General features: G+C 64.5%; 60 protein-coding genes and 1 other RNA gene (2 of these 61 running past the window's edge). 28 read left to right on the plus strand and 33 right to left on the minus strand.

What is annotated here, in order from left to right; genetic code table 11:
- Together ACTXGA_RS13500 and ACTXGA_RS13505 are read right to left on the minus strand one after the other, a co-directional pair.
- A protein-coding gene (locus ACTXGA_RS13500; RefSeq protein ID WP_443394448.1) for an FAD-binding oxidoreductase crosses the window boundary here: on the minus strand, positions 1–693 show its 5' end (the start). It extends 702 nt beyond the left edge of the window; 693 of the gene's 1395 nt are visible here — the first part of the coding sequence; its start codon is at positions 691–693; its stop codon lies off the left edge, out of view.
- Positions 683–1288, minus strand: coding sequence for a LysE family translocator (locus ACTXGA_RS13505; RefSeq protein WP_443394450.1), 606 nt, complete (start codon positions 1286–1288; stop codon positions 683–685). Before ACTXGA_RS13505 ends, ACTXGA_RS13500 begins: the two co-directional genes overlap by 11 nt.
- A 224-nt stretch (positions 1289–1512) precedes the next feature.
- Between ACTXGA_RS13505 and ACTXGA_RS13510 the strand changes: the two genes are divergently transcribed.
- Positions 1513–2433, plus strand: coding sequence for an NAD(P)-dependent oxidoreductase (locus ACTXGA_RS13510; protein WP_443394452.1), 921 nt, complete (start codon positions 1513–1515; stop codon positions 2431–2433).
- On the opposite strand, the gene ACTXGA_RS13515 is transcribed toward ACTXGA_RS13510, so the two are convergent.
- Complete coding sequence (locus ACTXGA_RS13515; RefSeq protein ID WP_443394454.1) at positions 2430–3440, minus strand: LacI family DNA-binding transcriptional regulator; 1011 nt, start codon at positions 3438–3440, stop codon at positions 2430–2432. The genes ACTXGA_RS13510 and ACTXGA_RS13515 overlap by 4 nt on opposite strands.
- Positions 3441–3550: 110 nt before the next feature.
- On the opposite strand from ACTXGA_RS13515, the gene ACTXGA_RS13520 reads away from it, so the two are divergent.
- Positions 3551–4441: a phytanoyl-CoA dioxygenase family protein gene (locus ACTXGA_RS13520; protein ID WP_443394456.1), complete on the plus strand. Its 891-nt coding sequence runs from the start codon at positions 3551–3553 to the stop codon at positions 4439–4441.
- A gap of 149 nt (positions 4442–4590) precedes the next feature.
- Here the strand turns inward: ACTXGA_RS13520 and ACTXGA_RS13525 are convergent, their stop codons facing one another.
- The gene (locus ACTXGA_RS13525) at positions 4591–5289 is read right to left on the minus strand and encodes an RraA family protein (RefSeq protein WP_443394458.1); all 699 of its coding nucleotides are present in this window, start codon (positions 5287–5289) and stop codon (positions 4591–4593) included.
- Positions 5286–5804, minus strand: coding sequence for a hypothetical protein (locus tag ACTXGA_RS13530; protein WP_443394460.1), 519 nt, complete (start codon positions 5802–5804; stop codon positions 5286–5288). Before ACTXGA_RS13530 ends, ACTXGA_RS13525 begins: the two co-directional genes overlap by 4 nt.
- A 145-nt stretch (positions 5805–5949) precedes the next feature.
- On the opposite strand from ACTXGA_RS13530, the gene ACTXGA_RS13535 reads away from it, so the two are divergent.
- The 3 genes from ACTXGA_RS13535 to ACTXGA_RS13545 are packed head-to-tail and all read left to right on the plus strand — an operon-like array spanning position 5950 to position 8731.
- Positions 5950–7731: an IlvD/Edd family dehydratase gene (locus ACTXGA_RS13535; protein WP_443394462.1), complete on the plus strand. Its 1782-nt coding sequence runs from the start codon at positions 5950–5952 to the stop codon at positions 7729–7731.
- On the plus strand, positions 7718–7966 hold the full coding sequence (locus ACTXGA_RS13540; RefSeq protein WP_443394464.1) for a DUF6552 family protein: 249 nt from the start codon (positions 7718–7720) through the stop codon (positions 7964–7966). The genes ACTXGA_RS13535 and ACTXGA_RS13540 overlap by 14 nt, the downstream gene beginning before the upstream one ends.
- 27 nt (positions 7967–7993) lie before the next feature.
- Positions 7994–8731, plus strand: coding sequence for an SDR family oxidoreductase (locus ACTXGA_RS13545; RefSeq protein WP_443394465.1), 738 nt, complete (start codon positions 7994–7996; stop codon positions 8729–8731).
- A 73-nt stretch (positions 8732–8804) separates the two neighbouring features.
- Here the strand turns inward: ACTXGA_RS13545 and ACTXGA_RS13550 are convergent, their stop codons facing one another.
- The 8 genes from ACTXGA_RS13550 to ACTXGA_RS13585 all read right to left on the minus strand — a co-directional run bounded on the left by ACTXGA_RS13550 (position 8805) and on the right by ACTXGA_RS13585 (position 17826).
- Positions 8805–9716 (minus strand): DMT family transporter, encoded by a 912-nt coding sequence (locus ACTXGA_RS13550; RefSeq protein WP_443394467.1) that lies wholly within the window; start codon positions 9714–9716, stop codon positions 8805–8807.
- Between the two features lie 181 nt (positions 9717–9897).
- On the minus strand, positions 9898–10620 hold the full coding sequence (locus ACTXGA_RS13555; protein WP_443394469.1) for an SDR family oxidoreductase: 723 nt from the start codon (positions 10618–10620) through the stop codon (positions 9898–9900).
- Entirely contained in the window at positions 10617–11687 is a 1071-nt protein-coding gene (locus ACTXGA_RS13560) for a Gfo/Idh/MocA family oxidoreductase (protein WP_443394471.1), read from the minus strand. Before ACTXGA_RS13560 ends, ACTXGA_RS13555 begins: the two co-directional genes overlap by 4 nt.
- Positions 11687–13180 carry a UxaA family hydrolase gene (locus tag ACTXGA_RS13565; RefSeq protein ID WP_443394473.1) on the minus strand — a complete coding sequence of 498 codons (1494 nt, stop codon included), beginning with the start codon at positions 13178–13180 and terminating at the stop codon, positions 11687–11689. Before ACTXGA_RS13565 ends, ACTXGA_RS13560 begins: the two co-directional genes overlap by 1 nt.
- Before the next feature lie 54 nt (positions 13181–13234).
- A complete protein-coding gene (locus ACTXGA_RS13570) occupies positions 13235–14185 on the minus strand; it encodes a phytanoyl-CoA dioxygenase family protein (RefSeq protein WP_443394474.1) in 951 nt (316 codons plus the stop codon).
- Positions 14186–14307: 122 nt separating this feature from the next.
- Entirely contained in the window at positions 14308–15903 is a 1596-nt protein-coding gene (locus tag ACTXGA_RS13575) for a TRAP transporter large permease (RefSeq protein WP_443394476.1), read from the minus strand.
- Between the two features lies 1 nt (position 15904).
- Complete coding sequence (locus ACTXGA_RS13580) at positions 15905–16717, minus strand: TRAP transporter small permease subunit (RefSeq protein ID WP_443394478.1); 813 nt, start codon at positions 16715–16717, stop codon at positions 15905–15907.
- 101 nt (positions 16718–16818) lie between these two features.
- Complete coding sequence (locus tag ACTXGA_RS13585; protein ID WP_443394480.1) at positions 16819–17826, minus strand: TRAP transporter substrate-binding protein; 1008 nt, start codon at positions 17824–17826, stop codon at positions 16819–16821.
- 204 nt (positions 17827–18030) lie between these two features.
- Here ACTXGA_RS13585 and ACTXGA_RS13590 point away from each other — a divergent pair, with 204 nt between their 5' ends.
- Both ACTXGA_RS13590 and ACTXGA_RS13595 read left to right on the plus strand, forming a co-directional pair.
- On the plus strand, positions 18031–18762 hold the full coding sequence (locus ACTXGA_RS13590) for a GntR family transcriptional regulator (protein ID WP_443394482.1): 732 nt from the start codon (positions 18031–18033) through the stop codon (positions 18760–18762).
- Between the two features lie 28 nt (positions 18763–18790).
- Positions 18791–19636 (plus strand): fumarylacetoacetate hydrolase family protein, encoded by an 846-nt coding sequence (locus ACTXGA_RS13595; RefSeq protein WP_443394483.1) that lies wholly within the window; start codon positions 18791–18793, stop codon positions 19634–19636.
- Between the two features lie 95 nt (positions 19637–19731).
- Here ACTXGA_RS13595 and ACTXGA_RS13600 read toward each other — a convergent pair whose 3' ends face one another.
- The 4 genes from ACTXGA_RS13600 to ACTXGA_RS13615 all read right to left on the minus strand — a co-directional run bounded on the left by ACTXGA_RS13600 (position 19732) and on the right by ACTXGA_RS13615 (position 23532).
- Positions 19732–20484 (minus strand): SDR family NAD(P)-dependent oxidoreductase, encoded by a 753-nt coding sequence (locus tag ACTXGA_RS13600; RefSeq protein ID WP_443394485.1) that lies wholly within the window; start codon positions 20482–20484, stop codon positions 19732–19734.
- 96 nt (positions 20485–20580) lie between these two features.
- Entirely contained in the window at positions 20581–21636 is a 1056-nt protein-coding gene (locus ACTXGA_RS13605; RefSeq protein WP_443394487.1) for a transketolase family protein, read from the minus strand.
- Positions 21637–21650: 14 nt separating this feature from the next.
- Entirely contained in the window at positions 21651–22496 is an 846-nt protein-coding gene (locus ACTXGA_RS13610; RefSeq protein WP_443394489.1) for a transketolase, read from the minus strand.
- An 82-nt stretch (positions 22497–22578) separates the two neighbouring features.
- Entirely contained in the window at positions 22579–23532 is a 954-nt protein-coding gene (locus tag ACTXGA_RS13615; protein WP_443394490.1) for a GlxA family transcriptional regulator, read from the minus strand.
- A gap of 55 nt (positions 23533–23587) precedes the next feature.
- On the opposite strand from ACTXGA_RS13615, the gene ACTXGA_RS13620 reads away from it, so the two are divergent.
- Genes ACTXGA_RS13620 through bcoG form a run of 3 tightly spaced genes read left to right on the plus strand, consistent with a single transcriptional unit; the run spans position 23588 to position 27809 of the window.
- The gene (locus tag ACTXGA_RS13620) at positions 23588–24748 is read left to right on the plus strand and encodes an acyl-CoA dehydrogenase family protein (protein ID WP_443394492.1); all 1161 of its coding nucleotides are present in this window, start codon (positions 23588–23590) and stop codon (positions 24746–24748) included.
- A gap of 60 nt (positions 24749–24808) precedes the next feature.
- The gene (locus ACTXGA_RS13625) at positions 24809–26908 is read left to right on the plus strand and encodes an acetate--CoA ligase family protein (RefSeq protein WP_443394494.1); all 2100 of its coding nucleotides are present in this window, start codon (positions 24809–24811) and stop codon (positions 26906–26908) included.
- Entirely contained in the window at positions 26898–27809 is a 912-nt protein-coding gene (gene bcoG, locus ACTXGA_RS13630) for a 3-dehydrocarnitine:acetyl-CoA trimethylamine transferase BcoG (protein WP_443394496.1), read from the plus strand. The genes ACTXGA_RS13625 and bcoG overlap by 11 nt, the downstream gene beginning before the upstream one ends.
- 303 nt (positions 27810–28112) lie before the next feature.
- On the opposite strand, the gene metF is transcribed toward bcoG, so the two are convergent.
- Positions 28113–28982: a methylenetetrahydrofolate reductase [NAD(P)H] gene (metF, locus tag ACTXGA_RS13635; protein WP_443394497.1), complete on the minus strand. Its 870-nt coding sequence runs from the start codon at positions 28980–28982 to the stop codon at positions 28113–28115.
- 106 nt (positions 28983–29088) lie between these two features.
- On the opposite strand from metF, the gene ACTXGA_RS13640 reads away from it, so the two are divergent.
- Positions 29089–29994 (plus strand): LysR family transcriptional regulator, encoded by a 906-nt coding sequence (locus ACTXGA_RS13640; protein ID WP_443394498.1) that lies wholly within the window; start codon positions 29089–29091, stop codon positions 29992–29994.
- A 14-nt stretch (positions 29995–30008) separates the two neighbouring features.
- Here ACTXGA_RS13640 and ACTXGA_RS13645 read toward each other — a convergent pair whose 3' ends face one another.
- Positions 30009–30326, minus strand: a complete 318-nt coding sequence (locus ACTXGA_RS13645; protein WP_443394499.1) for a hypothetical protein — start codon at positions 30324–30326, stop codon at positions 30009–30011.
- Positions 30327–30545: 219 nt separating this feature from the next.
- On the minus strand, positions 30546–30752 hold the full coding sequence (locus ACTXGA_RS13650; protein ID WP_443394501.1) for a cold-shock protein: 207 nt from the start codon (positions 30750–30752) through the stop codon (positions 30546–30548).
- Positions 30753–30999: 247 nt separating this feature from the next.
- On the opposite strand from ACTXGA_RS13650, the gene ACTXGA_RS13655 reads away from it, so the two are divergent.
- Entirely contained in the window at positions 31000–31317 is a 318-nt protein-coding gene (locus ACTXGA_RS13655) for an ArsC/Spx/MgsR family protein (protein WP_443394503.1), read from the plus strand.
- A gap of 10 nt (positions 31318–31327) precedes the next feature.
- Positions 31328–31696 (plus strand): hypothetical protein, encoded by a 369-nt coding sequence (locus tag ACTXGA_RS13660; protein WP_443394505.1) that lies wholly within the window; start codon positions 31328–31330, stop codon positions 31694–31696.
- An 80-nt stretch (positions 31697–31776) separates the two neighbouring features.
- Here ACTXGA_RS13660 and ACTXGA_RS13665 read toward each other — a convergent pair whose 3' ends face one another.
- The 6 genes from ACTXGA_RS13665 to thrS form a co-directional block, all read right to left on the minus strand.
- Positions 31777–32343: a DoxX family protein gene (locus ACTXGA_RS13665; RefSeq protein WP_443394506.1), complete on the minus strand. Its 567-nt coding sequence runs from the start codon at positions 32341–32343 to the stop codon at positions 31777–31779.
- Positions 32344–32351: 8 nt separating this feature from the next.
- Positions 32352–33107, minus strand: coding sequence for an HvfC/BufC family peptide modification chaperone (locus ACTXGA_RS13670; protein ID WP_443394508.1), 756 nt, complete (start codon positions 33105–33107; stop codon positions 32352–32354).
- 47 nt (positions 33108–33154) lie between these two features.
- Entirely contained in the window at positions 33155–34003 is an 849-nt protein-coding gene (gene bufB, locus ACTXGA_RS13675; protein WP_443394510.1) for an MNIO family bufferin maturase, read from the minus strand.
- Between the two features lie 73 nt (positions 34004–34076).
- Complete coding sequence (locus ACTXGA_RS13680) at positions 34077–34442, minus strand: BufA1 family periplasmic bufferin-type metallophore (RefSeq protein ID WP_443394512.1); 366 nt, start codon at positions 34440–34442, stop codon at positions 34077–34079.
- Between the two features lie 470 nt (positions 34443–34912).
- Positions 34913–35557, minus strand: a complete 645-nt coding sequence (locus ACTXGA_RS13685) for a VPLPA-CTERM sorting domain-containing protein (protein WP_443394514.1) — start codon at positions 35555–35557, stop codon at positions 34913–34915.
- A 316-nt stretch (positions 35558–35873) separates the two neighbouring features.
- Positions 35874–37856, minus strand: a complete 1983-nt coding sequence (gene thrS / locus ACTXGA_RS13690; RefSeq protein WP_443394516.1) for a threonine--tRNA ligase — start codon at positions 37854–37856, stop codon at positions 35874–35876.
- A gap of 115 nt (positions 37857–37971) precedes the next feature.
- Between thrS and ACTXGA_RS13695 the strand changes: the two genes are divergently transcribed.
- On the plus strand, positions 37972–39213 hold the full coding sequence (locus ACTXGA_RS13695; RefSeq protein ID WP_443394518.1) for an MFS transporter: 1242 nt from the start codon (positions 37972–37974) through the stop codon (positions 39211–39213).
- A 55-nt stretch (positions 39214–39268) separates the two neighbouring features.
- Entirely contained in the window at positions 39269–39940 is a 672-nt protein-coding gene (locus ACTXGA_RS13700) for a DNA-3-methyladenine glycosylase I (protein WP_443394520.1), read from the plus strand.
- 187 nt (positions 39941–40127) lie between these two features.
- On the opposite strand, the gene ACTXGA_RS13705 is transcribed toward ACTXGA_RS13700, so the two are convergent.
- The gene (locus tag ACTXGA_RS13705) at positions 40128–40880 is read right to left on the minus strand and encodes an ArsR/SmtB family transcription factor (RefSeq protein WP_443394522.1); all 753 of its coding nucleotides are present in this window, start codon (positions 40878–40880) and stop codon (positions 40128–40130) included.
- 4 nt (positions 40881–40884) lie between these two features.
- A complete protein-coding gene (locus ACTXGA_RS13710; protein ID WP_443394524.1) occupies positions 40885–41595 on the minus strand; it encodes a DUF899 domain-containing protein in 711 nt (236 codons plus the stop codon).
- Between the two features lie 227 nt (positions 41596–41822).
- Between ACTXGA_RS13710 and ACTXGA_RS13715 the strand changes: the two genes are divergently transcribed.
- The 11 genes from ACTXGA_RS13715 (at position 41823) to ACTXGA_RS13765 (ending at position 49066) form a co-directional block, all read left to right on the plus strand.
- Positions 41823–42563 (plus strand): alpha/beta hydrolase, encoded by a 741-nt coding sequence (locus ACTXGA_RS13715; RefSeq protein ID WP_443394526.1) that lies wholly within the window; start codon positions 41823–41825, stop codon positions 42561–42563.
- Positions 42560–43156, plus strand: a complete 597-nt coding sequence (locus ACTXGA_RS13720; protein WP_443394528.1) for a histidine phosphatase family protein — start codon at positions 42560–42562, stop codon at positions 43154–43156. Before ACTXGA_RS13715 ends, ACTXGA_RS13720 begins: the two co-directional genes overlap by 4 nt.
- Positions 43150–44121 (plus strand): alpha/beta hydrolase, encoded by a 972-nt coding sequence (locus ACTXGA_RS13725; RefSeq protein WP_443394530.1) that lies wholly within the window; start codon positions 43150–43152, stop codon positions 44119–44121. The genes ACTXGA_RS13720 and ACTXGA_RS13725 overlap by 7 nt, the downstream gene beginning before the upstream one ends.
- 13 nt (positions 44122–44134) lie before the next feature.
- A complete protein-coding gene (locus tag ACTXGA_RS13730; protein ID WP_443394531.1) occupies positions 44135–44569 on the plus strand; it encodes a VOC family protein in 435 nt (144 codons plus the stop codon).
- 36 nt (positions 44570–44605) lie between these two features.
- Positions 44606–45217 carry a hypothetical protein gene (locus tag ACTXGA_RS13735; protein WP_443394620.1) on the plus strand — a complete coding sequence of 204 codons (612 nt, stop codon included), beginning with the start codon at positions 44606–44608 and terminating at the stop codon, positions 45215–45217.
- A 129-nt stretch (positions 45218–45346) separates the two neighbouring features.
- A complete protein-coding gene (locus tag ACTXGA_RS13740) occupies positions 45347–46312 on the plus strand; it encodes an ester cyclase (protein ID WP_443394533.1) in 966 nt (321 codons plus the stop codon).
- Positions 46309–46902 (plus strand): class I SAM-dependent methyltransferase, encoded by a 594-nt coding sequence (locus ACTXGA_RS13745; RefSeq protein ID WP_443394535.1) that lies wholly within the window; start codon positions 46309–46311, stop codon positions 46900–46902. Before ACTXGA_RS13740 ends, ACTXGA_RS13745 begins: the two co-directional genes overlap by 4 nt.
- A gap of 140 nt (positions 46903–47042) precedes the next feature.
- A complete protein-coding gene (locus ACTXGA_RS13750; RefSeq protein WP_443394537.1) occupies positions 47043–47753 on the plus strand; it encodes an alpha/beta fold hydrolase in 711 nt (236 codons plus the stop codon).
- 41 nt (positions 47754–47794) lie between these two features.
- Positions 47795–48175: RNase P RNA component class A (gene rnpB / locus ACTXGA_RS13755), an RNA gene on the plus strand.
- 108 nt (positions 48176–48283) lie between these two features.
- Positions 48284–48451 carry a 50S ribosomal protein L33 gene (gene rpmG / locus ACTXGA_RS13760; RefSeq protein WP_008233681.1) on the plus strand — a complete coding sequence of 56 codons (168 nt, stop codon included), beginning with the start codon at positions 48284–48286 and terminating at the stop codon, positions 48449–48451.
- Positions 48452–48559: 108 nt separating this feature from the next.
- Positions 48560–49066, plus strand: coding sequence for a GNAT family N-acetyltransferase (locus ACTXGA_RS13765; RefSeq protein ID WP_443394539.1), 507 nt, complete (start codon positions 48560–48562; stop codon positions 49064–49066).
- Between the two features lie 3 nt (positions 49067–49069).
- On the opposite strand, the gene ACTXGA_RS13770 is transcribed toward ACTXGA_RS13765, so the two are convergent.
- The 3 genes from ACTXGA_RS13770 to ACTXGA_RS13780 all read right to left on the minus strand — a co-directional run bounded on the left by ACTXGA_RS13770 (position 49070) and on the right by ACTXGA_RS13780 (position 50711).
- Complete coding sequence (locus ACTXGA_RS13770) at positions 49070–49531, minus strand: cupin domain-containing protein (RefSeq protein WP_443394540.1); 462 nt, start codon at positions 49529–49531, stop codon at positions 49070–49072.
- An 86-nt stretch (positions 49532–49617) separates the two neighbouring features.
- Entirely contained in the window at positions 49618–50403 is a 786-nt protein-coding gene (locus ACTXGA_RS13775; protein ID WP_443394542.1) for a Bax inhibitor-1/YccA family protein, read from the minus strand.
- Between the two features lie 128 nt (positions 50404–50531).
- Positions 50532–50711: a hypothetical protein gene (locus ACTXGA_RS13780; RefSeq protein WP_443394544.1), complete on the minus strand. Its 180-nt coding sequence runs from the start codon at positions 50709–50711 to the stop codon at positions 50532–50534.
- A 125-nt stretch (positions 50712–50836) separates the two neighbouring features.
- Between ACTXGA_RS13780 and ACTXGA_RS13785 the strand changes: the two genes are divergently transcribed.
- Complete coding sequence (locus ACTXGA_RS13785) at positions 50837–51685, plus strand: LysR family transcriptional regulator (RefSeq protein ID WP_443394546.1); 849 nt, start codon at positions 50837–50839, stop codon at positions 51683–51685.
- Between the two features lie 12 nt (positions 51686–51697).
- On the opposite strand, the gene ACTXGA_RS13790 is transcribed toward ACTXGA_RS13785, so the two are convergent.
- Both ACTXGA_RS13790 and ACTXGA_RS13795 read right to left on the minus strand, forming a co-directional pair.
- Complete coding sequence (locus tag ACTXGA_RS13790) at positions 51698–52096, minus strand: hypothetical protein (protein ID WP_443394548.1); 399 nt, start codon at positions 52094–52096, stop codon at positions 51698–51700.
- 55 nt (positions 52097–52151) lie between these two features.
- Positions 52152–53207, minus strand: coding sequence for an alkane 1-monooxygenase (locus tag ACTXGA_RS13795; protein WP_443394550.1), 1056 nt, complete (start codon positions 53205–53207; stop codon positions 52152–52154).
- Positions 53208–53373: 166 nt separating this feature from the next.
- Here ACTXGA_RS13795 and ACTXGA_RS13800 point away from each other — a divergent pair, with 166 nt between their 5' ends.
- Positions 53374–53987, plus strand: the 5' portion of a protein-coding gene (locus tag ACTXGA_RS13800; protein WP_443394552.1) for an NAD(P)H-dependent oxidoreductase subunit E. 1072 nt of this gene lie beyond the right edge of the window; only the first 614 of its 1686 coding nucleotides appear in the window; the start codon lies at positions 53374–53376; its stop codon lies off the right edge, out of view.

Here is a 53987-nt window from a genome sequence, read left to right on the forward strand (position 1 = left end):
CACGGCCTGTTGCACGTCGTCGAAGCGGCAGGTCGCGGCGGTCACGCTTTCGGGCAGACCGTGCAGCTTCAGGGTGAATTCGGTCATGATGCCCAACGTGCCCTCGGAGCCGATCATCAGATGCGTGAGGTCATATCCGGTAGAGGATTTGCGCGCCCGCGTGCCAGAGCGGATCACCGTGCCATCGGCCATCACCGCCTCCAGCCCAAGGATATTGTCCCGGATCGTGCCATAGCGGACAGCCGTGGTGCCAGAGGCCCGGGTGGCCGCCATACCGCCGATCGAGGCATCGGCGCCGGGATCGACCGAAAAGAACAGGCCGGTGGCACGCAGTTCCTCGTTCAGCTGCTTGCGGGTAATCCCGGGCTGGACGGTGCAGGTCAGATCCTCAGGATGGATCGCCAACACGCGGTTCATCCGGGACATGTCGAGGCTGATGCCGCCGTGCAGGGCAAGGTGCTGTCCCTCCAGAGAGCTTGCCGCGCCATAGGCGGTCACCGGGCAAGCGTGGCGGTTGCAAACCTCCAGGATGGCCGAGACCTCGGCAGTGCTTTCGGGATAGGCCACCGCGTCGGGGGGCGTATTGGGGTAATAGGTTTCGTTCTGGCCGTGCAGGCTGCGTTCGGCGCTGCTGGTGGAGAGGCGGTCGCCCAGCAGGTGGCGCAGCTCGGCGATGGTGGCGTTATGGGGCATTGGTGCCTCCGGCGGCAAAGATTGCAAGTGCGACGACCGCCAGCATGGAGGCGGCCATGGCGCAGTTGATCCGGCGATGCGCGGTTTCGCGCAGGTTCAGTCGGTGCAGAGTAGCGCCAGCGTAGAGCCAGCCAAGGTGGATCGGAATCCAGATCATGTTGACGATCACCAGTTTGGCGATGGTTTCGAACATCAGGTTATCGGGTGCAAAGGGAAAGCCCGCGAACAGCGTGGTGTTCACGGCGTAGGCCTTTGGGTTGATCGCCTGCAAAAGAATCCCGGAGAGCACGGCGGGCGGGGCCTTGGCCTCGATGAAGGCGATCTTGCTGCCGGCAAAGGCGATGCGCGCAGCGAGGTAGATCAGGTAGCCGATGGAGGCGATCATCAGGACGGTGCGTATCACGGGAACAGACAGCACCACGGCGGCAAGCCCAGAAATCACTGCCAGCGCCACGAGGTTGGTGCCGATGAACAGGCCCGTCACATAGGCCAGCCCGGGCCGGAACCCATAGGCCGCACCCAGACCGGCGGTGGACAGGACACCGGGACCGGGGGTGATGATCAGAAAGAAGACCGCAAGCGCAAAGGTCAGCATGGGGCACGCGCCCAAGTCGCTGGCATGAAGATCCTCCCGGGTGAGTGTCGGGCCTGCTTGCATGGCGGCCCGTTTGGTATACCATTTGCAATCAAACCAGCCGGGCCGGGAATGTCAACGTCTGCCGGGCGGGTGTCGTGGACGTCGGGGCGCCGCTTGCGCCCTGCGGTCGCATCGCCCCCGCCCGCCGTCCCGCCTTGGCACTTTGACGGGGAGGTCAATGCATGACGGAAAAGGCAACAGTGGGGTTCATCGGGGTCGGCCTGATGGGCCATGGGATGGCGAAGAACCTGCTTGAAAAGGGGCATCCGCTGGTGGTGAAGGGCAACCGCAACCGTGCCCCGGTCGAGGATCTGGTGGGGCGCGGCGCGACGGAGGTTGCGACTCCGCGCGAGATGGCGGAGCGCTGCGACGTGATCCACATCTGCTTGTCCAATGCGCCGCAGGTCGAAAGCGTTTTTCGCGGAGACGACGGCATTCTGGCCGGCGCGCGCGAGGGGCTGATCGTGGTGGAATGTTCCACCTCTGACCCGAACGTGACCTTGGCGCTGGCCTCGGAACTGGCGGAAAAGGGCGGTCATATGGTCGATGCGCCCCTTGGGCGCACGCCAAAGGAGGCTGAGGCCGGCACGCTGGACGCGATGGTGGGCGCCGATGCGGCGATCTATGAAAAGATCCTGCCGGTGATCGAATGCTGGGCGGGCAATATCAACCACGTCGGCCCTGTCGGCGCGGGCCACAAGATGAAGCTGATCATGAACAGCATCGCCATGAGCTATGCCGCCCTCTATTCGGAGGTGACATCGCTGGGCGCCAAGGTGGGCATTCCGCCCGCCACGATCCAGCGGGTGATCGGCTCTTCCCGGTTGGGCAACGGGTTCTTTGACACCTTCATGGATTACGCCGTGAACCGGAACCGCGACGCGCACAAGTTCACGGTGGCCAATGCGTCGAAAGACGTGCGGTATGCCAATGCCATGGCGGCGGAGGCGGGGGCGCTGACGCTGATGCTGTCCGCAACTCGGCAGTATTTCACCCAAGTAGAGGCGCAGGGATTTGCCAATGATTATGTGCCTTGGGTCGCCGATCACGTCGCGCGGATGAACGGGCTGGACCTGGAGGAAGAGGCGAAGAAGGGGCGCTAACTCGTCGCCCGCCTCATCAGGGTATAGCCCATATCGACGATCCTGTGCGGCAGGGCCTCACCGGCGGTGGCGGCTAGCGTGAGGCGCGCCGCCTCTTGCCCGATGGCTCTGCCGTCGATTCTGATGGTGGTCATGTCCAGCGCCGCAGCGCTGGCCACGTCGGTGTCGCCAAACCCTGTCACCGCCAAAGCGCCGGGGACGTCGATGCCCCTCCTTCGTGCCTCGCACAGCGCGCCGACGGCCAGCGCGTCGCTGACACAGATCACGGCATCCGTATCCGGCCAGTGCTGCAGCACTTCGCCCAGCCCCCGCGCGCCGCAATCCGGTCCGGTCCGGTCATCCTCTGGCGGCACGAAATGCACCCGGGCGGGGCGTCCCTGCAGGGCGTCCCGGTAGCCGGTCTCGCGCAGCTCGGCACGGGTGTCGGCGGCACGGGCGGTGCGCAGGAAAACAGGCCTTTGCCGTCCGCTGTCGATCAGGTGGCGGGTCAGGTCGCGCATGGCGGACCGGTTCGAAAACCCGACCGCTGCAAAGACAGGCTGCTCCGGCAATTCCCAAAGCTCGATCACCGGGATGTCCGCATTGTCCAGCAGACGGCGGGTGGCCTCGGTATGTTGGGTGCTGGTCAGGATCAGCGCATCCGGGCGACGGCCCAGAAGGGTCGAGACCATCAGCGCCTCTTTCTCCGGCTCGTACCGCGTACTGCCAAGTAACAGCTGTAGACCGCCTGCGCTGAGACCCTCCTCCAGCCCACGGATGGTGGAGGCAAAGACCGGCTGTTCCAGCGTCGAGACCAGCGCGCCGACAACCCGGGAGCGTTGCGAGGAAAGCGCCCCGGCGGTTTCGTCCCGCACGTAGCCCAGATCCATCACCGCTTTCTGGACCCGCTCCAGCGTGTCCGCGCTGACCTTGGTCGGGGTGCGCAGGGCGCGGCTGACGGTAATCTTGCCAACGCCCGCATGGCGCGCCACGTCGCCCATCGTCACCCATTTCCGCGCGCCGCCCATGCTGTACAGTTCCCGTTTTCGACACCGGCCAGCATATAATGGTATCGATACCACGCAAGCCATGGTATCGATACCATGACGCGAGTCGCCTGAACAGGGGAGGAAACAGGATGCTGAGTCAGGAGCAGAAGGATTTCTATGAGGACAACGGCTATCTGAAGGTCGAACAGGTGGTGACGCCTGCGGAACTGGCGGAGTTGCAGCAAGTCACGAACGACCTGATCGAGGCGTCGCGGCAGGTGACCGAAAGCGATGACCGCTTTGACCTCGACGCCGGGCATACGGCGCAAAACCCGCGCCTGACCCGGATCAAGCTGCCGCACAAACAGCACCCGGTCTATGACCGCATCCTGAAACAGTCCGGGGTGACCCGCGTGCTGAGCGATCTCCTGGGGTCGGATACGGTGCTGAACACGGCCAAGCTGAACTGCAAGGCGCCGGGCGGCGGCGCGGCGGTGGAATGGCATCAGGACTGGGCTTTTTACCCGGCCACGAACGATTCTCTGCTGGCCTTTGGGCTGATGCTGGAGGACGTGACCGAGGATAACGGCCCGCTTCTGGTGATTCCCGGTTCACACAAGGGGCCGATCCTTAGCCATCATGTGAACGGCATTTTCTGCGGTGCGATCAACCCGGAGGACCCGCTGTTCGAAAAGGACCGGATCGTGACGCTGACCGGGAAGGCAGGAGACATGACGGTGCATCACGTTCGGATGCTGCACGGATCGGCGCCCAATATCTCGGACCGGGCGCGCAAGATCCTGTTCTACGAATGCGCTGCTGCCGATGCCTGGCCGCTGCTGGGAGGATCCAGCTATATCCATGCGCTGGGACAGCGAAAGTTCTGGGCGGATTTTCAGGACCGGATGATCACCGGCACGCCCTGTTTCACGCCGCGTATGGCGGATGTACCGGTCACGCTGCCGTTGCCGCCGGCGCCGGACAATACCTCGATCTTCAAGACACAGACGAGCGGGGGCGCCAAAAGCGCCTTTGCCTGAGCAGGCGCCTTGGGCGGGCGGGGGCTCTGCCCCCGTCTCCCCTGAGGTAATTCGAAAACCAAAGAAAGTGGCGCGCGCCTGCCTGTAACAGGTGTTCGGTGCGCCTGAGGGGCGCGCCCTGCCGGGCGCACGCCCTTGGCGGTGCGGGCTTAGCCGATTTCCACGGCCGAACCGTCGGCCAGCATGGCGTCGATGTCCAAAGGTTGGCAGAAGCCGGATTTGACTTTGGCCTCCAGTTCCGACTCCAGCGCCATGACGTCTTCCAGCCGTTGCAGCACGCTGTCGATCTGAGCGTATGGGATCACGACGACGCCGTTGCGATCCGCGACGATCATGTCGCCGGTCGCGACCGCGCAGCCGCCCACAACCGCGCGCCCGCCCAACGTGCCGGGGCCGGAGGTATAGGGGGAGTTCGGGTTCAACCCGGTGCACCACGCGGGCAGACCGGCGGCAATGATGCCTTCGTAGTCCCGCATCGGGCCGTCGGTGACGAATCCGGCAGCGCCGGCGTTTTTCAGCATTCCAGAGAGTTGGTCGCCGATGGTGGCGCGGTCCTGGTTGCCATGGGCGGCGTGGACGACCACGTCGCCGGGCGTCAGCTGGTTGACCGCCGCAAGCGTGGCGATGATATCGGCCGGGCCGCTGTCGGCCACAAGCGCGGGGCCTGCCGCCCGACAGTCGAGGTCACGGCCAAACCCGATCGGGGCAATCCGCGTGTCCATTGCCCCCATGCCGCCCATCGCGTCACAGAGAAAGGCGGTTTCGATCCCCTGAAACCCGGCGATCTGTGCGTCGGTCGGGCGCGGGGCGCCGTTGATGAGGGTCAGTCTGGGCGGTTCGCCGATCATTGGTCTTTCTCCTTGGACGGGGTCGGTACGTGGTCAGGCATGCGCCAGAGCAGGCGGACATAGGCCAGTCCGGAGGCGGTGGCGGTACAGCGGCTTTTCTGCAGCAGGATTTCCTCGGACGCGGTCTCTCGCAACTGTTCGATCTCTTCCAGCCGGTCGCATTGGACCAGCGCGGCGAGCAGATCGTATTTCAGTTCGATCGCGGCCAATGTGGCGACGCGCTGCGGCGCGTCCTGACGAAGGGATGCCATGCGCCCGGCGATGGCCGTGGACCAGCCGTCACGCAGGGCATTGAAACACAGGGAGGTGACATTCCGCGTATCGCCCGGCAGCGACAGGCAAGGGGCATGGGCCTGATCGACACAGGCCTGCGGGCTGTTGCCTTCATCGGCGGCCGTGGTCACGCAGGCATGAACCGCGCCAAGATCCAGCCGCGTTTCGGCACCTGCCGGGGCGGCAATCAGCGTGGCCATGGCAAGCGGGACGGCCGCCCGCAGGGCGGGGCGTAAAATCATCCGGTGGTCCTCCCGTGGTGGGGCAGTTTGTGCCCTCATCGTCTTCGCCTCTGGCGAGGCCGCTTGCATTTGGTATACCAAGTTGGAATGTTCGTACAAGACAAGAGGCCTGTCAGATTCGGCAAGCCGCCTAAGGGAGGACGCCATGTCAGACACGCGCGCCAACAAGCGCTTTCGCTCGCAGGAATGGTTCGACAATCCCAATAACCCGGGCATGACCGCGCTGTACCTCGAACGCTATCAGAATCAGGCGTTCACACGCGAGGAACTGCAGGGCGAAAAGCCGATCATCGGCATCGCCAACACCGGCAGCGATCTTGCGCCCTGCAACAAGATCCACGTCTTTCTGATGGACCGGATCAAGGCGGGCATCCGCGAGGCGGGCGGCATTCCGATGGAATTCCCGGTTCACCCGATTCAGGAAACCGGCAAGCGGCCCACCGCCGCGCTGGACCGCAACCTTGCCTACCTGAGCCTTGTGGAAGTGCTGCACGGCTATCCCATCGACGGGGTTGTGCTGACCACCGGCTGTGACAAGACCACGCCCGCCATGCTGATGGGGGCGGCCACGGTCGACATTCCGGCCATCGGGCTGAATGGCGGGCCGATGCTGGACGGCTGGTGGAAGGGCAAGCGCGCCGGGTCCGGCACCATCGTCTGGGAAAGCCGCCGCCTGCTGGCCGAAGGCAAGATCGACTATGAGGAATTCATGGCGCGGGTCTGTTCCAGCGCGCCGTCTTTGGGTCATTGCAACACAATGGGCACCGCCAGCACCATGAATGCCATGTCAGAGGCGCTGGGCATGACGCTGACCGGCTCAAGCGCGATCCCCGCTCCGTTCCGGGAACGTATGGCCATGGCCTATGAGACCGGGCAGCGCATCGTGGAAATGGTCTACGAGGATCTCAAACCGTCGGACATCCTGACGCGCGAGGCCTTCGAGAACGCCATAGTCGTCAACACGGCCATCGGCGGATCCACAAACGCGCCGCCGCATCTGCAGGCCATTGCGCGCCACGCCGGGGTGGAACTCAACGTCAAGGACTGGGAGACCATCGGCTTCGACGTGCCCCTGCTGGTCAACATGCAGCCGGCGGGCGAATACCTGGGCGAAAGCTTCTTCCGTGCGGGCGGCGTGCCTGCGGTCATGGGGGAACTCATGGCGGCCGGGCGGTTGCACGTGGATGCCATGACGGCGACGGGCAACAGCATGGGGGCGAACCTCGCTGGCTGCGACAGTCTCGATCCCGAGGTGATCAAGCGCTACGACGCACCGATGCGAGTGAATGCCGGGTTCAAAGTTCTGTCCGGCAACCTGTTCGATTCCGCGCTGATGAAGACAAGCGTCATCTCCGCCGATTTCCGCAAAAGATTTTTGTCGGAGCCGGGCAACGAAGGCGTGTTCGAGGCGCGGGCCGTGGTATTCGAGGGGCCCGAAGATTACCACGACCGGATCAACGACGCCTCGCTGGAAATCGACGAGCGCACGGTGCTATTCATCCGCAACGTGGGCTGTGTTGGCTATCCCGGCTCGGCCGAGGTGGTGAACATGCAGCCGCCCGATGCCCTGATCAAGGCGGGCATCAATCACCTGCCGACGGTGGGGGACGGGCGGCAGTCCGGCACGTCCGAATCTCCGTCGATCCTGAACGCCTCGCCCGAATCCGTCGTTGGCGGCGGGCTGGCCCATCTGCAGACCGGCGACCGGGTCCGGCTGGACCTGAACGCCAGCCGGATGGATGCCCTGGTGGATGAGGCGGAGTGGCAGGCCCGCATAGACGCTTGGAGCGCGCCGGAGATTGTCAGCCAGACGCCGTGGGAAGAGATCTATCGCACCCACGTCGGGCAGTTGGCCGACGGCGGCTGCCTTGAACTGGCGACGGCCTATCAGCGCATCGCCAAGGACCTGCCGCGTGACAACCATTAACCCGCAGCCCCGGTTCAGCCTGCATGTGGTGAACACCGTCAAATGGGCCGCAACCGTAATCCAGTTGATCGGTTACGGGCTGACCGGGCTGAACGTCGTTCCCTGGAACATCTTTGCGTTTTTCGCGGGGATCTTTCTGTGGTTCGCGGTGGGCGTGATGTGGAAGGACAAGGCCATCATGGTGGTCCATGTGGGGGCGTTCATCTCGCTCTTTCTGGGATACCTGAATTCCTGACGCCAATCAGTCAGGGGAGGAGAGACAATGACGAAGACTATCATCATCACCGGCGGCGCGCGCGGCATCGGCAAGGCCACAGCTCAGATGTTCCTGGAGGCGGGCTGGAAGGTCGGCATCGTCGGTCGGACAGAGGCATCGGTTGCCGAAATGGCCGACAGCCACGAGAACGCGCTGGCGCTGCCCTGCGATGTGGTCAATGAGGCGCAGGTCGATGCGGCCTTTGACAAGGCGATGGCCGAATGGGGCCGGATCGACGCGTTGTTCAACAATGCGGGCATTTCGCTGAAGGGTGGCCCGGTGGACGAACTCAGCGTCGATGACTGGCGCCGCTGCATCGACATCAACCTGACCGGATCTTTCATCTGCGCGCGGGCGGCCTTTGGCCGCATGCGCAGGCAGGACCCGCAGGGCGGGCGGATCATCAACAACGGCTCTGTCTCGGCCTATGTGCCGCGTTGGGGCTCGGCGCCTTACACCGCGTCGAAACACGCCATCACCGGGCTGACGCGGACGCTGTCTCTGGACGGGCGACCCTTCAACATCGCCTGCGGGCAGATCGACATCGGCAACACGCTGACCGACATGGCCGAAAAAATGACCAAGGGCGTGCCTCAGGCGGATGGCTCCATCGCGGTGGAGCCGGTGATGGACGTGTCCAACGTGGCGAAATCGGTGCTGCACATGGCCTCGTTGCCGCTGGAGGCGAACGTTCAGTTCATGACCGTCATGGCGACGGCCATGCCCTATATCGGGCGCGGCTGACGGTAGATTAGCCCGAAACGGGCGGTCGGATAACAGGGCAGGGGCATGCGCCTCTGCCCTTTTTCGTTCCGGATCATCGCGTGCTGGGCACCGGGCGGCGCACCCGTCCGCGCACCGCACGCTCTCGCTGCCAGATGTAGAGGCCGGAGGCGATGATGATCGCCCCGCCGCCCAGCGTCCAGATGGTGGGCCAGGTGTCGAAGAGCAGGATGCCCGCCAGTGCGGCCAGAAAGATCTGGATGTAGATCACCGGCGCAAGGATCGAGGCATCGGCCCAGCGGTGGGCCGTCACGGCGGCGATATGGCCGCCCGCGCCAAATAATCCGATCAGCACGAAGGCGATCCAGTCGGCACCCTGCGGCCAGGTCCATTCCCCCAGCACGAAGGGCAACAGGGCCAGCGTGGCGGTGCCGCTGGACCAGATCTGTTGCGTGGCGTTGCCTTCGACCCCGGCCAGCAGCCGCGTCATGATGAAATAGAGCGCGGCAAGGGTCAGCGCGGCGAGCGACAGGAGCATCGCGGGGTGGAAGGAGACGCCCCAGGGCTGCATCACCACGATCACGCCCAGAAAACCGACGCAGACCGCGACGATGCGGCGGATGCCGACCTTTTCGCCAAGGATCGGGATCGCCAGCAGGGTGACGACGATGGGACCGGCGAACATGATCGTGGTGGTCACGGTGATCGGCAGGAACTTCAGCGCGGTGAAATTGCAGACGGTGCTGCCCAGCAGGAAAAAGCTGCGCATCAGCTGGCGTAGCGGCGCGTTCGAGACGAAGGCGGCGCGGCCCTCCTGCGTGGAATAGAGCGCCACGGCGATCAGGAAGTGGCCGGCATAGCGGGCAAAGACGACCTGAAGGGCGGGCAGCCCGCCGAGGATCAGCCATTTGGCCGAGCTGTCGATACAGGTGAAACCGAGGACGGCGAGGGCCATCATCAGCACGCCGGCGGCGGTGCGATCTTCGCGGGGTTGAGCTTCGGACATGGGGAATTTCCGGGCCGTGGGCAGAGGGCGGCAAATGGGGTGTCCACGCGTGGACAGGTTAGGGGGAATGCAGGATCAATGGGTTACGGGCGCGTTTTAACGGATTGTCAGGATTTGGATGGTCCGGCGGGGCCTGCGTGACCGGGTGAGCGGCGGGGTGAACCCCGCCCTACGGCCCCCCTCAGGCCGTCGCCCAGCCGCCGTCGATCACATGCGCCTGCCCGGTGGTAAAGGCGGACTCATCCGAGCCGAGATAGACCGCCAGATAGGCGATTTCCTGCGGCGTGCCGATGCGGCCCATGGGCTGACGCGCGTTGAAGGCCTGTAGCGCGGCCTCATAGTCGCCCATGGCGCGCAGCCGGTCATGCAGCGAGGGGCTGTCGACGGTGCCGGGGCAGATGCAGTTCACCCGGATGCCCCGGGTCACGTAGTCCAGCGCCACGGATTTCGTCAGGCCGATCACCGCCGCCTTGGACGCGCCGTAGATGCAGCGGTTGGGCGCGGCGACGATGCTGCCCGCGATGGAGGCGATGTTGACGATCGACCCGCCGCCGCGTTCCAGCATCCCCGGCAGGGCAGCCTGCATGGAATGGAACTGCGAGCGGACGTTCAGGGTCATGGCAAAGTCGAATTCGTCATCCGTTGCCTCAAGAATTGTGCCCGCGTGCACGAAACCGGCGCAGTTGACGAGGATATCCGGCGCGGCCTCCTGAATGGCATTTGTCAGCGCGGATTTGTCGGTCACGTCCAGCGCAAAACTGGTCCCCTGAAGCCCGTCCAGCAGATCGGCCTTGAGGTCGGTGGCCGTCACCTCTGCGCCTTCGCGGGCATAGGCCTCGGCGATGGCGCGGCCGATGCCCTGACCGGCGGCGGTGATGAAGGCGCGTTTGCCCGCAAGTCTCATGTCAGAACTCCTGTGAAGTCGCCCGGCACCTCACCGCGTTTGACGGGGCGGTGGGTCTGGCCGGACAGGGCCGTGGCAAGTGTCATTTCCAGCGCGGCGAACCCGTTTTCGGGGCGGCACAGAACGTCATCTGTTCCGCCGTCCAAAAGGGCGGCAAAGCGGTCGATCTGGGCGCGGATCGGGTCGATCTTGTCGAAATGCGGTCCGGGGATACATTTCAGGGGCTTGGACCATTCGACCTCACCCGGCCCGCTTGCGCCCCAGCGGGTCAGCGAGGGAAAGGCCAGCGCGCCAAGGGGGCCGGTGAAGCGCAGGTAATCCTGATCCGATCCGGCAATTTCGGGGTTCTCGGACGAGGTCGCCTCGAACGACCAAGGGGAGGCCCCGGCATCCGACATCAGGAAAGAGCCAAGCGCGCCGTTTTCAAAGCGGAAGGCAAGTGCGGCGGTATCCTCGATCACCAGGCCGCGGGTGGCGGAGGAGGTCAGCGCCGTGACCTCTGTCGGGATGCCGGTCATAAAGCCCAGCAGGTCAATTTCGTGGCTGAGGTTACTGGCCAGCGGCCCCGCGCCGGGCAGGCGGCGCCACGGCACATCATAATAGGTGTCGTGTTTGCGCACCGACCAAAAGCCCTGAAGGCCCACAAGCGGACCGATGGCGGGCAGGGCGTCGCGCATGGCCATCGCATAGGGATGACAGCGGCGGTGGTGCCCGACGATCAGCGGCAGACCGGCGGTTTCGGCGGCCTGCATCATGGTGCGCGCATTGTCGAGCGTATCGGCAAAGGGTTTTTCCACCAGCACCGCCCAGCCCCGCGACAGCGCGGCAAGGGTCGAGGGCATGTGATCCGGCGTCGGCGTGGCAATCACGCAGGCGCGGGTTTCCTTTGGCACCTCATCCAGCGAGGCGACCATGGGCAGGCCCTGTTGCGCCAGCCTTTCGCGGGTTTCGGCCTGCGGTTCGACCACCGCCGTCAGGTGGATTTCGGGGGACAGGGTGGCGACCTCTATATGGCGTCGCCCTATGCTGCCTGCGCCGATCACGCAGAGGGGCAGGGGGACCGTCATCACATCACCGCCCCGATCTGCCACGGCACAAATTCGTAATCGCCGAGGCCCTGCGCCTCTGACTTGGTCTGTTCGCCAGAGGCCATGCGCAGCCACATCTGATAGATCTCGCGGCCCACGTCCTCGACCGATTTGCCCTCTGTCAGGATGGTGCCGGCGTTCACGTCCATGTCGTCGGTCATGCGGTTGAACATCTCGGTGTTGGTGGCGACCTTCATCGAGGGACTGGGTTTCGCGCCAAAGGCCGATCCGCGTCCGGTGGTAAAGCAGACGAGGTTGCAGCCCGAGGCGATCTGACCCGTGACGCTGGCGGGGTCGTAGCCGGGGCTGTCCATGAAGGTGAAGCCCTTTGCCGTCACCGGCTCGGCGTATTTGTAGACGCCTGTGAGGGGGGTGGTGCCGCCCTTGGCTGCCGCGCCCAGCGATTTTTCAAGGATGGTGGTCAGCCCGCCCTTCTTGTTGCCGGGGGAGGGGTTGTTGTCCATGCTGCCCTTGTTGCGGGCGGTGTAATCCTCCCACCAGCGGATCAGGTCGACCAGTTTCTCGCCAGTGGCGCGGTCCACGGCGCGGGCGGTCAGCAGGTGTTCGGCGCCGTAGATCTCCGGCGTTTCCGCCAGCACGCCGGTGCCGCCCTGCGCCACAAGAAGGTCACAGGCATAGCCGACGGCGGGGTTGGCGGTGATGCCGGACCACGCGTCCGACCCGCCGCATTGCAGGGCCACCATCAGCTCTGATGCCGGGCATTCGCTGCGTGTGGATTGGTTGACCACGGGCAGCATCTTTTCGATCTTCTGGATGCCCAGATTGATGGTCTTGCGCAGCCCGCCCACGTCCTGAATGTTCATCGACTGGAACAGGGGACCGGGTTTCAACCCGTAGGCCTCGACCAGCCAGTCGATCTGGTTCATCTCACAGCCAAGGCCCGCCATCAGCACGCCGCCGATGTTGGGGTTGCGGGCATAGCCCCACATGACCCGTTGCAGTGCTTCGAACCCCTCTGACCCCTGACCGGCCATGCCGCAGCCGGTGCCGTGGACAAAGGCGACGACGCCATCGACATTGGGGTAGGCGGCCAGTTTGTCGGGCGTGAAGTGGTTCGCAATCATGCGCGCGGCGGTGGCGGAACAGTTCACGCTTGTCAGCACGGCGATGTAGTTGCGGGTGCCGGTGCGGCCGGTGTCGCGGCGATACCCCATGAAGGTGTCGGGCGTTTCGGCGGGGGCGACGGGGCGCAGGTTGGTGCCGAACTCATAAGCCGTGTCGACATTGCGGAATTCGAGGTTGTGGGTGTGGACATGGGCCCCTGCGGCGATGTCCTCTGCCGCGTAGCCGATGACCTGGGCGTATTTCAGGACCGGCGCGCCTTTGGGGATCGCCTGGGTGGCCAGCTTGTGCCCGCGCGGGATCAGTTGCGTGGCGCCCTCCTGCCCGATTTCGAGCGGGGTGACGGCGGTGATGACATTGTCGGCGTCGGAAAGGCGGACGGTGCTCATGGAGATACCTGCAGAGTCATAAGAAGAACGGTTTTTTCGAAAGGTCGCCCGGGGTCAGGCGCAGACCGGGCTATCGGCCTGCCAGCGGTGGATGGGGATGTGCGGCTCACCCGACAGGCGGGCGCGCGCCTCTTGCCACATGCTGCGCCAGACGCGCCAGTCGCGCAACTCGGTTTCCGGGTTGGCGCGGGAGCGGGCGATGAAGGCGGGGAAATGATCGCGGCCGGTGGGCTGGCCGGTGACGTTGTAGCGGATGTCGAAGCTCCAGCGGAACTGATCGGAGTGATTGACCAATGAGGCATGGGGCGTCAGCGGGTGGAACAGCACCGCGCCGCCGGCCTTGACGGGCAGGGGCGTGGCCTTTGTCTCATCAAGGCACCCCGGGGCGATGGCGGTCTGCTTTTGCGGGCAATGGGGATACATCTGCGGCTTGCCCGGCACCACCTGCAGACAGCCGTTTTCGATGGTCGCATCCGAGATCGCCAGCCAGACGGTGACCATCTGCGTCCTGTCGCCCGTTTCATGGGCCACGGCGCGGTCCTGATGCCAGTCGGTGGTGGTGACATGGGCGCGCAATTCGTCGCCGTGCAGGTCGGTGGCGGGCGGTTTCAGGCGGACGTGCTGGATCGGGTTGGAGGTCAGTTCGGGGCCCAGCAGATCCTCGACCATGTCCAGCAGGCGCGGCTGCGTCAGCATGTCAAAGACGGCAGGGCCGAAGTGAAAGGGCGTGTCGGCGGCGATCTCTCCGCCCGGCAGGGAGATGTCCATCGGCTGAAACCAGTCGCAGCCCGCCTTGTAGGAGATCAGCAGCTTTTGCCAGAAATCCAGCCCCTCGGCGGGGGGCACAAGGCCCTCGGCCTGCCAGCGCGCATAGAGCCGGTCGAGCAGGTCGGCATATTCCGCGCGCACGGCGGCAAGCGTTTCGGCGGGCAGGACGTCCGGGACGACAAGCACGCCTTCGCGGGCAAAGGTTTCGCGTTGGGCTTCGGTCAGGAAGAGGGCCATGAATGCACCTGTGATCGGGGCGCCTTGGCCCCGTCGCCTTGGCAGCAGGCGGGGAAATCAACGGGCAAAAGACGCCGGTGTGTGGTGGGGGGCGGAGCCAAGGCGGCCCGCCCCCGACCGGGTTACAAGAACAGTGTGATGATCGGCGGCCAGGCCAACAGCACCGACAGCGCCAGCAATTGCAGGACGATGAAGGGCAGGAAGCCACGGAAGATCGCCGTCAGCGAAATATGCGGCGGGGCCACCGATTTGAGGTAGAAGGCCGCGGGGCCAAAGGGCGGCGACAGGAAACTGACCTGCATGTTCATACAGAACACGACGCCGAACCAGATCGGGATATAGCGCGGGTCCACGCTGCCCAGCCAGCCGATTTCCTCAGCCGGGAGACGCACCACGATGGGCAGGAACACCGGCATGATCAGCAGCACAATGCCGATCCAGTCCATGAACATGCCCATGATCAGGAAGATCACCATCATCGCAAGGATCACGCCCATGGTCGGCATGTCGGCCCCCACGATCATGTTGGCGACGTAGGTCGGGCCACCGGCCAGCGTATAGGCCGCAGCCAGCGCCGCCGCACCGATGGTGACCCAGATGATTGTGCCGGTGGATTTCAGCGTGCGCATCAGGCTGTCCCAGACGATCTCGAAGGTCATCTCGCGCCGCATCAGGCCGATCACGAAGACCGCGACAACACCCATGCCGGCAGCCTCTGTGATGCCGGTGATGCCGCCGTAGATGGAGCCGAGGACCACGCCGATCACCACGATGGGTGCGACCAGACCCTTGCCCATTTCCCAGCCCTTTGCCGTGCGTTCACGCCCGACAATGACAAAGACGATCAGCGCAAATAGCACGAAGGCCCCGATCAGCCACGGGATATCCGCCACCATACCAAGGAAGATCGGATCAACGTTTTCCTGGATCACGTTCTGGCCCAGCACGGTGAAGAACCCCGCACGGAACAGCAGCACGCCGGTCACCCACATGCCCATGCGGCTGAGGAAGCCAAGGAACATCAGGCCCTTTTCGCCGCCAGAGGGATCATTGGGATCCGGTTCGGGCAGGGGGGCCTGGCTGGGGTCCAGCCGGGTGCGGACGATGATGTAGATGATGAAGAACGAGGCCAGCATGAAGCCGGGCAGGAAGGACGCGGTGAACAGCGCCTTGATCGAGGTTTCCGTCACCAGCCCGTAGAAGATCAGGACGATGGACGGCGGGATCATGGTGCCCAGCGAACCGGAGGCACAGATCGTGCCGATGGCGAGGTTCTGGTTGTAGCCAAGGCGCAGCATCTGCGGCAGGGCGATCAGGCCCAGCAGCACCACCTCGCCGCCGATGATCCCCGACATGGCGGCCATGATGACGGCCATGATCGAGGTCACGATGGCGATGCCGCCACGGGTGCGCGATAGCCAGACGTTGAGCGAGGAATACATGTCGCGCGCGATGCCGCATCGTTCCAGCAGCGCCGCCATGAAGATGAACAACGGCACTGATATCAGCACGTAGTTCGTCATCTGCCGGTAAACCGCCTGACCCAGAACCGACATTGGCCCCTGTCCGAAGGTGCGGAACAGGATGTCCACGTCGAATTTCAGGACCAGCGTCACGAAGGCGAGGAAGGCCGAGGCGAAGCCAAGCGGCATGCCAATGGCCAGGAGCGCAAACATCGCCAGCAGGATGATCAGGCTGAGTGTGCCGATATCGACCATCTTATTTGTCCTTTTCCAGCGTTGCGCGGATCTTTTCGATCTCGTGTTCGTCGATCTCGTCCGCCGGGCTGTGATGCTCGGGTGCCTTGTTCCAGTCAGCGATCAGGTTCGAGACGGCCTGGATCGTGACCAGCAGAATGATGATCAGAATGGCGGGTTTGACAGTGCCGGGAATGGGTGGATCCCAGGCGGTGCCAAAGGTTTCCATCCGCAGCATCCGGCGCATCGCGTCGTTGTAGCCGCCGTAGACCAGCGCGAAGAAGAAGGTGCAGATCAGGCCCACGGAAATCACGTCTGCGGTCTTTTGCATCCAGCGGGGCATGATGTCGTAGATCACGTAGATGCGGATGTGGCTGCGCTGCTGCATGGCGTACTGGCCCGCGAACAGGAACACGAAGGCCGCGATCCACAGCGACAGTTCATTGGCCCAGAGCGTCGGCGCGGAGAAGACGTAGCGCGACACGACCTCGTAGAACATCACCAGCACGATGCTGGCGGTGGCGATCATCGCAAGACGCGAACAGACAAGGCTGACGATGTCGAAAAAGCCGGAAGCTTCGGGTTCGATCGCGCCCCTGTCATCGGACAGGTAGATCGAGGCCGAAAGCAGCAACCCGGCAATCGCCAGCAACATGACCTGCACCAGCGGTTTTCCCGAAGGCCGGATCATGTCGAACATGTTGTAGGGGTCTTCGGCGAATAAATTGCTGAGAACCATGATGACGAAGATCACGGCCACGATACCGGCGAAGCCGAGCATCGCCATCTTTACCGGGCCACGCATGCGCCCCAGCCACAGGCTGTCGTCGGTCATGCCTGCTCTCCCCCCGTTTTCCCTGATGGTAGAAAAGGGCGGGCCCCGATCAGGGGACCCGCCCAGCGCCGGCCAGCACGGCCGGCATTACAAGCGGGCGATCAGTCGATCAGGCCAAGCTGTCCGAGATACGCCTTGTGGCTTTCCACCAGTGCGCGGGTCTCGTCGTTCTTGTCGGCCCAGCCTTCCCACGCGGCCTGAGCGGCCTTGCGGAACGCGGCGCGGTCTTCGGGCGACCAGTCATAGAGGGTCACGCCCTGCGCCTGCAGCGCGGCTGCGGCCTCTGTGTTGGCCTTTTCATTGTACAGCGCGATCTGGAAGGCCAGCTTCTGCCACGCGGTGTCGATGATGCGGCGATGCTTGTCGCTCAGACCGTTCCAGACGTCGAGGTTGCAGGCCAGGTGGTCCGACGGCATCGAGTGGAAGCCGGGGTAGGTGGCGTGCTTGACGATGTCATAGATGCCGAGACCCACGTTGTTGGCCAGGCCCGAGGCGTCTGCGCCGTCGATGATGCCGGTTTCCAGCGCGGTGAAGATCTCGGTGAAGTCCATCACGATGGGCGAGGCGCCCAGCTCTTCGAAGATCTCGGTCTCAAGACCCGGAGGCGAACGGAACTTCCAGCCCTTGAGGTCTTCGAAGCCGCGGATGGGCTTGGACGAGGACAGCGATTCCTGACCGTAGATGGCCCAGCCGATCAGCTGCATGTTCTGCTCGTTGTAGAGCGCCTGAGCCGCGTCGTAGCCGCCACCGTGATAGAGCCAGCTGTACTGCTGCCACGCGGTGTCATAACCGCCCATGATGTCGCCGACGAACTGGAACGCGGGGTTCTTGCCGGTCTGGTAGGCGCCGCCGGTGGCGTCACAGTCGACGATACCGTTGATCGCGGCGTCGAAGGTTTCCACTGTCGCCACGACGGAGGACGAGTAGAACATCTCGATTGCGATTTCGCCGCCAGACATGACGCTTACGTCGTCGATGAACTCGGCCAGGCGTTTGCCGGTCGGGTGCTCGGTCGCGTAGTGGGTCTGGATGCGCAGCGTGACGTCCTGAGCCTGAGCCGCGGACGCGGCAATGGCAACGGCAGCTGCCGTTGTCAGAAACTTTTTCATGTGTTCCTCCCTTCGGCGGTCCATTGGCCGCCTGATCATTGGCGGGGGCAGGCCCCCTGCGTAGGATGGTATACCACCCGGTGGAAGCACGCTAACCAAAGCCATGTCGACAGGCAAGGATTTTTGGTATACCAAATTTGCTTTATGGGAGGCCGCCCCCCGTGGGCGGAAAAATAAATAAAAAACAGAAGGGTGGGGTGCGCCATGCCGGATTCCACATTGCCCGAGCAAATCGCGACTCGGCTGCGCAGGGACATTCTGCGCGGTGTGCTTGCGCCGGGGACTGCCGTAAAGGAACGCGACCACGCGGCGGAGATGGGCGTCAGCCGGACGCCGCTGCGCGAAGCGATTCGGATGCTGGCGAAAGAGGGGCTGGTCCAGTTGCGGCCGGCGCGGTCGCCGATCGTGTCGCGCCCCAGTTTCGAACAGGTCGCTTTCAACATCGAGGTGATGTCTGCGCTGGAGGTGCTGTCGGCCCGGCTGACCTGCGCGCGGGCGACGGATGCGCAGATCGACGAGATCGCCGCCGTGGCCGAGCGCATGGAACGTGATTACGACACGCTGGACATGCTGGATGTCTTCGAGATCGACATGAGCTTTCACCGGGCCATCGCCGAGGCGGCGGGCAACCCGGTGCTGGCGGAGATGCACCAGTCGCTGCTGGCGCGGCTGTGGCGGGCGCGGTATCTGTCGGCCAGCCGCAAACGCTCCCGCGACCGGGTGCTGCGGCAACATGCCGAGATCGTGGCGGGCCTGCGCGCGCGGGATCCGGAACGGGTGGCGGAGCACGTGCAGTTGCATCTGGATCACCTTCTGGTCAACGTCGCGGATTTCTTTGAATCCGAGGACGCGGGCGGGGGGCTTGATTCCGGTCCCGAACCTGGCACGGACACCCCGCAGGATACCGCCGCCGCCGGAGGCGGCGCGGAACAATGAAGACCCAGAAACAAGGATTGGGACAGATATGAAACTTTTGCGTTATGGCCCCAAGGGGCAGGAGAAACCCGGGATGCTGGACGGTGACGGACAGGTGCGGGATCTGTCTGCTCATGTGGCTGATTTCGCCGGGGAAACCGTCTCTTTGGAGGCATTGGACCGGCTGCGCGGCATCGATGTTGCCAGCCTGCCGGTGGTGGCGGATCCGGGCCGGATCGGGTCCTGCCTTGCCAGCGTGCCGAACTTTTTCTGCATTGGGCTGAACTATGCCAAACACGCGGCAGAGACCGGGGCAGAGCCGCCGAAAGAACCAATCATCTTTTCAAAGGCGACATCGGCGCTGTCCGGGCCATTTGATCCGGTGGTGATTCCGCGCAATTCGGTCAAGGGCGACTGGGAAGTGGAACTGGGCGTGGTGATCGGCAAGACCGCCTCTTACGTCTCTGAGGCAGACGCGCTGTCCTACGTGGCGGGCTATTGCGTCATCAATGACGTGTCCGAGCGCGAATTCCAGATCGAGAAGGGCGGTCAGTGGATCAAGGGCAAATCGGCCCCGACCTTTGGCCCGACCGGTCCGTGGCTGGTGACGGCGGATGAGGTTGCCGATCCGCAGAACCTGAAAGTGAGCCTGGATCTGAACGGAGAGACCGTGCAGGACAGCGATACCTCGGACATGATTTTCGGGGTGGCCGAGATCATCAGCTACATGTCGCAGTTCATGGAGTTGCAGCCGGGTGACATCATCGCCACCGGCACACCGTCCGGTGTGGGCATGGGCATGAAACCGCAGCGCTTTCTGCGTCCGGGTGACGAGATGGTGGTGCGGGTCGAGGGGCTGGGCGAACAGCGCCAGACGACGGTCGCCGCCTCTTGATGGACAGGCCGGGGGGCGCCGCCCCCCGGTCCCCCCGCCGATGGGGGCTATCCCGCCCCCTCGGTCTCCCCCGGGGCGGGTGCCAGAATTTGACCTTAGTGGATGAGCGAACCGCCGTTCACGTCGACCTCTGACCCGGTGACATAGGCTGAGAGGTTGGAGGCAAGGAAGAGGCAGCAGCCCGCCACATCGCTGGCCTCTCCGGCGCGGCCCATGGGGATGCCGGCGAGGATCTGTTCCATCATCTCGTCGGTCAGCTTGCCCTCAGTGATATCGGTGGCGATGAACCCCGGACAAACCGCGTTGGCGCGGATGCCGTCGGGGGCCAGTTCGCGCGCCATCGCCTTGGTCAGACCCAGCACACCCGCCTTGGCCGCCGAGTAATGCGGCCCGCCGAAGATGCCGCCGCCGCGTTGGGCGGAGACGGACGAGATATTGACGATGCTCCCGGTCTTGCGGTCCCGCATGTGCGGGATCAGCGCTTGGGACATGTAGAGCGTGCCGCGCAGGTTGACGTCCGTCACCGCGTCGTAATTTTTCGGCTCGATCTGCATGAGTTTCAGCGGCTGCGTGATCCCGGCGTTATTGACGAGAATGTCGATCTGCCCAAATGCGTCGATGGCCGTCTTTGCTGCGGCGCCACATTGCGGCTTGCTGGTCACGTCGCAGGGCAGGCCGATGTGGCCTTCGCCCGGCAGATCGGCGGCGGCGGCGCGGGCGGCACCCCCGTCGAGATCGAGGATGGCGATGCGCGCGCCGTTTTCGGCAAAGAGTTTTGCGGTGGCCTTGCCAAGGCCCCGGGCGCTGGCGGCGCCGGTGATGACGGCGGTCTTGTTTTTCAGAAGCATTTGTCTGGTCCTTGTGCTGGGCGGGGGAAGGGGGCGCTGCCCCCTCGGCCTGCGGCCGTCACCCCGAGGTATTTTAATGCCCAAAGAAAGGGTGGGTCAGAGCCGGGATTTCACGCGGGCCGTGATGGCCTTGACCGAGAGTCCGTATTGATCGTGCAGCGTGGGCAGGGCCCCCGCGTCGAGGAATTCATCCGGCAGGGCGATGCTGTCGAAGGCCGGGTGGATGCCGGCGCGCATGAGGTCTGCGGCGACCGCCTCTCCCAACCCGCCGACGATGGTGTGGTTTTCCAGCGTGACCACAAGGCGGCCGGTCTTGGCGGCCTCGGCGCGGATGGTTTGGGTGTCCAGCGGTTTCAGGGTGGGGACGTGCAGGACGGCGCAATCGGTGCCGTCGGCCTTCAGCGCGCGGGCGGCGTCAAGCGCGCGCATGGTCATGAAACCGGTGGAGATGAAGAGCACGTCGCTGCCGCCGTGGATCACCTGTGCCTTGCCCAGTTTGAACGTGTAGCCGTATTCGCCCAGCACGTCCGGCACCTGCCCGCGCAGGAGACGCATGTAGACCGGGCCGGGGTGGTCGGCGATGGCGTGGGTGGCCTGTGTGATCTCTGTCGCATCGCAGGGGTCCACGATGGTCAGGTTGGGCATGCCGCGAAAAATGGCGAGGTCCTCGGTCGCCTGATGGCTGGGGCCGTAGCCGGTGGTCAGGCCGGGCAGGGCGCAGACGATCTTGACCGGCAGGTTCTCCTCGGCGATCGCCATGATGATGAAGTCATAGGCGCGGCGCGAGGCAAAGACCGCGTAGGTGGTGGCGAAGGGGGTGAACCCCTCACGCGCCAGCCCGGCGGCGGTGGAGATCATCACCTGTTCGGCCATACCCATCTGGTAGAAGCGGTCCGGGTATTCCTTGGCGAAAACATGCAGGTCGGTGTATTTCGACAGGTCCGCCGTCAGGCCGACGATGTCGTTGCGGGTTTTCGCCAGATCGCAGAGCGCATGGCCAAAGGGGGCGGCAACGGTATTGCGCCCTTCGGCATCCAGCGAGGCGATCATGGCGGAGGTGGTCAGGCGCGTGCCGTCGTCAGAGACGGGCAGGCTGCGCGGGGTGGATTTGGGTTTGCGGCGGGAGTGCGCGCCGATGGGGGCAGTGGTCATGGCGGTGCTCCTGTTCAGGCCGGGACTTTGGCGTCGAGATGGGCAATGGCGCGGGCCCATTCCTCGGGCGCGACGCGGACAAAGTGAGTGATCTCGCGGTCCTCAAGGAAAGGCACGCCTTTGCACATCTGGGTGCGGCAGATGATGACGCGGGGCCGTGGGTCCGACAAATTGCGGGCGGTGTCAAAGGCCGCGACCAGCGCGTCCATGTCGTTGCCGTCGACCTCTTGCGCGTGCCAGCCGAAGGCAGCCCATTTCGGGGCCTCGTCGCCCTTGGCCAGTGCCTGTGTCGTTGGCCCGTCGGCTTGCTGGTCGTTGAAATCGACCACGCAGATCAGGTTGTCCAACTGGTGGGACCGGGCGGCCATGACCGCCTCCCAGGTGGAGCCTTCGCCAAGTTCGCCGTCCGACATGAGGTTGTAGACGAAGGCGGGGTTGTTCTTGCGCTTCAGACCCAGCGCCGCGCCCACGGCGATGCCAAGGCCGTGGCCCAGCGATCCGCCGGTGATCTCCATCCCCGGGGTGTAGGCGGCCATGCCGGACATGGGCATGCGGCTGTCGTCCATGCCGTAGGTTTCCAATTCATCCTCGGGCAGGATACCAGCCTCTATCATCGCGGAATAGAGCGCGATGGCGTAATGACCGATGGAGAGGTAGAAACGGTCGCGGCCTTCCCACTCCGGGTCCTCTGGCCGGTAGGTCAGCGCGTGGAAATAGCTGACCGCCAGCACATCGGCGACGCCAAGCGCCTGCCCGATGTAGCCCTGTCCCTGAACCTCTGCCATGCGCAGCGCCAGCCGCCGGATTGACCACGCGCGCCGTGCCAGGCTCGTGTTCGAGCCGTCGTGGGCAGTCTTCATGCCCTTCCTCCCAATCTGATATATTAGTGTTTTGCCCCTTTATCGATGGCAATGGCCCGGTGAGCAAGTGGCAAAGCTGCCGTCAGGTCGACCGGCGCAGGTCTCTGGGTGTCTCGGAAAAGGCGGCGCGAAAGGCGCGGGTCAGGGCAGAGGCGTCCTCGTACCCGCAGCGGGTGGCGATTTCGCTGACCGAGAGGGTGGTCTGTTCGACCATCCGCCGCGCCGCGTTCAGACGCAGGGCGCGGTAGGTGGCACCGGGGCCGCGGCCCAGAACGGTGCGAAAGCGGCGCTCTAGCGCGCGGGGGGTGACATTCAGGCGGCGGGCGACGGCGGCGACGGGCAGGGGCGCCTCGACGTTGCGGCGCATGATCGACACCGCCGCCTCGACCAGTTGGTCGTCGCTGAGGCGCGGGGGCAGGTCGGCGGGGGCGGGGCGTTCGCCGTGCATGAACAGCGCCGCCACCTCTAGCCGCAGCATCGGGCCGTGGTGTTGTCCGATCAGGTCCAGCATCAGTTCAAAAGCGGTGGTGCCGCCGCCGCAACTGAGGATGTCGTCGTCGTTGACGACGCGTTCCGGGCGCGCCTCGACCTCTGGAAAGGTTTCGGCGAAGTTGTCCAGTTCATCCCAGTGCAGGGTGGCGCGCCTGCCGTCCAGCAGGCCCGCCGCCGCCAGTAGCCAGCTGCCCATGTCCAGACCGGCCAGCGTGCCAAAGCGCCGCCGCGCCGCGCGCAGGGCGCGCAGGGTGTCCGGCCCTGCCTGCGCCTGAAAGTCATAACTGGGCAAAAGCAACAGGTAGTCGCCGCCCGGATGGCGGGCGAGGCTGTCCTCTGGCGTAACCGGCAGTCCGGAGGACGACGTCAGTGTTTCCCGTGTGAGACCAAGGAATTGCCAGCGGTAGAGCGGCTTGCGCGCCAGTGTGTTGGCAGCCCGCAGCGGCTCGATCGCGTTGGCAAGGCACAGGTTGGAGAAGTTCGGAAACAGCAGGACGCCCACAACACGTGTCGCATTCTGCGGAGTATCGGGGGCGTTCTGCATATCCATCCCCGCCGATCTACCCTCTAGTAACGCCATCACGCAAGCGGAGGGTGCCATGCAGTTCGGATTGAGCGACGAGCAGGAGATGATCGTCTCTACCGTGCGGAGCTTTGTCGAGAACGAGATCTATCCGCATGAGGCGGAGGTCGAACGTACCGGACAGGTGCCGCATGAGCTGGGCCAAGAGATCAAGCGCAAGGTTCTGGATCTGGGGTTCTACGCCTGCAACTTCCCCGAAGAGGTCGGTGGCGCGGGGCTTTCGCATCTGGATTTTACGCTGGTGGAGCGGGAATTGGGACGCGGCAGCATGGCGCTGACGCATTTCTTTGGCCGTCCACAGAATATCCTGATGGCCTGCGACGGTGAGCAGAAGGAACGCTATCTGCTGCCCGCCGTGCGGGGCGAGCGGATGGATGCGCTGGCGATGACCGAACCGGATGCGGGCAGCGACGTGCGGGGCATGAAATGCGCGGCGGTGCGGGACGGCGGTGACTGGGTGGTGAACGGCACCAAGCACTTTATCTCTGGCGCGGAACATGCGGATTTCTTTATCGTTTTCATCGCGACTGGTGTGGACGAGACGCCCAAGGGGCCGAAGAAAAGGATCACCTGTTTCCTTGTGGATCGCGGCCATCCCGGCTTTGCCGTGCGCGATGGCTATAACTCGGTCTCGCACCGTGGCTACAAGAACTGCATCCTCGAATTCACCGATTGCCGCCTGCCGGACGCGCAGGTTCTGGGGCAGGCCGATGGCGGTTTCGACGTGATGAACGAATGGCTTTATGCCACGCGGCTGACGGTTGCGGCCTTCAGCGTGGGGCGCGCGCGGCGCTGTTTCGACTACGCGGTGGACTATGCCGCGCAGCGCAAGCAGTTCGGGCAGGCGATTGCCAAGTTCCAGGGCGTCAGCTTTCAGGTGGCGGACATGGTGACAGAGATCGATGCCGCCGACTGGTTGACGCTGGCGGGGGCCTGGCGGCTGGATCAGGGTCTGCCCGCGAACCGCGAGATCGCCTCTGCCAAGGTCTACGCGACGGAAATGCTGGCGCGGGTGACGGACACAACCTTGCAGATATTTGGCGGTATGGGGCTGATGGACGATTTTCCCATCGAGCGGTTCTGGCGCGACGCGCGGGTGGAACGGATCTGGGACGGGACCAGCGAGATCCAGCGCCACATCATCAGCCGGGAGATTTTCCGGCCGCTGGGCGCGTGAGGATGTTCCGGATGGTGGGTTGGGGACAACCCACCCTACGCGCGTCGGGAGGGTTGGGTCATGCCTGACATGTCGCGCCTGTTGCACCCCCAGTCCATCGCCGTGATCGGCGGCGGCGCGTGGTGTGCCAACGTGATCCGCGAGTGCCGCAAACTGGGTTTTGACGGTCCGGTCTGGCCGGTGCATCCCACGCGGACCGAGGTGGGCGGCTTGCCCGCCTTTCCCCGGATCGAGGACCTGCCCGGCGTGCCGGACGCGGTTTATATCGGCATCAACCGCAGTGCCACGGTCGAGGCGGTGCAGGTGCTATCGGCACGCGGCGCTGGCGGGGCGATCTGTTTCGCCTCGGGCTTTGCCGAGGCGCAGGCGGAACTGGCGGACGGGGCGGACCTGCAGGCGGCATTGCTGGCGGCGGCGGGGGATATGCCGGTTCTGGGGCCGAACTGTTACGGGTTTCTGAACGCGCTGGACCGCGTGGCCCTGTGGCCGGACCAGCACGGGATGGTCCCGGTGGAACGAGGCGTGGCGATCCTGTCGCAAAGCTCCAACGTGGCGCTGAACCTGACCATGCAGCGGCGGGGCCTGCCGATCGGATTTCTGGGCACCGTGGGCAACCAGGCGCAGGTGGACCTGAGCGCGCTGGGCATGGCGCTGCTGGAAGATCCGCGCATCACGGCGCTGGGCCTGTATATCGAAGGCATCAAGGATGTCCGGGGCTTCGAGGCGCTGGCGGCGCGGGCGCGGGCGCTGGGCAAGCGGATCGTGGCGCTGAAACTGGGCGCCTCCGAGCAGGCCAATGCGGCGGCGGTGTCGCACACCGCGTCGCTGACCGGCAGCGATGCGGGCGCGCGGGCGTTTTTGCGGCGGATCGGGGTGGCGCAGGTCACGTCGCTGTCGGCGCTGCTGGAGGTGCTGAAGATCCTGCATGTGGCGGGGCCCTTGTCGTCTAACCGGGTGGTGTCCGCCTCCTGTTCGGGCGGCGAAGCGAGCCTGATGGCGGACAGCGGGTTGGGCCATGACGTGGAATTCCCGCCGCTGGTGGCGGCACAGCGCGAGGCGCTGCGCGCGGCGTTGGGACCCAAGGTGGCGCTGGCCAACCCCTTGGATTACCACACCTATATCTGGGGCGACGTGCCCGCGATGCGGGCCTGTTTCGCGGGTATGATGCGGGGGCAGGACCTTGGGCTGGGTATTGTCGTTCTGGACTTTCCGCGCGGGGATCGTTGCTCGACTGCGGATTGGGATCTGGTGATCGAAGCGCTGTCGGCGTTGCGGGGCGCGGTGCCTCTGGCGATCCTGTCGAGTTTGGTCGAGACCCTGCCGGAAGAGGTGGCAGAGCGGTTGGTGACCCTGGGGATCGTGCCGCTCTGCGATGTGCCCTCGGCCTTGGAGGCGGTGGCGGCGGCGGCGTTCCTGGGGCGGGACGTGGCTGCGGCGCCGGTGCTATTGGAAAGCGAAGCGACATCTGCGGCGTCGGAAGAGGCGTATTTTCAAAGAGAAGAAACAACGAAGGGCGTCCTGTCCGAAGCCTTGGCCAAGGAGGTGCTGGCGCGCGCCGGTTTGTCTGTGCCGGGCCTGACGCGGGCCGCGACGGCCACGGCGGCGGGTGAGGCGGCGGCGCGGATCGGTTTCCCGGTTGTTCTGAAGGGCGAAGGCTTTGCCCATAAGAGCGAGGCCGGGGCGGTCAGGCTGAACTTGTGGTCTGCGGAAGAGGTGCGGGCGGCCGCAGAGGCGATGCGCGCCTCTGGCTATCTGGTCGAGGAGATGATCACCGGGGCGGTGGCGGAATTGCTGATCGGCGTCATGCGCGATCCGGCGCACGGGTTCGTGCTGACGCTGGGCGCGGGTGGTGTCTGGACCGAGATCCTTCAGGACACCCAGACCTTGCTGTTGCCGGTGACAGCCGAGGATGTACGCGGCGCGCTGGACCGATTGCGGATTGCGCCGCTTCTGGCGGGCTATCGCGGGGCCGCGGCGGCGGACATGGACGCCATTGCCGGGGCCATTCTGGCAGTGCAGGCTTTTGTCGTGGCCTATGCCGACCGGATCGAGGAAGTGGAGATCAACCCGCTGCTGTGTACGCCTGACCGGGCGGTCGCGGCGGATGCGCTGATCCATTTGCGGAATATCGAGATAGAGGGAGGCGAAGATGCCGCTTGAGATGAACAAAGAGGTCTTTATCACCTGCGCGGTGACCGGGTCGGGCGGCACGCAGGACCGCAGCCCGCATGTGCCGCGTTCGCCGCAGCAGATCGCGGAAAGCGCGATTGACGCGGCCAAGGCGGGGGCGGCGGTGGTGCATTGCCACGTGCGCGATCCCGAGAGCGGCGCGCCCTCGCGCGATCTGGCCTATTACCGCGAGGTGACGGACCGCATCCGCGACGCCGAGGTGGACGTGGTGCTGAACCTGACCGCCGGGATGGGCGGCGACATCACCTTTGGCCCGACCGACGCACCGTTTCCGGTGAACGCGGCCGGGACCGACATGATCGGCGCGGCAGAGCGCGTGGCCCATATCGCCGAGTGCCTGCCCGAGATCTGCACGCTGGACTGCGGCACGATGAACTTTGCCGAGGCCGATTACGTCATGACCAACACGCCCGGCATGCTGCGCGACATGGGCGCGCGGATGACGGCGCTGGGCGTCAAACCCGAGATCGAGGCCTTTGACACCGGCCACCTGTGGTTCGCCAAGGAGTTGGTGAAAGAGGGGGTGCTGGAAGGGCCCGCGCTGGTGCAGCTGTGCATGGGGGTGCCCTGGGGCGCGCCGGATGATCTGAACACCTTCATGGCGATGGTCAACAACGTGCCCGACGACTGGTGTTTCAGCGCCTTTGGACTGGGGCGAAACCAGATGGCCTATGTGGCGGCCACGGTGCTTGCGGGCGGCAATGTGCGTGTCGGGCTGGAGGACAACCTGTGGCTGAACAAGGGCGTGCTGGCCACCAACGCGCAACTGGTCGAGCGCGCGGTAGGCATCATCGAGCGCATGGGCGCGCGGGTGATCGGACCGGCGGAGGTGCGTAAGAAACTGGGGCTGGTCAAACGCGCGCCGGTTTGATTGGGGCGAAGTGGACGCGCTGCGCGCGTTTGGTCCGCTTCCGGTCTCACCAAGGCAAAAAGCCTCGGGGCCACCCTCGCGCGGTGGACCCCTGACAGGCCCCGGCCGCCGCATCAAGCACAATAGCCGTCTCCCCGCGCTGCGGGGCCCCTCGGCGATTGTGCATGACACGGCTGCCCCGGCCCTGTCTGATCGGGGCCACGCGAGGGCGGCTCCGAGGCAAATGCCAGGGCAGACAGGACTGGGCACGTAAAGACCCGCCGTGGCGTGGCCGGGCGGGTCTGATACGGTAAGGCGGTTGGGTCAGGCGACCTGTTCGAGGTTGACCTCTGGTGTGACGCCAAGCGCAAAGCAGACGTCGCGGGTCAGTTCCGGACGGTTCAGCGTGTAGAAGTGCAGCTTGTCCACACCGCCTTCGAGCAGGTCCGAGCACAGTTCGGTGCAGATCGCGGTGGCCAGCAGATCCTCGCGGTTGTCGCGCTGCGCCTTGTCGAAGGCGTCGATGACCCAGGCCGGGATATGGGTGCCGCAGGATTCGGCAAAGCGGCGCGCGCCTTTCCAGTTCTCGATCGGCAGGATGCCCGGCACGATGCGATCCGTGTCGATGCCCGCCTTGGCGCAGTCATCGCGGAAGCGGAAGAAGGTGTCGGCCTCGAAAAAGAACTGGGTCAGCGCCTCGGTGGCGCCGGCGTCCAGCTTGCGCTTGAGCCACTCGATGTTGGCTTTCTGGTCCGAGGCTTCGGGGTGGGGGTCCGGGTAGGCACCGACGCGGATGGTGAACTTGCCCTTTTCGGCCAGCGCCTCGATCAGCTCGATGGAGTTGGCGAAACCTTCGGGGTGGGCTTCGAATCCGGCGGATCCCTTGGGCGGGTCGCCGCGCAGGGCGACGATATCGGTCACGCCCGCCTTTGCGAAATCCTCGGCGATGGCCAGCGTTTCGTCGCGCGTGGCGTTGACACAGGTCAGATGCGCGGCGGTCCGCAGGCCGGAATGTTTGTGCAGGGTGGCGACCACGTCGCGGGTCAGGTCACGGGTGGTGCCCCCTGCGCCATAGGTCACGGAAACAAAGCGGGGACCAAGCGGCGCAAGAACCTGAACCGCGTCCCAGAGGCGAAATGTGGCCTCGATGTTTTTCGGCGGGAAAAATTCGTAAGAGATGTCGGGGCGCTGCATGATGCATGGAGTCCTTTATGAGTTGGCCTCTTGTTGCACAGGCAGCATTGTGAGACAAACTCATAAATCTCAAGATCAACATGAGCGAAATCATATAATGGCGCAGATGCACATTGAGTTCCGCCACCTGCGGACCATCAAGGCGATCCATGATGCGGGCGGCGTGGCACGGGCGGCGGATCAGCTGAACATCACCCAATCGGCGCTCAGCCATCAGATCAAGGGGCTGGAGGATCAGGCCGGGGTGGAACTGTTCGTGCGCCGGTCCAAGCCGATGAAGCTCTCCGCCGCCGGAATGCGCCTGTTGCGGCTGGCCGAACAGGTGCTGCCGCAGGTCGAGGCGGTGCAGGCGGAATTTGACGGGCTGCGCGCGGGCAAGGCCGGGCGCCTGCACATCGCCATCGAATGCCACGCCTGTTTCGAATGGCTGTTCCCGGTGCTCGAAGGCTTTCGCAAGCAGTTCGGCGACGTGGACGTGGACATCAAGCCGGGGCTGGCCTTTGACGCGCTGCCCGCGCTGATGAAGGAAGAGGTGGATGTGGTCATCTCCTCGGACCCCGAGGATCTGGCCGGCGTGACCTTTGTGCCGCTGTTCGATTACAGCCCTGTCTTCGTGGCGGCGGCGTCGCATCCGCTGGCGGAGAAACCCTTTGTAGAGGCCGCGGATTTCCGGGGCCAGACGTTGATCACCTATCCGGTGGAACGCTCACGCCTCGATATCTTCAGCCAGTTGCTGACCCCGGCCAAGGTGGAACCGGCGGCGATCCGGCAGGTGGAGCTGACGGCGGTGATCCTGCTCTTGGTGGCGTCCAACCGGGGGGTGACGGTGCTGCCCGACTGGGTGGTGCGCGAGGTCAAATACAGCTCGGACTACGTGACGCGACCCTTGACGGAACAGGGACTGACGCGGCGCATGTATGCCGCCGTGCGGACCGAGGATCTGGAAAAACCCTATATGAAGCTGTTGATTTCATTGGCAGGGGAAGAGGCGCGCAGGCTGCAGGCGGCGTAACGCGGCGCTGCGGCTCAACAGCTGTCGCCGGCCTGTCCGCGGGCCAGATCCCATCGGTCAGCATAGGACAGGCCCTGGATCGGATCGTAGGGTTTGCTCAGCACCTCTCCGGCCTTCTGGGCGAAGCAGGCGCAGTTCACGCCGCTCAGGTTCTCACGGCAATAGGCGGCCGGATCGGCCGCGGCACCGGAGGCGACGACCGGATGGACCGACCGGGCCAGCCCGCCTTCGGTCAGGGGCGGAAAGGCCTGAACGCCTGCCACCAGCCCGGCGATCACCAACAGGCCCGCACCATAGTGCAACAGTTTCGAAGAGGTGAACGTGGTGGTCATGGGGCACCTCACGCGGCAAGTGGGCAGCCCGGGACATCCGGCATAGGCCCGATCCGGACAGCCTACCGCGTCCCACGCCGGGGACGAAGCGCAATGCGCGTAAGATTTTAGCAGGTTCGCGGCGGTGAAAATCACCCTGCCGACAGACGGCAAGCCGTCTGTCGGGACACCCGGGCGCAGCTATCCAAGCGACAGTTTGGCGGGCGGGGCCGCGTGCTGTCAGAGAATCTTCAGGTCAGACGCCATTGACCGGCCATCACGGCCTTCGCGCAACTCGTAACTGACCTTCTGATCGTCGGCGAGGCCTGTCAGGCCTGACCTTTCCACGGCGGAGATATGGACGAATACGTCCTTTCCGCCGTCTTCCGGTGCGATGAAACCATAGCCTTTTGTGGTGTTGAACCACTTCACGGTGCCGTTCGGCATAATTCCCGTGCTCCTATTCAAGTCCTTGCGTTCATCCAGCGCAGATCGGCGCGCGGATGGTCACATCCGACTTTCAGGGCAAAGACCGGAGACCGCACGAAACGGCCGCCACCGGCGGACTGATCGTCGAAAGTCACAAGCCACAGATTAGCGCAGAACACCGAAATACAAGAGACCCTGCCTCGCATTTTGTTTGAACTTTGCATATCTGACGGCGGTAACCTGCCAGTATGCCAAGGGATTAAGCATGATCGTCTACGGACTAAAGACCTGTGATACCTGCCGAAAGGCGATGAAAGCCCTGCCGGAGGCGCAATTCGTGGACGTCCGCGCCGAGGGGCTGCCCGATGACATCCGTGACGCGGCGCTGGCTCAGTTCGGCGAAAAATTGCTCAACACCCGCTCGACCACATGGCGCGGGCTTGGCCCGGAAGAGCGGGAAACGCCGCCCGTGGCGTTGCTGGCCGCGCATCCGACCCTGATGAAACGCCCGCTGATCGTGGATGATGGCCGCATGGTGCTGGGCTGGGACAAACCGGCGCGCGCGGCGCTGGGCGTGGAATAGGAGCGGTAGGATGCGGAATGCAGCGCTGACTTTGGGGATCATTGCCGGGGTGATCGGCATGATCGTGGGGTTCTTCGGCTTTGGCTACACCGAACTGGTGCGCAATGTCGGAGAGGTCGAGGAAATGTTCGGCATGTTCGATGACCCGGACACGGTGCGGGTTGTCTCGATCCTCGCGCCCATGCTGGCCATTGCCGGGGGCGCGATGGCCAAGGCCCGCGCGCTCTGGGGCGGGCTGTTGCTGCTGGCCTCGGCGGCGGGGTTCTACCACGCCTTCGGCTTCAACGTCTTCACCATGTTCCCGATTGCCTTTGCCGGTCTGGGCGGCGTGCTGGCGCTGGCCGCGGGCAAACCGGATGAGGAAAAGGCGCATTTCTGAGCGCCCCTCTGGGTAGGGACGGGGGCGCCGCTCGCTTTCTGCGAAAGCAATCGCCCCGCCCGCCGTCCCACCGGTCACGCTCAGGCCGTGACCGCCTGCGGCGCCGGGTTCAATCCCAGCAGCCGGTCGACAGACAACGCACCGGCCCCCCGGATCACCAGCACCAGCAGCCCGAAAATCCAGATCGTCCGCTCGTCGATCAGCTCATACTTGGTGTCGAACAGCATCCCCGGCGTGGCGCCATGGCCGGTCACATCCACGAAGGTCTGCACAACCACGAAACCGATCATCCCCAGCGCCGCCAGCCGTGTGAACAGCCCGATCACGATCAAAAGCGGCAGCAGCCATTCGGCATAGGTCCCGGCAAAGGCGATCACGTCATAGTGGAAACCCATCCTCGAGGTATTGTACCCCGCCGCCTCGAAGGCCTTGGGAAACATCTGCGCATAGGTGCCGCTCTCCAGCGTGAAGAAGTCGAAAATCCCCTCTTCCCCCTTGCGGTCCCAGACCTTGGTCCCGGCGGAATTCCAGTAATAGCGCAAGAGCGTGGCCGCAAAGACCAGCCGCGTCAGCAGCGGGATCAACCCGTCGCCAAGGCGTTCGACCCCGGCAAAGACGGAATTATGGAGTGAGATCAGGCGGGTCATGGCAGTCCTCAGTCAGTGGTCAGATCACTCAGCGCCCCCTGCGCCAACAACAGCGTCAGGGTGGCGGAAAGGTCGAAATCAGGGCCCGCGGCCTCCAGCGCCTTGGCAAAGCGCGCGCCGCGCGACAGCGCCTGCAGGAAATCCGCGCCACCGGCGGGCAACAGATGCGGTGCAGGGTCGAACCCGGGACGGCAGATCAGCACGTCTTCGGCCCGCGCGTCAGGCTTCGGGCTGCCCGGCGTCAGGGTATAGCGATAGATCGACAAGACCGGCCAGCCGGACCGCAGCACCTGCGTCGCAGGCGCCAGCGTGAACCGCGCCCCCGTCAGCGCCTCTTCGGACAGGCCCGCCAGCCGCGCGCCGTCCAGCGCGGGCGCATCAGCGGCGTGGTAACTGCGCCGCAGCGCCAGTTCCAGCCGCGCCACATCGCCCAGATAACCGATCCCCTGCAGCGGCTCGATGCCTTCCAGGAACTCCGGAAACCCCGCACCATAGTGCATCATCAAAGGAGAGACAGGCGGCGTCGCCCGCAGGAACATCCCCGCCGCACGCGAAAAATTCTCCGGCCCGATCAGCTTGGCCACCGCCGGAAAGCCGCTCTCCAGCGCCTCGCGCAGGGCGACCGCCACGTTGTTGCGGTAAACGTCGAACCGCCGTCCTGCCGGGCGCCCGGCGCCATCGGTCAGGCCCACAGGCACATCGCGATCGGGCGTCAGCAAAGCGGCGCGGAACCCGGTCTCTGTCTCTGTCGCTACATGGGACATCCTGCGATCCTTGCCCGCTTCTTCTCTTTTCCAAATACGCCCGGCGCTCAGGCCGCCACACGTTCCAACGCCTGCGCGGCGCGCCCGGCCTCGGCGGCCAGAACAGGCCACTCCGGCACATCCGTATCCCATTCGATCAGCAAGGGCCGCGCGCCGCCCCGGTCCAGCACCAGATCCAGCAGCCCCCAGACCGGCTCTGCCACCTCGCGCCCGTGGCTGTCGATCAGCAAGGGCGCGCCGTGGTCGTCGTGATCCTCGTCATGGCCGGCCAGATGGATCTCGCCCACCGCGTCCAGCGGGAATCGCGCGATATACTCCTGCGGGCTGTAGCCAAGGTTGGTGGCGGAGACGAAAACGTTGTTCACGTCCAGGAGCAGGCCACAGCCGGTGCGCCGCGCGATCTCGGACAGGAATTCCGTTTCCTCCAGCGTGCTTTCCGCGAAAGCCAGATAGGAAGACGGGTTTTCCAGCAGCATCTTCCGTCCCAACGCCTCCTGCACCTCGTCCACATGGTCACAGACCCGGCGCAGCGTGTCGGGCGTATAGGGCAGCGGCAAAAGATCGTTCAGGAAATGGCTGTCGTGGGTCGACCATGCCAGATGCTCGGAAAAGCTGGCCGGGTTCAGCCAGCCGACAAGACGCTTCAGCCGCGCCAGATGTTCGGGGTCCAGCCGTTCGGGCCCGCCAATGGACAGGCCGACACCGTGGACCGAAATGGCAAACCGTTCGGACAGCGCGCGCAGTTGCGCCAGCGGCCTGCCGCCATCGCCCATGTAGTTCTCGGCATGAACCTCGAACCAGCCCACCGGGGCGGGATTGTCGAGGATGGCCGAATAGTGCTGCGGCTTGTAGCCGACACCGGGCAAGGGGGGGAGGGTGCTGGGCAGATCGTACATGGGATCACCGGCATGAGAGGGACGGTGGGATGGGCAATGCTGCCCATCCCGGTCTGTGTGACCTGTGGGCCGATCAGCTGTCGGACATCATGGACGGATCGAAGTACTTGGCCAGAACCTCATCGGCCAGACCTTCGGGCAGATCGCGCTTGATGCCTTCATAGCCCTTTTCCTTCAGGGCGTCCGCCGTCATGCCCATGCGGCCATCGGGCAGTTCGATTTCGGCGCAGGTGCCGGTATCGACCAGCGTCCATGCGTTGCCCTGGTAGTCGACCTTGGATGTGCCGGCGCAGGTGGTGCCGGGACCAGCCGCGCAATCGTTTTCACCGGCAAGGCTGACGCCATAGCACTTTTCCTGTTCCATGGCTTGCACGCCCGAGGCGGACACGGCTGCGGCGACGATGCCAACGAGGGCGGCGGTCTTCATGGTGTTGGACATTAGGAAATTCCTCCGGGTTCCTGAGTTTGAAACTTGGCCGCGGGCTTTCTGACCCGTCGGTGAACACAGGTTGCCGTGCTGGAAGGTTTGAGGCGACTCACGGGCGCGTGCTTCACGGGGGCGTCAGCCCGCGTGTCATCCACGCGAGGTTCCGGACAGGATTCACCGCCCCTGACCCGCGGATTTGTAACGAATCTTGCGAAACAGCCCATGCCGCAATGCAGAATGTTACAACCGGCCCGCCCGTCCGGCACGCCGGACAGGTGGGATCACGCGATCTGTCAGGGCTGTAACGGATCAAGTCCGGATTTCCGTCGCTGGAAATCTCAAAAAATCTGCCGCCGGGTGGCTGTGGGTTGTCATGGCTGGTCTTTCGAGCCGATGCCCCGAACATCGATGGGGAACAGCAAAAAGGGCAGGGGGATGACCCTGCCCTTGGCGTTTCTTGTCTGTCGGTAAGGGCTGTCGGTTCAGCCGCGTGCCCGGCGGCGCAGCAGCGCCCCGCCACCAAGCGCCGCAAGCAGCATCCAGCCTGCCGCGGGCAGCGGGACGGGCGAGGGGATCGGCGACGCGGTCACAAGGTCCTGGCTCTGCCGGAGCCCAAGCGTGTTGTCGCTGTCCCAATAGCTCAGCTGGTATTTCGACGGCGCGCCATCCATGGTCGCCAGCCAGTCGCTCGCCTGATCGATGGCGGTCTGGTTGGTGCCCACGGACTGGAAAAAGCCAGCGTCGAGCGCATAGGTCGTGTCGGTCTCGTGGAAGATTTCCCAGACCGCCAATTGAAAGGCCGCAGAGGTCGATTTGTCCACGACGCTGTCATAATGGGCGTTGTACAGGTCCGTCAGCCCCTCCATCACCGGGACGGCCGGCATAAAGACTTCGTAGTCCGAGTCCTTGATGTTCGCGAGCACGTTGATGCAATAAGCGAAAAAGCTTTCGCTCTTGTCGACGTTGAACATTGCGAACTCACCGGCCAGAACGTTGCCGCGCAGGTTCGTGTTCACGGCCTCATAGCCGCCGTACTTGGACCCGCCGAAATCGATCGTATCGGCGCCAGCGGCCCCGGCCGACAGCAGGATCGCGGCAGCCACGGATTTCAGGTACTTGTTAAACATTTAAACTCCCCACAGAGCTCACAAAAAAACCATATTTCTGGGACTCAGACCCCAGAAGCGCCCGCACTTACCAAGAGGATGCGCCTGCAGCAAGAATGACATCGCGTCATGCCAGATCCGGACGCCGAACGGGCTGTTGACTGGTATTTGGGGTTTCTTGCCCCTGTCCGGTAGGGGGAATAACCGGCCGGAATTCCGCACCTGACCAAGCGGCACCGGATCAGCGCAACGACAGGCATTCACGGCTTCCGGGCGCCAAATGAAACGGGCCGCCCCCATGTGGGGACGGCCCGATTGCCAGTCGTAAAAGGCCCGTTCAGCCGCGCATGTCCGGTGGCGTCGCGTCTGCGGACAGTTGCGCGGTGATCTCGTCCAGCGTGGCCACCTGCGTCTGCTTTTCACCCAGACGCCGCATGGTCACGGTGCGTTCCTCGACCTCGCGGTGGCCGACGGCCAGGATCACCGGCACCTTGCCCACCGAATGCTCGCGCACCTTGTAGTTGATCTTCTCGTTGCGCACATCCGCCTCGGCCCGCACCCCGGCCTTGGTCAGCTCGGCCACGACCTCCTGCACATAGTCATCCGCCTCGGATGTGATCGAGGCCACCACCACCTGACGCGGCGCCAGCCAGAACGGCAGCTTGCCGGCGTGTTCCTCGATCAGGATGCCGATAAAGCGCTCGAACGATCCCAAAGTCGCCCGGTGCAGCATGAAGGGGCGGTGCTTGTCGCCATCGGCGGCGATATAGCTGGCGCCCAGACGCTCCGGCAGGTTCGGGTCCACCTGGAAGGTGCCGCACTGCCAGACCCGCCCGATCGCGTCGGTCAGGTAGAAGTCCAGCTTGGGCCCGTAGAACGCCCCGTCGCCCGGCTCCAGCACGTAATCGCGGCCCACCGCCTTGATCGCGTTCTCCAGCGCGTTCTCGACATTGTCCCAGCTTTCCTCGGAGCCGACACGCTTTTCAGGACGGGTGGCAAAGCGGATCTCGAACTCGGGGAAGCCCAGCTCGCGGTAGATATCGGCGAGGAAGTCGATGAAGCGCGCGCATTCCTCCTGAATCTGATCCTCGGTGCAGAAGATATGCGCATCGTCCTGCGTGAACCCGCGCACCCGCATGATCCCATGCAGCGCGCCCGAGGGTTCGAACCGCGCGCAAGAGCCGAATTCGGCCAGCCGCAGCGGCAGGTCGCGGTAGGATTTCAGACCCTGGTTGAACACCTGCACGTGGCAGGGGCAGTTCATCGGCTTCAGCGCGTTGATGCGGGTCTGGGACTTGTCCTTGACGGCGGCATCATCGTTTTCACCGTCGCGGCTTTCGTCCACTTCGACCACGAACATATGGTGCTGGTACTTGTCCCAGTGGCCAGAGGACTCCCACAGCTTGCGGTCCACCACCTGCGGGGTGTTGATTTCCCTATAGCCACCGGCGCGCTGCTTGCGGCGCATGTAATCCTGCAACTGGGTGTAGATCGTCCAGCCATTGGGATGCCAGAACACCTGACCGGGGGCCTCTTCCTGCATGTGGAACAGGTCCATCTCGCGGCCCAGCTTGCGGTGGTCGCGCTTGGCGGCCTCCTCCAGCATGTGCAGGTGCTTCTTCAGGTCTTCCTTGTTCTTGAAGGCGACGCCGTAGATCCGCTGCAGCATCTGGCGCTTGCTGTCGCCGCGCCAATAGGCCCCGGCCACGCTCATCAGCTTGAAGCTGTCGCCGGGCACCTGCCCGGTGTGCTGCAGGTGCGGCCCGCGGCACAGATCCTGCCAATGGCCGTGCCAGTACATGCGGATCGGCTCGTTGCCCGGAATGGCCTCGATCAGCTCGACCTTGTAGGGTTCGTTGTTGGCCTTGTAGAACTCGATCGCGCGCGCGCGTTCCCAGACCTCGGTGGTCACCGGGTCCCGCTTGTTGATGATCTCCTTCATCTTCTTCTCGATGAGGCCAAGATCCTCGGGCGTGAACGGCTCTTGCCGGTCGAAATCGTAGTACCAGCCGTTTTCGATCACCGGGCCGATGGTGACCTTCACGCTGGGCCAGATCTCCTGCACGGCGCGCGCCATGATATGCGCAAGGTCATGCCGGATCAGCTCCAGCGCGGGCGCGTCATCGGCCAGCGTGTTGATCGCTATGGTGGCGTCATCTTCGATGGGCCATTGCAGGTCCCAATGCGCGTCGCCCACGGTTGCGGAAATCGCCTTCTTGCCAAGCGATTTGGAAATGCTCGCGGCCACCTCGGCAGGGGTCACACCCTTGTCGAAGTCACGTTTAGAGCCATCTGGGAAAGTCAGGGAAATCTGGGCCATCGGCCTGAACTCCTCGTCGGTTTGGCGCCCACGGAACGCCCGGTTGCGGGTTATGTGTCGAGCCTCGGAAATGGCCCCCCATGCGCGGGCTTGTCAAGCAGGAACACAGAGAGAGATGAGCGATAGCAGGCAGGATCTGTACGAAGGGTTGACCGGCGCCGAGCAGGCCCGCCCGCAAGAGGCGCGCAATGGGCTGCGCCACGCGCTCAGCCTGTCGATGACCAAACTGGCCGACGGGCTGATCGACCCGAAACTGGTGCTCAGCTGGCTGGGCGGTGCGCTGGGCGTGCCTGCCGCGCTGGTCGGTCTGTTCGTCCCGATCCGCGAGGCCGGGGCGCTGCTGCCGCAGATCGCGCTGGCGGGCTGGGTGCAGTCCATGCGCCGCCGGAAATGGGCCTGGGTGATCGGATCGGCGGGGCAGGGGATCTGCGCCGCGCTGATCGTGCTCGCCGCGCTGACGCTGTCGGGCTGGGCTGCGGGCATGGCAATGGCTCTGGCGCTGGCGGGGCTGGCGGTCAGCCGGTCGCTCTGTTCGGTCAGCTACAAGGACATCCTTGGCAAGACCGTGGCCAAGACCCGGCGCGGCGCGGTGACGGGCATTGCCGGATCGGTCTCGGCGCTGGCGGTGCTGGGCTTTGCGCTGGTGCTGATGGTGGGACCGGGGCAGGCGCTCTGGCCGGTGCTGGCGGCGATTTCGGTGGCGGCGGTGCTGTGGCTGCTGGCCGCTTTGCTGTTTTCGACGCTGGAGGAAGACCCCTCCGACCCTGAAAACACCCGCGCGCTGGACCTGTCGCCGCTGCGCGAGGATGCGCAGTTCCGCCGCTTTGTCGCGGCGCGTGGGGCACTGACCGTCACGGCACTGGCGCCGCCCTATTTTGTCCTGCTGGGCGGCGGGCAAAGCGCGTTGCAGGCGCTGGGGGCATTGATGCTGGCCTCCTCTGCCGCCTCTTTCCTGTCCTCCTATGTCTGGGGGCGGTTGGCGGATCGGTCCTCGCGGCTGGTGCTGGCGGCCTCGGGCGGGGTGGCGGCGGTCTTCATTGCGCTGGCGGTGCTGGCTGACCTCATGGGATGGACGCAGGCGGCATGGGTGATCCCGGCGGTGCTGTTCGGTCTGATGCTGGCCTATCACGGGGTGCGGCAGGGGCGGTCCGTCTACCTTGTGGATTTTGCGCCCCCGGATCGGCGCGCGGCCTATTCGGCGCTGGCCAATACGCTGATCGGCCTGCTGCTTCTGGCGGTCGGCGCGCTGGGCGGGGCGCTGGCCGCGCTGGGGCCGCAGGCGGCGCTGACGGGCTTTGCCGCGCTCAGCCTGTTGGGCGCGGTGCTGGCGCTGGGTCTGGACGAGGTCGAAGGATAGGCGCTTGCGCCGGTTGGCCCCACGGCGCAGTCTGGCGGCAACCGGGGAGAGCACCATGCACACGTTCGAAGAAATCCTGACCATCGCGGCAGAGCGCAAGGGCGGCCGCGAGGCGGTGCTGGCCGATATGCCCGCCGTGCTGGAGGCCGACGCGCTGGCCGCCATTCCCGATGACCGCTGGCTGGCGCAATTTGCGCGCGGCATCTTTCAGGCCGGGATCAGCTGGCAGGTGGTCGAAAACAAGTGGCCGGGCATCGAAGAGGCCTTTTACGGCTTTGACGTGGGCCGTTCCGCGCTGATGTCCGAGGATTGGTACGACGAATTGCTGGACGATCCGCGCATCATCCGCAGCCCGCCCAAGGTCGAGGCGATTCAACAGAACGCTGCCTTCATTCAGGAAGTCGCCGCCGAAGCCGGCTCTTTCGGGCGCAAGGTGGCCGACTGGCCGGCCGAGGATTTCGCCGGGCTGCTGGACTGGCTGAAGAAGGAAGGGTCGCGGCTGGGCGGCGCGACCGGGGCCTATGCCCTGCGCGTCCTGGGCAAGGAAAGCTTTGTGCTCTCGGCTTCGGTGGTGGCGCGGCTGATCGCCGAGGGGGTGATCGACAAAGAGCCGACCTCGAAAAAGGCGATGGCGGCGGTGCAGGAGGCCTTCAACACCTGGAAGGCCGAAAGCGGCGAAAGCCTGACCGTGATCAGCCGGGTGCTGGCGCAAAGCATCGACGCCTGAGGCGCGGGCGCCCCCGCTCGACGGAGGCTCCCACCCGCCCACCCACGCCCCCGCCGACCGGGGGGCGCCCGCGCGTTGGCGGAGGGGTGGTTTTGTTAACAAGGGGTGAAAACGCGCCCGTAACCCCTTGATCTGGCATTCCCCCTAAGCTGTCCACGCGTGGACACAGCCCGGGGGGAGGCCCATTTTATCCCGCAGTCTGCTGGGCAAATCGATGGGTCCGGCCCGTCTCCAGCCAAGTCTTGATCCCGGCCAGGAACCGCGCCCAGCCATCGTTGACGCCCTCCATATTCTCGCTCAACTCATAATGCTCCACCGTCAGTTTCATGCCGCTGTCCTGCGGCTCGATCAGGTAGACACAACGCGAGACCGCCGCATCCTCCGCCCAGCCGGGAGCAAAGCTCATCTCCAGCCGCGTCTTCGGCTCGATCGCGATCAGCTTGTTCGACAGCATCACGCCCCGCTCGGGGTCGTCAAAATGCATCTCCAGCAGATCGCCGGGCTTTTGATGGTGGCCGGAAACCTTGCCGCAGGCGAAATGATACTGAGCCATCAGATCGCCCCGTGTCAGCGCCTCCCACAGCGCATCCTGGGTGCAGTCGATGAATGTGGACATGACAAGATCAGGTTTCATTTCGGTCTCCAATCGGGATTTGAGGGCAGAGAGCATTTCTGCCTGGGGCTTGAGAAAGGGGTTGATCCAGCGATCGATCACCTCCTGCAGGGGCAGGGGGTTGAGGTAATGATATTTGAAGCGGCCGACCTTTTTCGTGGTCACCAGCCGCGCCTCTTCAAGAACCTTGAGATGCTTCATGACACCAAAGCGCGACATCTCGATTTGCTGTTCGAGATCGCTCAGCGTCTGCCCGTCCTTCCTGCGCAGGCTGTCCAGCAATGCGCGGCGGGCGGGATCATTCAGGGCCTTGAAGATTGCGTCCATCGTGTCAGGCGGTGCTTTCGTATTGGTCGCGGCGCCGCAGCCAGGCCATCGAGTGGGGCAGCGCGTCCTCGTCGCGGCCCTTCGCGGTCAGGTCCAGCAGTTGATAGGCCGGGTTCAGGGCGTCCAATCCGCGCCCGAAGACTGAATAGCTGTGCCAGATCGTGCCGTCACCGTCCTTTTCGAAGGTACTGATGCCGGGGGCCTCTGTCGCCGGAAAGCCGGCGTCGCGGTAGTTGTAGTTCCCCTGGCGGGCGGCAACCTCTTCGGGGGTAAAGGCCACGCCCATGTCGCGGTTGAAGTCGGTTCCGTGCGAGGAGACCCATTTGAACCGCCATCCCATGCGCGCCTTGTAGGCGTCGAGCCGGTCCAGCGGTGCGGCAGACACCACGACAAATCCGGTGTCCCGCGCGGCCAAGTGCACATCAAGGCCATCGAACCCATCGGCCCAGAAGGAACAGCTTGGGCAGCCTTCGGCCCAATCCTCGCCGAACATGAAGTGATCGACGATCAACTGGGAATGCGGGCCGAAAAGATCGGCGAGGGTTTCCTGCCCGTTCGGGCCATGAAAGCGGTAATCTTTTTCGACGCGCAGCCGAGGCATCTGGCGGCGCCTCTCGGCAATCGCATCGCGCGCACGGGTCAGTGCCTTTTCCTCCGCCAGCAAGGCGGTGCGGGCGGCGAGCCAGTCTGCGCGAGGGGTGGGTCGGGTGTTCATGGTGGGCCTCATGATCAAGTGAGCAGATGAGGTGACTATAGGTGAATATATAGTAACGTGACAATATGGTAACTTAATGGCCGTTTAGGCCGGCCGTGGCCACTGCGCGCCACCGCCGACCGGCGGTTTGCGGTCGCAGGCGCGCTTTCCACCGGACGGGTGCCGGGAAATCGTTTTGTTTCCAGAAGGCTGGCGCTATGCTCGCGGAGGAAAGCAGGGAGATGTTGATGGCAGAGATCGCCTATATCGACGGGCCGCGTGGTGACCGTCTGGCCTATGCCAAGACCGAAGGGTCGGGACCCTGCGTGGTGTTTCTGTCGGGCTATCGGTCGGACATGAATGGCATCAAGGCGGTGCATCTGGAGGCCTGGGCCGAATCGCAGGGGCGGTCCTTTTTGCGACTGGATTATGCCGGGCACGGCCAGTCGGGGGGGCGGTTCGAGGACGGTTGTATCGGGGATTGGGCGGCGGATGCAGAGGCGGTCATTCGCCATGCCGTGCCCGGGCCGGTGGTGCTGGTCGGCTCTTCGATGGGGGGATGGATTTCCTGCATTCTGTCGAAACGGCTGCCGGACATCGTGGGCTTTGTCGGGATCGCGTCGGCACCGGATTTCACCGAAGACAGGTTCTGGTCCGGGTTTTCCGAAGCCGCGCGGCGGCAGGTCATGGACGAAGGCCAGGTCCTGATGCCGTCGGCCTATGAGGATCCCTACCTTGTCACCCGCAAGCTGATCGAGGACGGGCGCCAGAACCTTGTCCTGCGCGCGCCCTTGGCGATGGATTGGCCTGTGCGCCTGTTGCAGGGGACAGAGGATGAGGCGGTCACGCGCGACACGGCGCTGCGTCTGCTGGACCATATCCGGGGGGCGGACGTGCGCCTGACACTGGTCAAGGGGGCGGATCACCGGTTTTCCACGCCGGAATGTCTGCGCCTGATCGAGGCGGCCATTATCGACGTTTCCGGGTGAGACATCTGTATTTCATCACCCATGCCGAGGTGGTGATGGACCCGGCGGTGGCGGTTCCGGACTGGGCGCTGTCCGAGGTTGGGCAGGCGCGGCACCGGGCCTTTGCCGAACGCTGCCCGCCGGTTGCCGCGATTTTCTGCAGTTACGAGTGCAAGGCGATGCAGGGGGCGGATATTCTGGCCGAGGCGCAGGGGCTGGTGGCCAAGCGCGTGCTGTCGCTGCATGAGAACGACCGCTCGGCCACCGGATATCTGCCGCCGGAGGAGTTTGAGCGCGTGGCCGATGCCTTTTTTGCGAACCCAAGACAGCAGGTGCGCGGCTGGGAGCGGGCCATTGATGCGCAGGCGCGTGTGGTGATGACCCTGAAACGTGTGGTGGCAGAGGCGCCGGACGGCGATATCGCGGTGGTGGCCCATGGCGGGATCGGGGCGCTGCTGCGAGCGCACCTGTTGGATGTACTGATCGACCGGACCCATGATCAGCCAGCGGGTGGCGGCGGGCACGCCATGGTGATCGGCCTACCCGACTGGACATTGCGGCGGGACTGGCACCGGATCGAATCCTTTGACGGGCAGGCGGACAGGCCATGCTGACCTGGGTGTTGGGCGGGGCTGCGCTGGGCCTTGGGGCCTATTGGAAACTGGCCCCGCGAGAGCCTGCGGTGACGGCCATCTCTTTCGACGAAGCGCAGTTGGATGCGGGCGTGGAGCCGTGGCTTGCCGCGCAGGAGGCCCGCGTTCCCAACCTGCGTCCCGGCGCGGAAAAGCGCGTGCACTGGGCCGGGGAGGCGGAGGCGCGGACCGACTGGGCGCTGGTCTATGTGCATGGCTTTTCCGCCGCGCCGGACGAAATTCGCCCGGTGCCCGACATCGTGGCCGACAGGCTGGGCGCGAACCTTGTCTTTACCCGGCTCAAGGGGCACGGGCGCGACGGTCCCGCGATGGCGGAGGCGACGGTCGAGGGCTGGATGGAGGACATGGCAGAGGCGCTGGCCATCGGGCGGCGCGTGGGCAGGCGGGTGCTGGTCATGGGCACATCGACCGGCGGCACGCTGATCACGCTGGCCCTGCACGAGGCGATGGGGCGGGACGTGGCCGGGGCGGTGCTGATCTCTCCCAATTTTCGTGTGGCGGACCCAAAATCCGCGCTTATCACATGGCCGGGCGCGCGCAGGTGGCTGCCGTGGCTGGCGGGCCGCGAAATCGGGTTCGAGCCGCGCAGCGAGGCCCATGGGCGGCTCTGGACCACGCGCTATCCCAGCCTTGCGGTGCTGCCCATGGGGGCGGCGGTGCGGGCGGTGCATCAGCGGCGGCATGAGGATCTGTCCACGCCCGCGCTGTTTGTCTTCGATCCCGGTGATCAGGTCGTGGATCACCGTGTGACGCGGAAAATCGCTGCGCGTTGGGGTGGGACGGCTGACGTGCATGAGGTCACATTGGGACCAGAGGACGATCCATCGCGGCACCTGATCGCCGGGGCGGTCCTGTCGCCGCAAATGTCCGTTCCGGTGGCGGAGCGGGTGCTGGGCTGGATATTGGACGGGGCGCAGGACGCCTAGAAGGAGGAGAGGTATGGACCAGCGAGTCAGCCTGATCACATTGGGGTGTCGCGATCTGGAGCGGGCCAGCGCGTTTTATGAGGCGCTTGGTTGGCATCGCGTCGATGCACCAGAGGGGATCGTGGTGTTCGACCTGATCGGTCAGGCGCTGGGACTGTACCCGTTGGAGGATCTGGCGCGGGACATGGGGGGTGCGCCGGATGACCTTGGGTTTGGCGCATCAACGTTGGCCTGCAACGTGCGGGAAAAGAATGAGGTTTCTGAGATATTGGTTGCCGCGGAGGCAGCAGGCGCCAAGATCCTGAAACCAGCACATGATGTTTTCTGGGGTGGGCACATCGGCTATTTTGCCGATCCCGACGGGCATGTCTGGGAGGTGGCGTATAACCCGTTTTCGACGCTGGGGCCGAATGGTGAATTCCGTTGGGCGGGTTATGGCGATGGCTGATCCGGAGGGCCGATGACGGTGAGACGTCCGCGCTCCATGTGGTCACTGGAAACGCTGGGGCGAGAGCCTCTGTCACGGCATTTCTGGATGCGGGAGTTCCTGTGTTCCGAGATTGGAAACTTTCACGAAATCAGCAATATACCGGACGATCCTGATCTGGCGCTCGAGCGGGGCCGTGCCTTTGCGACGGCGCTGTTAGATCCGCTGGAGGAAACCTTTGGCAGGGTCTTCGTGCGATCCGGATACAGGTCCGCGCGGCTGAACGCCTTTGGCAATGCACACGGGCTGAACTGTGCCCGGAACGATTATCCGCTGGAATGCCACATCTGGGATCTGCCCGACCGGGCAGTCGCCGGAGCCTCGGTTGTGATCCCGTGGTTCGCGGAGCGCTATGCGCAGGGGCGCGATTGGCGGGATCTGGCATGGTGGCTGCACGATCACCTCGACTATTCAGAAATCTGGTTCTTTCCCAAGCTGTGCGCATTCAACATCGCCTGGCGGCCGGAACCGCAACGGCGCATCGACAGCTACATCGCGCCCAAGGGAACACTGCTGCGCGCCGGGGCAGAGCCACCGGAGCCGCCCGCCGAACGGGCACGACGCTACGCGGACTTCCCGAGATTCCGCGGGATCGCCTTTCCCGCATAAGGGCTTCTGGACAGCAGAAAAACACGCGTTTAGCGTGTGTCCGACAAATAGCGGAGCCAGCATGACACCCATGAAACAATCAGCATTGGAACCACGCGCCTGCGCCGTTTTGCCGGGCGAGGCACGGCAATGATTCAGGATCAGGACATGACGGGCCGGGACTTTCCCGATTTCCTGCAGGCCGTCAGCTATGAGATCTGGGAGCAGCGGGGGCTGGCCGCGCGGGCACAGGTCTATTACCACCCGGACGTCATCCTGCGCAGCGCCGGCGGCGTGCAATTCGGCGTGCAGTCGGTGGCGGGCTATGCCTATTCCGTGCTGACCGGGATGCCGGATCGGCGGTTGCTGAGCGAGGATGTGATCTGGTCCGGCAGTCCGCGTGTCGGGATGCTGGGCTCTCAGCGGATCCTGTCCATGGCCACGCATCGCGGCGACGGGCTATTGGGTGCCGCCACGGGCAAGCGGCTGCAATATCGTGAAATCATGGACAGTTACGCAAAGCGTGACCAGATCAGCGATGTCTGGATGATCACGGACACAGGTGCGATCCTGCGGCAGTTGGATCGCACGGCCGAAGAGTGGGCGCGGGAACTCCTGCCGGGGATCGACGCTGACTCGCAGCCGCTGACGCCGCGTGTCGATGTGACCGGGCCTTACACCGGGAACGGCAATTCCGTCCAATGGGGGGAAGCCTTTGCCAATGTTCTGACAGTGATGATGAGCGGGGATTTTTCCGGCGTGCCAGAGCAATACGACCGTGCCTGCCACCTGTTCTACCCCGGCGGGGTCGAGGCGCACGGCTGGGACGCGGCGGATGAATTCTGGCTGGGGCTGCGGGCGGCGATGCCGAATGCGCGGTTCGAAATCCATCACCAGATTGGCATGGAAGAGCCGCTGATGCCGCCGCGCGCCGCGCTGCGTTGGTCGCTGAAAGGGCGGCACGAGGGCTGGGGCGCGTTTGGCCGGCCATCGGGTGCCGAACTTTTCGTCATGGGGATCAGCCATGTGGAGTTCGGTCCGGGCGGAGTGCGCCGGGAATGGACGCTGTATGACGAGGCGGCGATCTGGCTGCAGATCCTTTCGCAGACAGGATGAGCCTGCACGCCACCTATGAACGACAGGCGGCCCGGTATGACGCGGATCGGGACCAATCTTTGTTCGAACGTCCGTGGCTGGACCGGGTGCTGACGGATGTAGCGCCGGGCGCGGCGGTGCTGGACCTTGGCTGCGGGGCGGGCAGGCCGATCGGTGTTTTTCTGGCCGGGGCCGGGTTTGCCGTGACCGGCGTGGACTTTTCTGCCGCGATGCTGCGGCTCTATGCCGAGGCTGTTCCAAATGCTGAACGGGTTCAGGCGGACATGCGGGCACTGGCGTTGAACAGGCAGTTCGACGCAATCATCGGCTGGGGCAGTTTCTTTCATCTAAGCGAGGAGGAGCAGCGGATCGCGCTGCCTTTGATCGCGGATCACCTTGCGCCGGGGGCGCGGCTGCTGCTGACGGTCGGCCCGGAGGCCGGAGAAGCCTGGGGTACGGTCGGCGGAGAGGCAGTTTATCATGCCTCGCTATCAGAGGCAGAGTATCGCGCGATCCTTGCCGCCGCAGGTGTATCGGTGGAGGCGTTTGCGCCCAATGATCCGGACTGCCGGGGCCATTCGCTGCTGCTTGCGCGGCGGAATGCGGCCTGACGCAGGGTGGCCACTTTCGCTTGCCGAACCGTCTGATAGGGTGCCGCAAATGGCAATGGGGTCGGGCGTTCCGCGCCCGGTACATCGGATGTTTCGAGTAACAGCGGCTGTCCACCGGAACAGAACAGGCGAGGCGGGCAATGACTGAACCCGTCGTCTTTCTGCCGGAAATGATGTGTGATGCCCGCCTGTTCTGGCCGCAGATCATCGACCTGTCGCGCGACCATGCTGTCATGGTCGCCCCGATCACCGCAGGTGAGCGGATCGAGGAAATCGCCTCTTCGGTTCTGGACATGCTGCCAACCCGCTGCGCGCTGGCGGGGCTGGGGCTGGGCGGAATCATTGCCATGGAAATCTATCGCCGCGCGCCGGAACGGGTGACGCGGCTGGCGCTGATGGATACCTCTCCGCTGGCCGATACGCCGCAGGTCTCTGCCCTGCGCGACCCGCTGATCATCCGCGCCCGGTCTGGTCGGCTGGACGAGGTGCTGACGCAGGAACTGACCCAAGAGGATCTGGCCCCGTCGCCCTATCGCAAGGACATCCTGGCATTGGTGTCGGAGATGGGGATGGAACTGGGCGTGGATGTCTACGTCCGGCAGGCGCGCGCGCTGCAGCGGCGGCGCGATCAGCAGGGCACCCTGCGGCGGATCACGGTGCCGACGCTGGTTCTGTGCGGCGAACGGGACAACCTGTGCCCGGTCAAACGCCACAGTTTCATGGCCGAGATGATTCCCAAGGCCGAGTTGTGCATTGTCGAGGACGCGGGCCACCTGCCGGTGCTGGAACAGCCCGAGGCCGTCATCGCAGCCCTGCGCGGTTGGCTGGCGGAGCCGCTGCTTTTGCGTTGAGTCCTTGACCGCATGGCAACCGGCGCCTATGTGCCTCTCGCGCGGAAGGCCGGACGGCCGCTTGCAGTTTGCGAGAGGAAAGTCCGGACTCACCGAAGCACCGGTGCCGGGTAACGCCCGGGCAGGGCAACCTGACGGACAGCGCCACAGAAAACAGACCGCCTGTCCCACGGGACAGGTCAGGGTGAAACGGTGGGGTAAGAGCCCACCGGGGGACTGGCAACAGGACCCGCATGGCAAGCCCCACCGGGAGCAATGCCGAATAGGGATCGTGGGCGCCTCCGGGCGCAGGGCTGCTTCCGCCCCAGCGATCCGGGTTGGCAGCTAGAGCCGCGTGGCAACGCGCGGTCCAGAGGAATGGTCGTCTGAGGGCGGGGAAACCCGCCCAAGAACAGAATCCGGCTTACAGGCCTTCCGCGCATGATCTTTTGGCCAAACCCGTGTTGACTCGGGGCGCGTCTGCGGTAAAAGGCGGGCTTCATACGGATTTCACACTGGGCAGCCGTGCCCCGTGTTGCAGGAGACGACCCATGGCGAAGCCCACCACAATCAAGATCCGCCTGAACTCCACAGCAGGCACCGGCCACTTCTACGTGACCAAGAAAAATGCCCGGACCATGACCGAGAAGATGGTCATCAAAAAGTACGACCCCGTTGTGCGCAAGCACGTGGAGTACAAAGAAGGCAAGATCAAGTAAGCCATCCTTGGCTGACTTTGACCCGCAAGGGCCGCGCGAGGGATACCTCACGCGGCCCTTTCGTCGTTGTCGTTGGAGGGGAGCGCCGATGCTGACGGGAAAGAGCGGATGACAGGGGCGATATCCCTGCGCCGCGCCGATCGCGATGATATCGGCGCGCTGGACCGGATGTTTCAGCGCAGCTATTCGCGGCTGCTGGCACCGGATTATCCGCCCTCGGTGCTGGTCATCGCGGTGCCCGTCATGGCCCGTGCGCAGCCGGCGCTTGTTGCCTCCGGTTCCTTTTTTGTTGTGGAGGATGCCAAGGGGCAGGTTCTGGGGGCAGGGGGCTGGTCCCGGCAGGCCCCGGGTGACGGCCGCGCGCAGCCCGGCCTTGGCCACGTGCGGCATGTGGCCACCGACCCCGAGGCAGTCCGCCGTGGCGTTGGCCGCATGTTGCTGGATCATATCATGGCAGAGGCGCGCGCAGAGGGCCTGGCCGCGCTGCATTGCATCAGCACCCGGACGGCGGAACCCTTTTATGCCGCCATGGGATTCGAGGCCGAGGGCGCAACAGAGGTGACCCTGCGCGGCGGCATCGCTTTTCCGGCGGTCGCAATGCGGCGCGTGTTGTAGAGGTCAGCCTTGCAGCGGTTCTGCAGGGGCTCCATTCAGGCGCGACCAGCGGCGTTCCTCTTCGCTGCTCCGCTCGATGTGCTGAACGCGGTCTTCGGTGGGATAGTGGACACGGTCCCGAGGGGCACGCGTGCCGACAATCAGCAGCCGCACAGGTGCGTCGCTGCGATTCACGAATGTGTGCGGCACCTCGACCCCGGCCTGAAAGGTTGCCGCGGCGCCAGTTGTCAGCACGTCTTCGTTATCACCTTCGATCAGCGTCACCGTGCCGTCGAGGACATAGACCAACTCATCCTCGCTTTCGTGCCAGTGGGGATAAGAGGTTCTTGCACCGGGAGAGAGGATTTCAACCACGACGCCGAATTGCGTCAGGTCTCCGCTGTCGCTGTACAAAAGCGCCTCGTAGGCGCCAAGCGCCCCGTCCCCGGATTTCCGGCGCACGGTGTCTTCGGTAATGATCGGCATGTCGTCTCCCACGGCCCCTCGGCACACACGAAAAAGGGCCGGTCTTTCGACCGGCCCTCTCCCTATAACACGTTTGGCGCGAATTGTTACTCGCGGCTGCCCAGCAGTTGCAGCAGGAACATGAACATGTTGATGAAGTCCAGATAGAGGTTCAGCGCGCCCATGATGGCGGCCTTGCCCAGCCATTCCTTGTCACCATGTGCCGCGTGCTGGATGTAGGTGTTCTTGATGTTCTGCGTGTCGTAGGCGGTCAGGCCCGCGAAGATCAGAACACCCAGGATCGACACGGCAAACTGAATCGCCGGGCTGCCCAGGAAGATGTTGATGATCGAGGCGACCAGCAGGCCGATCACGCCCATGATCAGGAACGATCCCCAGCCAGAGATGTCCTTCTTGGTGGTGTAGCCCCAGAGGGACAGACCGGCGAAGGCGATCGAGGTGGTCAGGAAGACCTGAATGATCGACAGGCCGGTGAAGACCAGGAAGATCGAGCTGAGCGACAGTCCCATCAGGACGGCAAACACGTAGAACACCAGCTGCACGCCCGAGGCGTTCAGGCGGTTCACGGCGGCCCCGAAGCCGAAGAAGATGAAGGCCAGCGGGGCGAACATGATCACCCACTTCAGCGGAGACAGGTACAGCGCCTGTCCAAGGCTGGTCAGGTACTGGCCGTCGCGGAACATCACCGCACCCGCCGACGGGTCAGTGGTCACTGCCAGACCAGAGATGGCCCAGGCCGCGAGGAAGGTGATGAATGTGCCCACGGACATGGTGCCGTAGACCTTGTTCATGTGGGCGCGCAGGCCCTCGTCAATCTGGGCAGCGCGTGCGCCGGAGACGCCAGCTGCCCGGACCGTTTCATATTCTGCCATAAAAGCCTCCGTTGGATTCCGATTGGCCGGGCGCGCGTGCACCCGGGGGTTCCTAGGGAATATCGGTGGAGATTGTGGAATTTTCAAGATTTTCGACGCAGTCCGTGGGTTAAAGATGCGCCTTTTTCTCAGATATCTCGGTCCCGTTCGACCCAGTGGTCCGGCGCGTTCCAACGCGGGGCCGTTTCCTCGGCTCCTGCAGCGCCGCGGCGTCTGTCGGGAACGGCACGGAACAGGGGTGTTTCGGACTGCGGTCTGCGCTGGCGCAAGGCCAATCCGGGAAAGAGCGGGTCAAGGGCGCAGATCATGAGGGTCTCCTTCACAGATTTTGATGGATTGATGTGTTTTCAACTTCCTTGTTGATGAATGTGCGCCGCTGTGATTGATATTGGAAGTGAATGTATGTGACGTTACCCATCATGAGGTGTGATGCATGAGGAATTTGGATGTAACCACCTTGCGCTCTTTCGTCGCCGTGGCGCAGGCAGGCGGGGTGACGCGCGCGGCCGGGTTCCTGAACCTGACGCAATCCGCCGTTTCCATGCAGATCAAGCGGTTGGAAGAGATGCTGGACCAGAAACTGCTCGACCGCTCTGGTCGCGGGGTGTCGCTGACCCCGGCAGGGGCACAGTTGCTGGGCTACGCGCAAAAGATGGTCGAGCTGAACGACGAGGTCTACACCCGCCTGACCGACAATGGCTGGGAGGGCGAGATCAAGTTGGGGGTGCCGGTGGATATCGTCTACCCGGTGATCCCGCAGGTCCTTGCCCGGATGGGTCGCACGCATCCCCGGGTCCGGGTCAACCTGTTCAGTTCGTTCACCCGGGTGTTGAAAGCCCAGTTTGCGCGCGGAGAGATGGACATCATCCTGACGACCGAATCCGTGGTCGAAACCGGTGGAGAGACCCTGCTGGACGTGCCGCTGCGGTGGATTGGGGCGCCGGACGGGCAGGCGTGGCGGCAGAGGCCGCTGCGGATTGCCTTTGCCCGAACCTGCGGGTTCCGGGAAGAGGCGATGCGCCGGCTGGACGCGGCGGGGCTGGACTGGGAACTGGCGGTGGATTCGGACAGCGACACGACGATCGACGCAACGGTCAGCGCGGATCTGGCGATCACCGCGCGGCTGGACGGGCATTTCGCAGAGTATCTATCGCCTATTGTCGGGGGTGGCCTGCCCGATCTCGGGATGCAGAAGATCAACCTTTACATCGGCACCGGGCAACCGGCCATCGTTGACAGCCTTTGTGACGATATCAGGCAAAGCATGGCCGCCCTGGGCTGACGCCCGGCGCGGTCAGACGCCCACGTCCGGACCAAGGCACATCATCGGCTCATCGTCCTGGGTGGCCTCGTAGAGCACGGTGCTGGCCGGATCGTTTTCAAAGACTGCGCGCAGGCCGGTCCCTTCCTTGAAAAAGCTCCAGCATTGCGGAGCGGGATCGTCCTCGTAGACAAAGCAGATCTGGCCGGCGTCTTCATACCAGAAACCGTCCTTGCATTTGCCGTCGAGGAAGGACCAGCGCACCTGTCTGTCCGGCAGGTATTCCTCGACCCCATAGGCGTTGCCGTAGAGGCCGAAGTACAGCGTCTTGCCGGTTACGTAGGATTCAAAGTCAGAGGCCGACATGGGCTCTGCCGCCAGCGCGGGCACAGCTGTCAGGCAGGACAAGGCAATGGCGAAGATCTGTTTCATGACCGCGAAAATGCCAGATGTGCCGCGGCTTCGGTAGTCAGGGATTCATGAATGGTTAACCATAGGCGGTGTCTGGCCGGTGCACTGGCCCCGTGGCGGCCTGTACGCCGGACCAGCGCAGGGCACGACGGTCCATGACCCGGCGCCAGACCGGGGGCGCAAGGGCGATCACCGCCATGACCGGCAGGCTGTAGGGCAGGATCGGCATGCTTGGGCGGTCGATTTCCAACCCCGGATAGGGGCGCGCAGGATGCGCATGGTGATCGGAATGGCGGGGCGCATTCAACATCAGGGCTGAGGAAAAGCCATGTGGCGCGTTCCAGCTGTGCTGCGGGCCGACCGGCTCAAACCGGCCAGAGGCCAGCGAACGGCGGCGCAACCCATAGTGTTGCACGTAGTCCGAAAGCAGCAGTTGCACCTGCACATAGGCAGACATGATCACGAGGATCAGCACCCCTTTGCCCCCGGCCAGCCCGGCGGCCAGCGCCAGAGAGGCCGCCGACAGCCCCGCATAGACAAGGTAGGGGTGCAGCCCCTCAGCCTTGTGGTGGCGCAGCCGCGATTCGGCCTCCAGTCCGCGGCGAAACGAACCCACCCAGGCGCGCACCGCAAAAGCATAAAAGCTTTCGCCAAAGCGCGCCGAATTCGGGTCCAGCAGTGTCGCGGCGTGAAAGTGGTGCACGCGCAGATGGGCCGAGGCGTGATGCCCGAACAGGACCGAGCCATAGACCGCAACGCCCAGACGCCGCATCCAGCGCGGCGCGCGGTGGATCAACTCATGCGCGTTGGAGTTGCTCACCTGTCCAAGGTAGAGCGAAAGTGCAAAAAATATCAGGGTCTTGTCCAGGATCGGCATGGCGCTGACGGCAATCGTCCAGACGCCACCGTAAAGCAGCGGAAAATGCAGGATCCCCAGCAGGATCGACAGTGCATCCCCCGTTGGGAACTCCTGCCCGGGATGATCCGCCGCCGCCAGGGCGACGACCCGGTCCATGAACCACGTGAAGACAGAAACATAGAGCAGCGCAAGCGCCGGAAAGGGCCGCCCGATCAAAAGGGCCGCCGCCAAGAGCGCAACCATGGCCAATGTGGCGAGCGCAAATCTGATCATGTCTGTTCCCATATCTCCCACGATTTAACATATCGGAACTTTCCGTTCCGCCTGAGGCGATTTCAGGGGTTTTTCTGGGCGTTTGCCTGCGCAAATCGGTCGTTTTCCGGCGCCGCAAACCGGCGAACTGGCTATAAGGTCCGCGCAAGGACACAAGGAGAGCGGCATGGCACTCGACGAACGCAAGGGCGTCTGGAAATCGGGCAAGGGCAAGGGGCGGGTGACGCCCAAGGGCCGCCAGATCGACGATCAGGCCCTTGCAGAGGTGCGCGCGCTGCTGGAAGACCGCCCGCGCCGGCGCGACCTGCTGACCGAATTCCTGCACCTGATCCAGGACGCGCATAAATGCCTGTCTGCGGCCCATCTGCGGGCCTTGGCCGAGGAAATGCGCCTTTCGATGGCCGAAGTCTATGAAGTGGCCAGCTTCTACGCCCATTTCGACATCGTGCGCGAAGGGGAATTGCCGCCCCCCGCGCTGACGATCCGAGTGTGCGACTCTCTCTCCTGCGAGCTGGCCGGGGCGGAACAGCTGCGCGCGGCGCTGGAGGACGGCTTGGACCCTGAACAGGTGCGTGTCCTGCGCGCGCCCTGCATGGGCCGGTGCGACACTGCCCCGGTGCTGGAATTGGGTCACAACCATATCGACCATGCCACCGTCGACAAGGTCCGCGCCGCGATCGCCGCGGGCGACACCCATGCGCATATGCCCGATTATCAGGGGTTTGCGGCCTATTGTGCAGACGGGGGCTATGACGCGCTGAAGGATCTGCGCGCCAATGG

This window comes from Antarctobacter jejuensis, from assembly GCF_052266595.1.
Classification (GTDB): Bacteria; Pseudomonadota; Alphaproteobacteria; order Rhodobacterales; family Rhodobacteraceae; genus Antarctobacter; species Antarctobacter jejuensis.

Coding starts and splice junctions, on each gene's coding strand:
- ACTXGA_RS13505 (WP_443394450.1), bottom strand. CDS start 1,288: ATGCTGACCTTTGCGCTTGCGGTCTTCTTTCTGATCATCACCCCCGGT.
- ACTXGA_RS13510 (WP_443394452.1), top strand. CDS start 1,513: ATGACGGAAAAGGCAACAGTGGGGTTCATCGGGGTCGGCCTGATGGGC.
- ACTXGA_RS13515 (WP_443394454.1), bottom strand. CDS start 3,440: ATGGGCGGCGCGCGGAAATGGGTGACGATGGGCGACGTGGCGCGCCAT.
- ACTXGA_RS13520 (WP_443394456.1), top strand. CDS start 3,551: ATGCTGAGTCAGGAGCAGAAGGATTTCTATGAGGACAACGGCTATCTG.
- ACTXGA_RS13525 (WP_443394458.1), bottom strand. CDS start 5,289: ATGATCGGCGAACCGCCCAGACTGACCCTCATCAACGGCGCCCCGCGC.
- ACTXGA_RS13530 (WP_443394460.1), bottom strand. CDS start 5,804: ATGATTTTACGCCCCGCCCTGCGGGCGGCCGTCCCGCTTGCCATGGCC.
- ACTXGA_RS13535 (WP_443394462.1), top strand. CDS start 5,950: ATGTCAGACACGCGCGCCAACAAGCGCTTTCGCTCGCAGGAATGGTTC.
- ACTXGA_RS13545 (WP_443394465.1), top strand. CDS start 7,994: ATGACGAAGACTATCATCATCACCGGCGGCGCGCGCGGCATCGGCAAG.
- ACTXGA_RS13550 (WP_443394467.1), bottom strand. CDS start 9,716: ATGTCCGAAGCTCAACCCCGCGAAGATCGCACCGCCGCCGGCGTGCTG.
- ACTXGA_RS13555 (WP_443394469.1), bottom strand. CDS start 10,620: ATGAGACTTGCGGGCAAACGCGCCTTCATCACCGCCGCCGGTCAGGGC.
- ACTXGA_RS13560 (WP_443394471.1), bottom strand. CDS start 11,687: ATGACGGTCCCCCTGCCCCTCTGCGTGATCGGCGCAGGCAGCATAGGG.
- ACTXGA_RS13565 (WP_443394473.1), bottom strand. CDS start 13,180: ATGAGCACCGTCCGCCTTTCCGACGCCGACAATGTCATCACCGCCGTC.
- ACTXGA_RS13570 (WP_443394474.1), bottom strand. CDS start 14,185: ATGGCCCTCTTCCTGACCGAAGCCCAACGCGAAACCTTTGCCCGCGAA.
- ACTXGA_RS13575 (WP_443394476.1), bottom strand. CDS start 15,903: ATGGTCGATATCGGCACACTCAGCCTGATCATCCTGCTGGCGATGTTT.
- ACTXGA_RS13580 (WP_443394478.1), bottom strand. CDS start 16,717: ATGACCGACGACAGCCTGTGGCTGGGGCGCATGCGTGGCCCGGTAAAG.
- ACTXGA_RS13585 (WP_443394480.1), bottom strand. CDS start 17,826: ATGAAAAAGTTTCTGACAACGGCAGCTGCCGTTGCCATTGCCGCGTCC.
- ACTXGA_RS13590 (WP_443394482.1), top strand. CDS start 18,031: ATGCCGGATTCCACATTGCCCGAGCAAATCGCGACTCGGCTGCGCAGG.
- ACTXGA_RS13595 (WP_443394483.1), top strand. CDS start 18,791: ATGAAACTTTTGCGTTATGGCCCCAAGGGGCAGGAGAAACCCGGGATG.
- ACTXGA_RS13600 (WP_443394485.1), bottom strand. CDS start 20,484: ATGCTTCTGAAAAACAAGACCGCCGTCATCACCGGCGCCGCCAGCGCC.
- ACTXGA_RS13605 (WP_443394487.1), bottom strand. CDS start 21,636: ATGACCACTGCCCCCATCGGCGCGCACTCCCGCCGCAAACCCAAATCC.
- ACTXGA_RS13610 (WP_443394489.1), bottom strand. CDS start 22,496: ATGAAGACTGCCCACGACGGCTCGAACACGAGCCTGGCACGGCGCGCG.
- ACTXGA_RS13615 (WP_443394490.1), bottom strand. CDS start 23,532: ATGCAGAACGCCCCCGATACTCCGCAGAATGCGACACGTGTTGTGGGC.
- ACTXGA_RS13620 (WP_443394492.1), top strand. CDS start 23,588: ATGCAGTTCGGATTGAGCGACGAGCAGGAGATGATCGTCTCTACCGTG.
- ACTXGA_RS13625 (WP_443394494.1), top strand. CDS start 24,809: ATGCCTGACATGTCGCGCCTGTTGCACCCCCAGTCCATCGCCGTGATC.
- bcoG (WP_443394496.1), top strand. CDS start 26,898: ATGCCGCTTGAGATGAACAAAGAGGTCTTTATCACCTGCGCGGTGACC.
- metF (WP_443394497.1), bottom strand. CDS start 28,982: ATGCAGCGCCCCGACATCTCTTACGAATTTTTCCCGCCGAAAAACATC.
- ACTXGA_RS13640 (WP_443394498.1), top strand. CDS start 29,089: ATGCACATTGAGTTCCGCCACCTGCGGACCATCAAGGCGATCCATGAT.
- ACTXGA_RS13645 (WP_443394499.1), bottom strand. CDS start 30,326: ATGACCACCACGTTCACCTCTTCGAAACTGTTGCACTATGGTGCGGGC.
- ACTXGA_RS13650 (WP_443394501.1), bottom strand. CDS start 30,752: ATGCCGAACGGCACCGTGAAGTGGTTCAACACCACAAAAGGCTATGGT.
- ACTXGA_RS13655 (WP_443394503.1), top strand. CDS start 31,000: ATGATCGTCTACGGACTAAAGACCTGTGATACCTGCCGAAAGGCGATG.
- ACTXGA_RS13660 (WP_443394505.1), top strand. CDS start 31,328: ATGCGGAATGCAGCGCTGACTTTGGGGATCATTGCCGGGGTGATCGGC.
- ACTXGA_RS13665 (WP_443394506.1), bottom strand. CDS start 32,343: ATGACCCGCCTGATCTCACTCCATAATTCCGTCTTTGCCGGGGTCGAA.
- ACTXGA_RS13670 (WP_443394508.1), bottom strand. CDS start 33,107: ATGTCCCATGTAGCGACAGAGACAGAGACCGGGTTCCGCGCCGCTTTG.
- bufB (WP_443394510.1), bottom strand. CDS start 34,003: ATGTACGATCTGCCCAGCACCCTCCCCCCCTTGCCCGGTGTCGGCTAC.
- ACTXGA_RS13680 (WP_443394512.1), bottom strand. CDS start 34,442: ATGTCCAACACCATGAAGACCGCCGCCCTCGTTGGCATCGTCGCCGCA.
- ACTXGA_RS13685 (WP_443394514.1), bottom strand. CDS start 35,557: ATGTTTAACAAGTACCTGAAATCCGTGGCTGCCGCGATCCTGCTGTCG.
- thrS (WP_443394516.1), bottom strand. CDS start 37,856: ATGGCCCAGATTTCCCTGACTTTCCCAGATGGCTCTAAACGTGACTTC.
- ACTXGA_RS13695 (WP_443394518.1), top strand. CDS start 37,972: ATGAGCGATAGCAGGCAGGATCTGTACGAAGGGTTGACCGGCGCCGAG.
- ACTXGA_RS13700 (WP_443394520.1), top strand. CDS start 39,269: ATGCACACGTTCGAAGAAATCCTGACCATCGCGGCAGAGCGCAAGGGC.
- ACTXGA_RS13705 (WP_443394522.1), bottom strand. CDS start 40,880: ATGGACGCAATCTTCAAGGCCCTGAATGATCCCGCCCGCCGCGCATTG.
- ACTXGA_RS13710 (WP_443394524.1), bottom strand. CDS start 41,595: ATGAACACCCGACCCACCCCTCGCGCAGACTGGCTCGCCGCCCGCACC.
- ACTXGA_RS13715 (WP_443394526.1), top strand. CDS start 41,823: ATGGCAGAGATCGCCTATATCGACGGGCCGCGTGGTGACCGTCTGGCC.
- ACTXGA_RS13725 (WP_443394530.1), top strand. CDS start 43,150: ATGCTGACCTGGGTGTTGGGCGGGGCTGCGCTGGGCCTTGGGGCCTAT.
- ACTXGA_RS13730 (WP_443394531.1), top strand. CDS start 44,135: ATGGACCAGCGAGTCAGCCTGATCACATTGGGGTGTCGCGATCTGGAG.
- ACTXGA_RS13735 (WP_443394620.1), top strand. CDS start 44,606: ATGTGGTCACTGGAAACGCTGGGGCGAGAGCCTCTGTCACGGCATTTC.
- ACTXGA_RS13740 (WP_443394533.1), top strand. CDS start 45,347: ATGATTCAGGATCAGGACATGACGGGCCGGGACTTTCCCGATTTCCTG.
- ACTXGA_RS13745 (WP_443394535.1), top strand. CDS start 46,309: ATGAGCCTGCACGCCACCTATGAACGACAGGCGGCCCGGTATGACGCG.
- ACTXGA_RS13750 (WP_443394537.1), top strand. CDS start 47,043: ATGACTGAACCCGTCGTCTTTCTGCCGGAAATGATGTGTGATGCCCGC.
- rpmG (WP_008233681.1), top strand. CDS start 48,284: ATGGCGAAGCCCACCACAATCAAGATCCGCCTGAACTCCACAGCAGGC.
- ACTXGA_RS13765 (WP_443394539.1), top strand. CDS start 48,560: ATGACAGGGGCGATATCCCTGCGCCGCGCCGATCGCGATGATATCGGC.
- ACTXGA_RS13770 (WP_443394540.1), bottom strand. CDS start 49,531: ATGCCGATCATTACCGAAGACACCGTGCGCCGGAAATCCGGGGACGGG.
- ACTXGA_RS13775 (WP_443394542.1), bottom strand. CDS start 50,403: ATGGCAGAATATGAAACGGTCCGGGCAGCTGGCGTCTCCGGCGCACGC.
- ACTXGA_RS13780 (WP_443394544.1), bottom strand. CDS start 50,711: ATGATCTGCGCCCTTGACCCGCTCTTTCCCGGATTGGCCTTGCGCCAG.
- ACTXGA_RS13785 (WP_443394546.1), top strand. CDS start 50,837: ATGAGGAATTTGGATGTAACCACCTTGCGCTCTTTCGTCGCCGTGGCG.
- ACTXGA_RS13790 (WP_443394548.1), bottom strand. CDS start 52,096: ATGAAACAGATCTTCGCCATTGCCTTGTCCTGCCTGACAGCTGTGCCC.
- ACTXGA_RS13795 (WP_443394550.1), bottom strand. CDS start 53,207: ATGATCAGATTTGCGCTCGCCACATTGGCCATGGTTGCGCTCTTGGCG.